The sequence below is a fragment of the Streptococcus nidrosiense genome (assembly GCF_042140045.1).
Lineage (GTDB): Bacteria > Bacillota > Bacilli > Lactobacillales > Streptococcaceae > Streptococcus > Streptococcus nidrosiense.
This window is the reverse complement of the sequence record NZ_CP152419.1, coordinates 295,344-353,014: the sequence shown is the minus strand read 5'-3', so window position 1 is coordinate 353,014 and position 57,671 is coordinate 295,344. Positions and strand designations below refer to the sequence as shown.

General features: G+C 40.2%; 53 protein-coding genes and 1 pseudogene (1 of these 54 only partly in view). 49 read left to right on the top strand and 5 right to left on the bottom strand.

All coding sequences use genetic code 11. From position 1 onward, the window contains the following. Positions 1–391 precede the first annotated feature (391 nt). From AAFQ93_RS01680 to purB, 21 genes are all read left to right on the top strand, one after another. Positions 392–568 (top strand): class IIb bacteriocin, lactobin A/cerein 7B family, encoded by a 177-nt coding sequence (locus AAFQ93_RS01680; RefSeq protein WP_049526785.1) that lies wholly within the window; start codon positions 392–394, stop codon positions 566–568. 231 nt (positions 569–799) lie between these two features. Beyond that, positions 800–970, top strand: a complete 171-nt coding sequence (locus AAFQ93_RS01675; protein WP_000067700.1) for a H354_08695 family bacteriocin-like peptide — start codon at positions 800–802, stop codon at positions 968–970. Positions 971–1,009: 39 nt separating this feature from the next. Further along, complete coding sequence (locus AAFQ93_RS01670) at positions 1,010–1,198, top strand: hypothetical protein (protein ID WP_049531126.1); 189 nt, start codon at positions 1,010–1,012, stop codon at positions 1,196–1,198. Between the two features lie 24 nt (positions 1,199–1,222). Next, a complete protein-coding gene (locus AAFQ93_RS01665; protein ID WP_223140351.1) occupies positions 1,223–1,432 on the top strand; it encodes a bacteriocin immunity protein in 210 nt (69 codons plus the stop codon). 106 nt (positions 1,433–1,538) lie between these two features. Next, positions 1,539–1,775 carry a hypothetical protein gene (locus tag AAFQ93_RS01660; protein ID WP_223140350.1) on the top strand — a complete coding sequence of 79 codons (237 nt, stop codon included), beginning with the start codon at positions 1,539–1,541 and terminating at the stop codon, positions 1,773–1,775. A gap of 353 nt (positions 1,776–2,128) precedes the next feature. Beyond that, positions 2,129–4,282 carry a peptide cleavage/export ABC transporter ComA gene (gene comA, locus AAFQ93_RS01655; protein WP_375555448.1) on the top strand — a complete coding sequence of 718 codons (2,154 nt, stop codon included), beginning with the start codon at positions 2,129–2,131 and terminating at the stop codon, positions 4,280–4,282. A 12-nt stretch (positions 4,283–4,294) separates the two neighbouring features. Continuing rightward, positions 4,295–5,635 carry a bacteriocin secretion accessory protein gene (locus AAFQ93_RS01650; RefSeq protein ID WP_001190313.1) on the top strand — a complete coding sequence of 447 codons (1,341 nt, stop codon included), beginning with the start codon at positions 4,295–4,297 and terminating at the stop codon, positions 5,633–5,635. A gap of 168 nt (positions 5,636–5,803) precedes the next feature. Continuing rightward, on the top strand, positions 5,804–6,511 hold the full coding sequence (gene purC / locus AAFQ93_RS01645; protein WP_375555447.1) for a phosphoribosylaminoimidazolesuccinocarboxamide synthase: 708 nt from the start codon (positions 5,804–5,806) through the stop codon (positions 6,509–6,511). A 63-nt stretch (positions 6,512–6,574) separates the two neighbouring features. After that, positions 6,575–10,300, top strand: coding sequence for a phosphoribosylformylglycinamidine synthase (locus AAFQ93_RS01640; protein ID WP_375555446.1), 3,726 nt, complete (start codon positions 6,575–6,577; stop codon positions 10,298–10,300). A gap of 53 nt (positions 10,301–10,353) precedes the next feature. Further along, positions 10,354–11,457 carry a hypothetical protein gene (locus AAFQ93_RS01635; protein ID WP_223140345.1) on the top strand — a complete coding sequence of 368 codons (1,104 nt, stop codon included), beginning with the start codon at positions 10,354–10,356 and terminating at the stop codon, positions 11,455–11,457. An 18-nt stretch (positions 11,458–11,475) separates the two neighbouring features. After that, positions 11,476–12,918: an amidophosphoribosyltransferase gene (purF, locus tag AAFQ93_RS01630; protein ID WP_375555445.1), complete on the top strand. Its 1,443-nt coding sequence runs from the start codon at positions 11,476–11,478 to the stop codon at positions 12,916–12,918. A gap of 218 nt (positions 12,919–13,136) precedes the next feature. Then, on the top strand, positions 13,137–14,159 hold the full coding sequence (purM, locus tag AAFQ93_RS01625) for a phosphoribosylformylglycinamidine cyclo-ligase (RefSeq protein ID WP_036756560.1): 1,023 nt from the start codon (positions 13,137–13,139) through the stop codon (positions 14,157–14,159). Next, on the top strand, positions 14,159–14,716 hold the full coding sequence (purN, locus tag AAFQ93_RS01620; protein ID WP_375555444.1) for a phosphoribosylglycinamide formyltransferase: 558 nt from the start codon (positions 14,159–14,161) through the stop codon (positions 14,714–14,716). The genes purM and purN overlap by 1 nt, the downstream gene beginning before the upstream one ends. Further along, positions 14,713–15,780, top strand: a complete 1,068-nt coding sequence (locus tag AAFQ93_RS01615) for a hypothetical protein (protein WP_375555443.1) — start codon at positions 14,713–14,715, stop codon at positions 15,778–15,780. The genes purN and AAFQ93_RS01615 overlap by 4 nt, the downstream gene beginning before the upstream one ends. After that, on the top strand, positions 15,773–17,320 hold the full coding sequence (gene purH / locus AAFQ93_RS01610) for a bifunctional phosphoribosylaminoimidazolecarboxamide formyltransferase/IMP cyclohydrolase (protein ID WP_375555442.1): 1,548 nt from the start codon (positions 15,773–15,775) through the stop codon (positions 17,318–17,320). The genes AAFQ93_RS01615 and purH overlap by 8 nt, the downstream gene beginning before the upstream one ends. 121 nt (positions 17,321–17,441) lie before the next feature. Next, entirely contained in the window at positions 17,442–18,707 is a 1,266-nt protein-coding gene (gene purD, locus AAFQ93_RS01605; protein ID WP_375555441.1) for a phosphoribosylamine--glycine ligase, read from the top strand. A 198-nt stretch (positions 18,708–18,905) separates the two neighbouring features. Beyond that, positions 18,906–19,394, top strand: a complete 489-nt coding sequence (gene purE / locus AAFQ93_RS01600; protein WP_375555440.1) for a 5-(carboxyamino)imidazole ribonucleotide mutase — start codon at positions 18,906–18,908, stop codon at positions 19,392–19,394. Further along, on the top strand, positions 19,381–20,454 hold the full coding sequence (gene purK, locus AAFQ93_RS01595; RefSeq protein ID WP_223140337.1) for a 5-(carboxyamino)imidazole ribonucleotide synthase: 1,074 nt from the start codon (positions 19,381–19,383) through the stop codon (positions 20,452–20,454). The genes purE and purK overlap by 14 nt, the downstream gene beginning before the upstream one ends. Positions 20,455–20,492: 38 nt before the next feature. Further along, complete coding sequence (locus AAFQ93_RS01590) at positions 20,493–22,295, top strand: hypothetical protein (protein WP_375555439.1); 1,803 nt, start codon at positions 20,493–20,495, stop codon at positions 22,293–22,295. Positions 22,296–22,319: 24 nt separating this feature from the next. After that, complete coding sequence (locus AAFQ93_RS01585) at positions 22,320–23,048, top strand: hypothetical protein (protein ID WP_223140334.1); 729 nt, start codon at positions 22,320–22,322, stop codon at positions 23,046–23,048. Between the two features lie 120 nt (positions 23,049–23,168). Further along, complete coding sequence (gene purB, locus AAFQ93_RS01580) at positions 23,169–24,467, top strand: adenylosuccinate lyase (protein WP_375555438.1); 1,299 nt, start codon at positions 23,169–23,171, stop codon at positions 24,465–24,467. 46 nt (positions 24,468–24,513) lie between these two features. Here the strand turns inward: purB and strH are convergent, their stop codons facing one another. Together strH and AAFQ93_RS01570 are read right to left on the bottom strand one after the other, a co-directional pair. After that, positions 24,514–28,383 carry an LPXTG-anchored beta-N-acetylhexosaminidase StrH gene (gene strH, locus AAFQ93_RS01575; RefSeq protein ID WP_375555437.1) on the bottom strand — a complete coding sequence of 1,290 codons (3,870 nt, stop codon included), beginning with the start codon at positions 28,381–28,383 and terminating at the stop codon, positions 24,514–24,516. 271 nt (positions 28,384–28,654) lie between these two features. Continuing rightward, entirely contained in the window at positions 28,655–29,371 is a 717-nt protein-coding gene (locus tag AAFQ93_RS01570; RefSeq protein WP_045762517.1) for a GntR family transcriptional regulator, read from the bottom strand. Between the two features lie 323 nt (positions 29,372–29,694). On the opposite strand from AAFQ93_RS01570, the gene AAFQ93_RS01565 reads away from it, so the two are divergent. From AAFQ93_RS01565 to AAFQ93_RS01530, 8 genes are all read left to right on the top strand, one after another. Further along, positions 29,695–31,482: a beta-galactosidase family protein gene (locus AAFQ93_RS01565; RefSeq protein WP_375555436.1), complete on the top strand. Its 1,788-nt coding sequence runs from the start codon at positions 29,695–29,697 to the stop codon at positions 31,480–31,482. After that, a complete protein-coding gene (locus AAFQ93_RS01560) occupies positions 31,479–31,955 on the top strand; it encodes a PTS system mannose/fructose/N-acetylgalactosamine-transporter subunit IIB (protein ID WP_070458000.1) in 477 nt (158 codons plus the stop codon). Before AAFQ93_RS01565 ends, AAFQ93_RS01560 begins: the two co-directional genes overlap by 4 nt. A gap of 26 nt (positions 31,956–31,981) precedes the next feature. Then, a complete protein-coding gene (locus AAFQ93_RS01555) occupies positions 31,982–32,887 on the top strand; it encodes a PTS mannose/fructose/sorbose/N-acetylgalactosamine transporter subunit IIC (RefSeq protein ID WP_049509361.1) in 906 nt (301 codons plus the stop codon). After that, positions 32,874–33,695, top strand: coding sequence for a PTS system mannose/fructose/sorbose family transporter subunit IID (locus AAFQ93_RS01550; RefSeq protein WP_049509363.1), 822 nt, complete (start codon positions 32,874–32,876; stop codon positions 33,693–33,695). The genes AAFQ93_RS01555 and AAFQ93_RS01550 overlap by 14 nt, the downstream gene beginning before the upstream one ends. A gap of 3 nt (positions 33,696–33,698) precedes the next feature. Next, on the top strand, positions 33,699–34,103 hold the full coding sequence (locus AAFQ93_RS01545) for a PTS sugar transporter subunit IIA (RefSeq protein WP_375555435.1): 405 nt from the start codon (positions 33,699–33,701) through the stop codon (positions 34,101–34,103). Positions 34,104–34,202: 99 nt separating this feature from the next. Next, positions 34,203–35,369 carry an SIS domain-containing protein gene (locus AAFQ93_RS01540; protein WP_375555434.1) on the top strand — a complete coding sequence of 389 codons (1,167 nt, stop codon included), beginning with the start codon at positions 34,203–34,205 and terminating at the stop codon, positions 35,367–35,369. 10 nt (positions 35,370–35,379) lie between these two features. After that, positions 35,380–36,375: a tagatose-bisphosphate aldolase gene (gene lacD, locus AAFQ93_RS01535; RefSeq protein WP_375555433.1), complete on the top strand. Its 996-nt coding sequence runs from the start codon at positions 35,380–35,382 to the stop codon at positions 36,373–36,375. A gap of 146 nt (positions 36,376–36,521) precedes the next feature. Next, positions 36,522–37,559, top strand: coding sequence for an aldose epimerase family protein (locus tag AAFQ93_RS01530; RefSeq protein ID WP_375555432.1), 1,038 nt, complete (start codon positions 36,522–36,524; stop codon positions 37,557–37,559). 41 nt (positions 37,560–37,600) lie between these two features. Here the strand turns inward: AAFQ93_RS01530 and rnjA are convergent, their stop codons facing one another. Beyond that, entirely contained in the window at positions 37,601–39,280 is a 1,680-nt protein-coding gene (gene rnjA, locus AAFQ93_RS01525) for a ribonuclease J1 (protein WP_045762525.1), read from the bottom strand. 1 nt (position 39,281) lies between these two features. After that, positions 39,282–39,515, bottom strand: coding sequence for a DNA-dependent RNA polymerase subunit epsilon (locus tag AAFQ93_RS01520; protein WP_000639568.1), 234 nt, complete (start codon positions 39,513–39,515; stop codon positions 39,282–39,284). A gap of 399 nt (positions 39,516–39,914) precedes the next feature. Between AAFQ93_RS01520 and AAFQ93_RS01515 the strand changes: the two genes are divergently transcribed. The 16 genes from AAFQ93_RS01515 (at position 39,915) to AAFQ93_RS01440 (ending at position 52,747) form a co-directional block, all read left to right on the top strand. Beyond that, positions 39,915–40,121: a hypothetical protein gene (locus tag AAFQ93_RS01515; protein WP_375555431.1), complete on the top strand. Its 207-nt coding sequence runs from the start codon at positions 39,915–39,917 to the stop codon at positions 40,119–40,121. Positions 40,122–40,231: 110 nt separating this feature from the next. Then, positions 40,232–40,915, top strand: coding sequence for a tRNA (adenosine(37)-N6)-threonylcarbamoyltransferase complex dimerization subunit type 1 TsaB (gene tsaB, locus AAFQ93_RS01510; protein ID WP_375555430.1), 684 nt, complete (start codon positions 40,232–40,234; stop codon positions 40,913–40,915). Then, positions 40,912–41,349 (top strand): ribosomal protein S18-alanine N-acetyltransferase, encoded by a 438-nt coding sequence (rimI, locus tag AAFQ93_RS01505; RefSeq protein ID WP_375555429.1) that lies wholly within the window; start codon positions 40,912–40,914, stop codon positions 41,347–41,349. The genes tsaB and rimI overlap by 4 nt, the downstream gene beginning before the upstream one ends. Then, entirely contained in the window at positions 41,339–42,349 is a 1,011-nt protein-coding gene (gene tsaD, locus AAFQ93_RS01500) for a tRNA (adenosine(37)-N6)-threonylcarbamoyltransferase complex transferase subunit TsaD (protein WP_375555428.1), read from the top strand. Before rimI ends, tsaD begins: the two co-directional genes overlap by 11 nt. A gap of 111 nt (positions 42,350–42,460) precedes the next feature. Continuing rightward, positions 42,461–43,324 (top strand): XRE/MutR family transcriptional regulator, encoded by an 864-nt coding sequence (locus AAFQ93_RS01495; protein ID WP_049526387.1) that lies wholly within the window; start codon positions 42,461–42,463, stop codon positions 43,322–43,324. A gap of 115 nt (positions 43,325–43,439) precedes the next feature. After that, the gene (locus AAFQ93_RS01490; RefSeq protein WP_375555427.1) at positions 43,440–44,108 is read left to right on the top strand and encodes a lysostaphin resistance A-like protein; all 669 of its coding nucleotides are present in this window, start codon (positions 43,440–43,442) and stop codon (positions 44,106–44,108) included. Positions 44,109–44,228: 120 nt separating this feature from the next. After that, on the top strand, positions 44,229–44,906 hold the full coding sequence (locus tag AAFQ93_RS01485) for a lysostaphin resistance A-like protein (protein WP_375555426.1): 678 nt from the start codon (positions 44,229–44,231) through the stop codon (positions 44,904–44,906). A gap of 11 nt (positions 44,907–44,917) precedes the next feature. After that, entirely contained in the window at positions 44,918–45,586 is a 669-nt protein-coding gene (locus tag AAFQ93_RS01480; RefSeq protein WP_375555425.1) for a lysostaphin resistance A-like protein, read from the top strand. 120 nt (positions 45,587–45,706) lie between these two features. Beyond that, on the top strand, positions 45,707–46,381 hold the full coding sequence (locus tag AAFQ93_RS01475; protein WP_375555424.1) for a lysostaphin resistance A-like protein: 675 nt from the start codon (positions 45,707–45,709) through the stop codon (positions 46,379–46,381). Between the two features lie 161 nt (positions 46,382–46,542). Further along, on the top strand, positions 46,543–47,238 hold the full coding sequence (locus AAFQ93_RS01470; protein WP_223140317.1) for an AzlC family ABC transporter permease: 696 nt from the start codon (positions 46,543–46,545) through the stop codon (positions 47,236–47,238). Further along, positions 47,228–47,551 (top strand): AzlD domain-containing protein, encoded by a 324-nt coding sequence (locus tag AAFQ93_RS01465; protein ID WP_223140316.1) that lies wholly within the window; start codon positions 47,228–47,230, stop codon positions 47,549–47,551. The genes AAFQ93_RS01470 and AAFQ93_RS01465 overlap by 11 nt, the downstream gene beginning before the upstream one ends. Before the next feature lie 102 nt (positions 47,552–47,653). Further along, positions 47,654–48,496, top strand: a complete 843-nt coding sequence (locus AAFQ93_RS01460) for an amino acid ABC transporter substrate-binding protein (protein ID WP_375555423.1) — start codon at positions 47,654–47,656, stop codon at positions 48,494–48,496. Positions 48,497–48,649: 153 nt separating this feature from the next. Beyond that, positions 48,650–49,504 carry a MetQ/NlpA family ABC transporter substrate-binding protein gene (locus AAFQ93_RS01455; RefSeq protein WP_000694515.1) on the top strand — a complete coding sequence of 285 codons (855 nt, stop codon included), beginning with the start codon at positions 48,650–48,652 and terminating at the stop codon, positions 49,502–49,504. Positions 49,505–49,625: 121 nt separating this feature from the next. Then, positions 49,626–50,999: a M20/M25/M40 family metallo-hydrolase gene (locus AAFQ93_RS01450; protein ID WP_000231835.1), complete on the top strand. Its 1,374-nt coding sequence runs from the start codon at positions 49,626–49,628 to the stop codon at positions 50,997–50,999. Next, a complete protein-coding gene (locus tag AAFQ93_RS01445; RefSeq protein ID WP_223140314.1) occupies positions 50,992–52,053 on the top strand; it encodes a methionine ABC transporter ATP-binding protein in 1,062 nt (353 codons plus the stop codon). Before AAFQ93_RS01450 ends, AAFQ93_RS01445 begins: the two co-directional genes overlap by 8 nt. Position 52,054: 1 nt before the next feature. Next, positions 52,055–52,747, top strand: a complete 693-nt coding sequence (locus AAFQ93_RS01440) for a methionine ABC transporter permease (protein ID WP_004250431.1) — start codon at positions 52,055–52,057, stop codon at positions 52,745–52,747. Between the two features lie 222 nt (positions 52,748–52,969). Here the strand turns inward: AAFQ93_RS01440 and AAFQ93_RS01435 are convergent, their stop codons facing one another. Then, positions 52,970–53,539 carry an MptD family putative ECF transporter S component gene (locus AAFQ93_RS01435; RefSeq protein ID WP_223140312.1) on the bottom strand — a complete coding sequence of 190 codons (570 nt, stop codon included), beginning with the start codon at positions 53,537–53,539 and terminating at the stop codon, positions 52,970–52,972. Positions 53,540–53,670: 131 nt separating this feature from the next. On the opposite strand from AAFQ93_RS01435, the gene AAFQ93_RS01430 reads away from it, so the two are divergent. The 4 genes and pseudogenes from AAFQ93_RS01430 to AAFQ93_RS01415 form a co-directional block, all read left to right on the top strand. After that, a complete protein-coding gene (locus tag AAFQ93_RS01430) occupies positions 53,671–54,522 on the top strand; it encodes an Rgg/GadR/MutR family transcriptional regulator (RefSeq protein ID WP_223140311.1) in 852 nt (283 codons plus the stop codon). Positions 54,523–54,710: 188 nt separating this feature from the next. Continuing rightward, complete coding sequence (locus AAFQ93_RS01425; protein ID WP_375555422.1) at positions 54,711–55,958, top strand: transporter; 1,248 nt, start codon at positions 54,711–54,713, stop codon at positions 55,956–55,958. Positions 55,959–56,038: 80 nt separating this feature from the next. After that, on the top strand, positions 56,039–57,328 hold the full coding sequence (gene hisS, locus AAFQ93_RS01420; protein WP_375555421.1) for a histidine--tRNA ligase: 1,290 nt from the start codon (positions 56,039–56,041) through the stop codon (positions 57,326–57,328). A gap of 96 nt (positions 57,329–57,424) precedes the next feature. Continuing rightward, positions 57,425–57,671 (top strand): annotated as a pseudogene (locus tag AAFQ93_RS01415) (hypothetical protein); it runs 221 nt beyond the window's last position.

The window sequence follows — 57,671 nt, the reverse complement described above, 5'->3', positions numbered from 1 at the left end:
TATTTTAAAATGATTTCTCGAATAGACAAGTGAGAAGAAGAGGAAGGGGATTGCTTCATGTTTATGCCAATCATGTATCCATGGTTAATTAAGTGGTTTTTAAAATAAATTTGATTTAGCTGTTTATTTTAAAATGATTTCTCGAATAGATAAGTGAGAAGAAAAGGAAGGAGATTGCTTCATGTTTATGCCAATCGTGTATCCATGGTTAATTAAGTGGTTCTTAAAATAAATTTGATTTAGCTGTTTATTTTAAAATGATTTCTCGAATAGACAAGTGAGAAGAAAAGGAAGGAGATTAGAAATGATTATTTCAGTTATTTATCCAATTTGGCTTTTAAAATGGTTTAAAGGTTAGAAATCACAAATATAAAAATAAAGGAGAAAACAAATGACAAACTTTGATAAAATGGAACAGAACTTTGTAGCTCTTACGGAAGAAGAGCTAATGGAAGTGGATGGGGGAGTTGCTTGGGAGGTAGTCTCTGTGGGTATTGCAATTGGTTGGGGGATTTACCAAGTTGGTGAAGCTGCTGGTAAAACGTTCTACTATATTACTCATCCATAGTTTTTGATAAATATGAGCAAGAAAACATTTTGGATTATACTACTCGTTATTACAATTGTGGTGACTGCCGTTGGTTTAGGATTATCTGCATATAATTATTATGTTTTTGATAGACCTTTTTTCAATAGTACTACTAAAGGACTGTTGTCTGCGTTTGTTATGAGTGTATTGATGATTATTATTGGTGTATTAAAAGAAAACTAATTTTTATTATTAAAATGGAGGATAAACATGTCGAATTTACAAACTATTGAACAAAATTATACTACGTTAAGTGATGTTGAACTGCAAGAAGTCAATGGTGGAGGAGTAGTACTTTTAATTGGTGGTGGTATTTTGTCTGTTGGACTATTAGCTTGGGGTGCGTATAATGGTTATCAGTCTGCATCACGAGGTGGATAAAAAGCTAGTAAATTCTTTATAAGAAAGCAGGAGTCTGCAATGAAAACATTTTTATTAGGATTTGCTGAAGGTTATTTTATAGTGTCAGTCATTATCTATATCGCAACGTATTTGATTTTGAAAAAACCGATCAATACCTTGTTTTATCCAGAAAACTATCCAATTCTGCTTGGTCTGTTTTATGTAGGATACAAGTATCAAACAAAAGGAAGTAAGATTGGGAATTGATGGACCATCAAAATGGAGTTTGAGATGAAAGTCGTTCAAGTGTTACAAAAAGCTTGGCTAGAGTTTACTGTATGCTGCAGTTCGATGGTTTATATCATTGTTAGAATAGTGGCTGATGTAAACAAAATAAATCTACCTACATGGTTTGAATATTTTGATATACCTACGATTTCACTATTTGGGATGGCATTTATTTTACTTTATAGAAGTGAAGAAAAATGTGATAAAGGTTGATAAAATGAATTTGAACTTTGTGACTCCAGTATTAGGGCAATCTTGGGGAATGTTGGGGTATTAAGCTGATGAACCGTAGTTTAATTTTAGTTAGAAAGATATTCGTATGTTTAAAAAAGAAGTGATATTATTAGGGCTGCTTCTACTAGTACGTATTGTACTTTCTATCATGCAAGTTTTAATAGACTATAAACTATTGCTAGGAAAGTATAGTGTAAATTTCATGGAAATTTCAGATTTATTCTCTTATCCCCTACTTTTTTTAATCATTTACATAGCGGTAAAATATCATGCTATCCAGAAAATAAGAGGTAAAGAAGATAATCAGGATGGAAATGAATAAGACTTTAAAAATCTTTCTAACATTCCTTTTCTTATTTCTGATGAATATGTTTATTCTCAAGATACTAACAACACTTGGATTTCAGATGATAATGAGTGAAAAAGTTATCTTGTACCATCCTTGTTTTCATTTATAGTTTTGTATATGATTGACAAAAAAATTGGAAAAGGTAAGAAATATTAATCATTATATTTTCTAGGTAGGACGTTTGTTCTACCTATTTTTATTTATGAAAAAGTGCTGTTCAGGTGCAGTTATTGTTTTTTTAGAAATAATTTTCTTTTTGCTTCTTTGTTTGGATAAAATAATCTTACAAAGTTTTCTTTGGATATTGTTAGGAAAAGGAGTAGGATATGAAATTTAGTAAACGGCATTATCGTCCTCAGGTAGACCAGATGGACTGTGGTGTGGCTTCATTAGCCATGGTCTTTGGTTATTATGGTAGTTATTATTCTCTGGCTCACTTGCGAGAGTTGGCCAAGACGACCATGGATGGGACTACGGCTTTAGGTTTAGTCAAGGTTGCTGAGGAGATAGGTTTTGAGACGCGAGCAATAAAGGCGGACATGACCTTGTTTGATTTGCCGGATGTAACTTTTCCTTTTGTGGCTCATGTGCTTAAGGAAGGGAAATTGCTCCATTATTATGTGGTGACTGGCCAGGACAAGAACAACATTTATATTGCTGATCCAGATCCTAGTGTTAAGCTGACCAAGATTTCTCGTGAACGCTTTGCCAAGGAGTGGACAGGAATCACTATTTTTATGGCACCATCTCCGAGTTATAAGCCTCATAAGGAACAAAAAAATGGTCTGCTATCCTTTATCCCTATATTAGTGAAACAGCGAGGTTTGATTGTTAATATCGTTTTGGCGACCCTCTTGGTGACCTTGATTAACATTGTGGGTTCTTATTATCTGCAGTCTATCATTGATACTTATGTACCAGATCAGATGCGCTCGACACTGGGAATTATTTCGATAGGGCTAGTCATCGTTTATGTCCTTCAGCAAATCTTATCTTATGCCCAGGAGTATCTTTTACTTGTTTTGGGGCAACGCTTGTCCATTGATGTGATTTTGTCCTATATCAAGCACGTTTTCCATCTACCCATGTCCTTTTTTGCAACACGAAGGACAGGGGAAATCGTGTCTCGTTTCACGGATGCAAATAGTATCATCGATGCGCTGGCTTCGACTATTCTGTCAATCTTTTTGGATGTATCTACTGTCTTGATTATTTCAGTAGTTCTATTTTCGCAGAATAGCAATCTCTTTTTCATGAGTTTACTAGCCCTTCCTATCTACACAGTGATTATCTTTGCTTTTATGAAGCCCTTTGAAAAGATGAATCGGGAAACTATGGAAGCCAATGCGGTTCTGTCTTCTTCTATCATTGAGGACATCAATGGCATTGAGACCATCAAGTCCTTAACTAGTGAAAGTTCACGCTACCAAAAGATTGACAAGGAATTTGTAGATTATCTGAAAAAATCTTTTACTTACAGTCGGGCAGAAAGTCAGCAAAAGGCTCTGAAAAAGCTTGCCCAACTCTTGCTCAATGTTGCCATTCTCTGGATGGGGGCTCTCCTAGTCATGGATAATAAGATGAGTTTGGGCCAGTTGATTACCTATAATACCTTGCTTATTTACTTTACAAATCCATTGGAAAATATCATCAACCTGCAAACCAAACTTCAGACAGCGCAGGTAGCCAATAACCGTCTCAATGAAGTTTATCTGGTTGCATCTGAGTTTGAGGAAAAGAAAACAGTCTCAGATTTGAGCTTGCTAGAAGGAGATATGGATTTCAAGCAGGTTCACTACAAATATGGCTATGGCCGAGATGTCTTGTCGGACATCGATCTAACCATTGCGCAAGGCTCTAAAGTGGCTTTTGTAGGGATTTCAGGATCGGGTAAGACGACCTTGGCTAAGATGATGGTTAATTTTTATGATCCAAGTCAGGGGGAGATTAGCCTGGGTGGTGTCAATCTCAATCAGATTGATAAAAAGGCTCTGCGCCAGTATATCAACTACCTGCCTCAGCAGCCCTACGTCTTTAACGGAACGATTTTGGAGAATCTTCTCCTCGGAGCTAAGGAGGGGACGACCCAGGAGGATATCTTGAGAGCAGTGGAGTTGGCAGAGATTCGGGAGGATATTGAGCGCATGCCACTGAATTACCAGACAGAATTGACTTCGGATGGAGCGGGCATTTCAGGTGGGCAACGTCAGAGGATCGCTTTGGCGCGTGCTCTATTGACCGATGCGCCTGTCTTGATCTTGGATGAGGCGACCAGCAGTCTAGATATTTTGACCGAGAAGCGAATTGTCGATAATCTGATGGCTTTAGATAAGACCTTGATTTTCATCGCCCACCGTTTAACCATTGCTGAGCGGACAGAGAAGGTTGTCGTTTTGGATCAGGGAAAGATTGTCGAAGAGGGTACACATATGGAATTACTGGCTCAGGGTGGTTTCTATGCCCACTTGGTGAATAGTTAGAGAGGAGAAAAGATGCAATCAGAATTTTTAGAAAGTGCTGAGTTTTACAATCGTCGTTACCATAATTTTTCTAGTTATGTGATTTTTCCAAGTTTTATCTTGTTTTTGTTCCTGATCGTTTTTTCAATCTTTGCCCAAAAGGAGATAAGCTTGACAGCTGGAGCTACGGTAGAACCTGCTCGTATCATTGCTACCATTCAGTCTAGTAGTAATAGTAAGATTGTGGCGAATCATTTGGCTGAAAATAAGTTTGTCAAGCAAGGGGATCTTCTCGTTCAATACCAAGAGGGAGCAGAAGCCGTTCAGGCTGAGAATTATGCCAGTCAGTTGGAAATGCTCAAGGATCAGAAGGTTCAACTGGAGTATTTAAAAGCAAGCCTTCAAGCAGGAAGTGATCAATTTCCAGAAGCAGATAAATTTGGCTATCAGCATAGTTTTTTAGATTATCTAAATCAAGTTGCTAGTTTACGGAGTCAGGTTGAGCAACAAAATGCTAGTATATCATCTCAAAATGCAGCAGCCAGTGGTAGTCAGGCAGAATTAGGCAATCTCATCGGAGAAACCCAGTCCAAAATTAAAGAATATCAGCAAGCCAAGTCTGCTATTCAGGGTGATGGACACTTAGAGAGTGATCATCCAGCTTATGCTATTTATCAGTCGACAAAGGAGCAAGGATCGGAAACCAAACAGCAGGCCTTATCTCAGCTAGATGCTCAAATCACTCAGTTGGAGTCAACTCTTGCAGGTTATCGAGTACAGTATGCAGGTTCAGGAGCCCAGCAAGCTTATGCATCTGGATTGGGAAGTCAGTTGGAGTCATTAAAATCTCAGCAACTAGCCAAGGTAGGCCAGGAATTAACGCTCTTGGATCAGAAAATTCTTGAAGCGGAGTCGGGTAAAAAGATTCAAGGGAATCTTTTAGAGAAGGAGAAAATTACAGCAACAGAAGATGGTGTTCTACATTTGAATCCTGAGCATAGTCGATCTACCATCATTCCAGAAGGAACTATCCTCGCTCACCTTTTTCCGCAGTTGGCTAGAGAGAGGAAGGCAAAACTGACAGCTTATATCAGTTCTAAGGAAGTGGCTGGTCTCAAGCCTGGAAATGAGGTACGATTTACAACGGTAACGGATGCCAATAAGCAGCTAGTGTTGACATCCAAGATTACGAATATCGATACCAGTGCGACTCAGACAGAAAAGGGCAATTTCTTTAAATTAGAGGCAGAGACGGATTTGAATGCTGAACAAGCAGAAAAACTTCGTTATGGACTTGAAGGTCGTTTGACTATGATTACAGGTAGGAAGAGTTTTTTACGCTACTATCTTGACCGCTTTTTGAAACAAGAATAAAGTTCTCATTTTAACTCAAATCAATCTTAGAAAATCGCAAATGAAAATTCGTTTGCGATTTTTCTGTACTTTTTCAGATATGATATCAAATATAGTTCGTGAAATATTTGATTTTTAGTGTCTGTTGTGTTAGAATGATGTAAAGTAATACGAAAGGCGAACAAGAAAATGTCCAGTAAACTTATTTATACGGGAAAAGCTAAAGATATCTATACTACAGAAGACGAAAATGTGATTAAGTCGGTCTACAAGGACCAGGCCACTATGTTGAATGGAGCTCGTAAAGAGACCATTGAGGGTAAAGGTGTGCTGAATAATCAGATTTCGTCTCTTATTTTTGAAAAATTGAATGCTGCTGGTGTGGCGACACACTTTATCGAACGTATTTCTGACACAGAACAATTGAATAAAAAAGTAAAAATCATTCCTTTGGAGGTTGTCCTTCGTAACGTGACTGCGGGTTCTTTTTCTAAACGTTTTGGCGTTGAAGAAGGTTTGGACTTAAAAACTCCAATCGTTGAATTTTACTACAAAAACGATGATTTGGATGATCCATTCATCAATGATGAGCATGTCAAGTTCTTGGATATTGCCAATGATGAGCAAATTGCTTATATCAAGGAAGAAACGCGTCGTATCAATGAATTGTTGAAAGATTGGTTTGCACAAATTGGTCTTCGTTTGATTGACTTCAAATTGGAATTTGGCTTTGATAAGGATGACAAGATTATCTTGGCAGATGAATTCTCACCAGATAACTGCCGTCTTTGGGATGCGGAAGGGCACCATATGGACAAGGATGTTTTCCGTAGAGATTTAGGCAGTTTGACAGATGTATATAAGGTTGTATTAGAGAAATTGCAGGGCTTGAAGTAACTTGTTTGAAAGGTAAAACCTTCGTCTTCGATAACCTATTTGAATAGAAATAAAGGAAATAAAATGGATAAACGTATTTTCGTTGAGAAAAAAGCTGATTTTCGTGTAAAATCTCAGTCTTTAGTAAAAGAATTACAGCATAATCTTCAGTTGAAAACTTTGAAGGATCTTCGTATTGTTCAGGTTTACGATGTCTTTGGTTTGGCAGAGGACTTGTTTGCGCGTGCGGAAAAACACATCTTCTCTGAGCAAGTGACCGATACTGTTTTAGATGAAGCTGCGGTTAAGGTTGATCTTGATAATTATGCTTTCTTTGCTATCGAAAGTTTGCCTGGTCAATTTGACCAACGTGCGGCATCTTCACAAGAAGCTTTGCTGTTGCTTGGTAGTTCAAATGATGTAACAGTGAACACAGCGCAACTTTACTTGGTTAACAAAGATATTGATGTGAATGAGTTGGAAGCTGTCAAAAACTACCTTTTGAACCCAGTGGATTCTCGTTTCAAAGATATCACTGTTGGCATTGCGAAACAGGATTTCTCTGAGTCTGACAAGACCATTCCAAGCTTGGATTTCTTTGAAACTTATACGGCAGAAGATTTTGCTAAGTATAAGGCTGAGCAAGGATTGGCCATGGAAGTGGATGACCTTCTCTTCATTCAAGATTACTTCAAATCCATTGGACGGGTGCCAACTGAGACTGAGTTGAAGGTTTTGGATACTTACTGGTCTGATCACTGTCGTCATACAACTTTCGAAACTGAGTTGAAAAACATCGACTTCTCAGCTTCAAAATTTGAAAAACAATTGCAAGCTACTTATGACAAGTATATTGCCATGCGTGATGAGTTGGGACGTACCGAAAAACCTCAAACCTTGATGGATATGGCGACTATTTTTGGTCGTTATGAGCGTGCTAATGGTCGTTTGGAAGACATGGAAGTGTCTGATGAAATCAATGCCTGCTCAGTTGAAATTGAAGTGGATGTTAATGGTGTCAAAGAACCATGGCTTCTCATGTTCAAAAACGAAACTCATAACCATCCAACTGAGATCGAACCATTTGGTGGAGCGGCTACTTGTATCGGTGGTGCCATTCGTGATCCATTGTCAGGTCGTTCCTACGTTTACCAAGCCATGCGTATCTCAGGTGCTGGTGATATTACAGCTCCGATTTCAGAAACTCGTGCTGGTAAATTGCCACAACAAGTGATTTCTAAAACAGCGGCTCACGGTTATTCTTCATACGGTAACCAAATTGGTCTTGCAACAACTTACGTTCGTGAATACTTCCACCCAGGTTTCGTTGCTAAGCGTATGGAGCTAGGTGCAGTTGTCGGTGCGGCTCCTAAGGAAAATGTTGTCCGTGAAAAGCCTGAAGCTGGCGATGTGATTATCTTGCTCGGTGGTAAGACTGGACGTGACGGTGTCGGTGGTGCGACAGGTTCTTCTAAGGTTCAAACCGTTGAATCTGTTGAAACAGCTGGTGCTGAGGTCCAAAAAGGGAATGCCATCGAAGAACGTAAGATTCAACGTCTTTTCCGTAATGGGGAAGTAACACGTCTGATTAAGAAATCAAATGACTTTGGTGCTGGTGGTGTCTGTGTGGCTATCGGTGAATTGGCAGATGGTCTTGAAATTGATCTAGACAAAGTGCCATTGAAATACCAAGGTTTGAACGGTACAGAAATTGCCATTTCTGAATCTCAAGAACGGATGGCTGTAGTGGTTCGTCCAGAAGATGTGGATGCCTTCATTGCAGCATGTAACAAAGAAAATATTGATGCTGTTGTCGTTGCGACAGTAACTGAAAAACCAAATCTTGTCATGCACTGGAATGGTGAGACCATTGTTGATTTGGAACGTCGTTTCCTTGATACAAACGGTGTACGTGTGGTTGTAGATGCTAAGGTGGTTGACAAGGATGTCAAGCTTCCAGAAGAACGTCAAACATCTGCTGAAACCCTTGAAGCTGATACTCTTGAAGTCTTGGCTGACCTGAACCATGCCAGTCAAAAAGGATTACAAACCATCTTTGATAGCTCAGTTGGTCGTTCAACAGTCAATCACCCACTTGGTGGTCGTTACCAAATCACACCAACGGAAGCTTCTGTACAGAAATTGCCAGTTCAACATGGTGTGACAACAACTGCTTCTGTCATGGCGCAAGGATTCAACCCTTATGTAGCAGAATGGTCTCCATACCATGGTGCGGCTTATGCGGTCATCGAAGCAACTGCTCGTTTGGTTGCTGCTGGTGCAAACTGGTCTAAGGCTCGTTTCTCTTATCAAGAATACTTCGAGCGTATGGATAAACAAGCAGAGCGTTTTGGTCAACCAGTAGCAGCTCTCCTAGGCTCTATCGAAGCTCAGATTCAGCTTGGCTTGCCATCTATCGGTGGTAAGGACTCTATGTCTGGTACCTTTGAAGAATTAACCGTACCACCAACCTTGGTTGCTTTTGGTGTCACAACTGCAGATAGCCGTAAGGTTCTTTCTCCAGAATTTAAAGCTGCTGGTGAAAATATTTACTACATCCCAGGTCAAGCTTTGGCACAGGAAATTGACTTTGATCTTATCAAGTCTAACTTTGCTCAATTTGAAGCCATCCAAGCTGACCATAAAGTGACATCTGCATCAGCGGTCAAATATGGTGGTATCCTTGAAGCTCTTGCCCTTGCAACATTTGGTAACCATATCGGTGTCACTGTAACCCTTGAAAATCTTGAGGCTGCCTTGACAGCTCAATTGGGTGGATTCGTCTTCACATCTCCTGAAGAGATTTCAGGTGTTGCCAAGATTGGACAAACAGCAGCTGACTTTACACTTGCTGTCAATGGTGTAACGCTTGATGGACACAAGCTTGACAGTGCCTTCCAAGGTAAATTGGAAGAGGTCTACCCAACGGAATTTGCACAAGCAACTGAGTTGGAAGAAGTGCCTGCTGTGGCATCAGATGCTGTTATCAAAGCTAAAGAAACAGTTGAGACACCAGTGGTTTACATCCCAGTATTCCTAGGTACCAACTCTGAGTACGATTCAGCTAAGGCCTTTGAAAAAGAAGGTGCAAAAGTCAACTTAGTACCATTTGTCACACTTAACGAAGAGGCTATTGTCAAGTCTGTTGACACCATGGTTGACAATATCGAAAAAGCTAACATTATCTTCTTTGCAGGTGGCTTCTCAGCCGCCGACGAACCCGATGGATCAGCTAAATTTATCGTTAATATCTTGCTTAACGAAAAAGTGCGTGCAGCCATTGATAGCTTCATCGAAGGTAGTGGTTTGATTATCGGTATCTGTAACGGATTCCAAGCTCTTGTTAAATCAGGTCTTCTTCCATACGGTAACTTTGAAGATGCAAGCAGTACTAGTCCAACCCTCTTCTACAATGATGCCAACCAACACGTGGCTAAGATGGTTGAAACACGTATTGCCAATACCAACTCACCATGGCTTGCTGGAGTGGAAGTTGGTGACATTCATGCCATCCCAGTATCACATGGTGAAGGTAAGTTTGTCGTGACAGCTGAGGAATTTGCGGAGCTCCGTGATAATGGTCAAATCTTTAGCCAATACGTTGACTTCGAAGGAAAACCAAGCATGGATTCTAAATACAATCCTAACGGTTCTGTGAATGCTATCGAAGGGATCACCAGCAAGAATGGTCAAATCATCGGTAAGATGGGACACTCAGAACGTTATGAAGACGGTCTCTTCCAAAATATTCCAGGAAATAAAGATCAACATCTCTTTGCATCAGCGGTTAAATACTTTACTGGGAAATAAGACTATAGATGACTAAGACGATTGGTGTGTTTTGAGAAGAAAAATGAAAGTTTGTGAAATATTTGAATAAATTAATCGATATACCTGATGTTGAAAAAAAGATTCAATTGAAAAAATCGTTATCTAGAGAGATGAGAGTAATGAAGGAGGACTTAAAGCCAAGAAAGTGTTTGCTTTGTGATAAAGATACTACAAGTTTTTGCAACTCTCACACCATTCCACAGTTATCGTTAAAAAATATTTCTGATTCTGGCAAGTTGACTCAAGCTGGTTATTTAATAGGGAGTGATCTGTCAGATAATGATAAGGGAGTGAGCAATTCGGGAACGATACAAATTATTTGTCGTAAATGTGATTCTTTCTATTTTCAGGAATATGAAAATGAAATGAATCTTACGTCTTATCCTAGCGATAAAATGTTGTCACAAATTGCATTGAAAAATTTCCTTTTAGAACTAGTTAGAAGGAGGGAGGAAAAATATCATTTTGAAAAATCAATGTCTGATAATACAATTAAGAAGGCTTTATACTTAAGAATGCCTGAGATTTCTAATAAAACATTAGAGAATACATCTCAAAAAATAAAAGATCTTCATAATTCTTTTGATTATGATATTGAAGATTTTCAAAATGAAATTTTACTCCATAAAACTGCTATTGAAAACAATCTTAAAGGAGCATATCAAATTATTTTTCATGAGGTGCTCCCCTATAAGACACCGATAGCGTTTCAAGGCTCATTAACGTTGATTAGAGATATGTATGAATATCCAGTGAATGATACGAGTAACCATTCAAAAAATAATCGTATTCAGAAGTTGCACCTGGCTATTTTACCATTAAAAGAAAAGACGATGGTGCTAGCTTTTTATCATAAAAGGGATTGGAAATATAGATCTCTAAAAAGTCAGTTCAATAGTAGCGATCGATTGAAGAAACTGGATTTTCTTAATTATTTAATATTTGCTTACACTGAAAACTATTACTTTAGTCCGACAATTAAAGAAAAAATTAGAACAAATGGGAAGCTTGTGCTACTTAGTCAAGAACTTTTCGGTGACCCTAATTTGGGTCAGTATGTAGGTGTTGATAGTTATAAGAGAGTCGAGCCAGATGAAATTCCTAATTTTCTTTTAGAAGAGTGGGCTATAATGTAAAAATAAAAGGTATATAAAATGACATACGAAGTAAAATCTCTTAATGAAGAATGTGGTGTTTTTGGTATCTGGGGCCACCCAGATGCTGCCAAAATGACCTATTTTGGACTCCATAGTCTTCAGCACCGTGGTCAGGAGGGGGCAGGGATCCTTTCCAATGACCATGGACAATTGAAGCGTCATCGTGATATGGGGCTTTTATCAGAAGTCTTCAAAAATCCTGCTAATTTGGATAAATTGACAGGAACCGGAGCGATTGGACATGTGCGTTATGCGACTGCGGGAGAAGCTTCTGTAGATAATATCCAACCTTTCCTCTTCCGCTTTCACGATATGCAGTTTGGTTTGGCTCATAACGGGAATTTGACCAATGCAGAATCGCTCAAGCAAGAATTGGAACAAAGAGGAGCAATCTTTAGCTCGACTTCTGATTCAGAAATCTTGGCTCACCTTATTCGTCGTAGCCACAATCCAAACTTGATGGGGAAAATCAAGGAAGCGCTCAGTCTTGTTAAAGGTGGTTTTGCTTATCTCTTGATGTTTGAAGATAAGTTAATTGCAGCGCTTGATCCAAATGGGTTCCGTCCTCTGTCAATCGGGAAAATGGCCAATGGAGCAGTAGTCGTTTCCTCTGAAACCTGTGCCTTTGAAGTCATCGGTGCTGAGTGGATTCGCGACGTGAAACCAGGCGAGATTGTCATTATTGATGATAGTGGTATCCAGTATGACAGTTATACAAACGATACTCAGCTGGCAATTTGTTCCATGGAGTACATCTACTTTGCCCGTCCCGACTCGAATATCCATGGTGTCAATGTTCATACAGCTCGAAAGCGAATGGGAGCTCAATTGGCACGTGAGTTCAAGCATGAAGCTGACATTGTAGTTGGGGTACCAAATTCCTCACTCAGCGCAGCTATGGGATTTGCCGAAGAATCAGGTCTGCCAAATGAAATGGGCCTTATCAAGAACCAATATACACAACGGACCTTTATCCAGCCGACTCAAGAATTGCGCGAGCAAGGAGTTCGAATGAAATTGTCTGCCGTTTCTGGTGTCGTTAAAGGCAAACGTGTGGTCATGATTGATGACTCCATTGTACGTGGAACAACATCACGTCGTATTGTCCAACTCTTGAAAGAAGCGGGGGCATCAGAAGTTCACGTTGCCATTGGGAGTCCTGCTCTTGCCTACCCATGCTTCTACGGGATTGATATTCAGACACGTCAGGAGTTGATTGCGGCTAATCATACCGTTGAGGAAACTTGCCAAATCATTGGTGCGGATAGTCTGACTTATCTTTCTATTGATGGATTGATTGACTCTATTGGGATTAAAACAGATGCGCCAAATGGCGGTCTTTGTGTGGCTTACTTTGATGGGAAATATCCAACTCCTCTCTATGATTATGAAGAAGAATATCGTAGAAGTTTGGAAGAAAAAACGAGTTTTTACAAATAAAATTCCCCATTGAAGGAAAGGAAAAGGAAAAAACAAATGACAAATAAAAATGCTTACGCGCCATGTCTCACTACTGACTAAAAGCTAAAGCATTTGTCAGTAGACGCTTTCTCCTATGGGACCAAAGCTAGAGACCTGACTAGTATTTTTAGATAAAATAATTGTTTATCTAAAAATACGTCGCAGTCTTTCTCAAAAAAAGAAAAGGAATGAATAAAATGACAAATAAGAATGCTTATGCGCAGTCTGGTGTGGACGTTGAAGCGGGTTATGAAGTTGTTGAACGTATCAAAAAACACGTTGCCCGTACAGAGCGTGCAGGTGTTATGGGAGCTCTTGGTGGTTTCGGTGGTATGTTCGACCTTTCAAAAACAGGTGTCAAAGAACCTGTTTTGATCTCAGGAACTGATGGTGTCGGAACTAAACTCATGCTTGCTATCAAGTACGACAAACACGATACCATCGGTCAAGACTGTGTGGCTATGTGTGTCAATGATATCATCGCTGCAGGTGCAGAGCCTCTTTACTTCCTAGATTATGTAGCGACTGGGAAAAATGAACCAGCTAAACTAGAACAAGTCGTTGCTGGTGTAGCTGAAGGTTGTGTGCAAGCTGGTGCTGCCCTTATCGGTGGTGAAACGGCTGAAATGCCTGGTATGTATGGTGAAGATGACTATGACTTGGCTGGTTTCGCAGTAGGTGTAGCTGAAAAAAGCCAAATCATCGACGGTTCAAAAGTAGCAGAGGGAGACGTCCTTCTCGGACTTGCTTCCAGTGGTATCCACTCAAATGGTTACTCGCTCGTCCGTCGTGTCTTTGCTGATTACACAGGTGAAGAAGTTCTCCCAGAATTGGAAGGGAAGAAACTTAAAGACGTTCTTTTGGAACCAACTCGTATCTACGTCAAAGCAGCATTGCCACTCATCAAAGAAGAATTGGTCAACGGAATTGCCCACATCACAGGTGGTGGTTTCATCGAAAATGTACCACGTATGTTCTCAGATGACTTGGCTGCTGAAATTGACGAAAGCAAAGTCCCAGTCCTTCCAATTTTCAAAGCTCTTGAAAAATATGGCCAAATCAAACACGAAGAGATGTTTGAAATCTTCAACATGGGTATCGGTCTCATGCTTGCGGTTAAACCAGAGAATGTGGAACGTGTCAAAGAACTTCTTGACGAACCTGTTTATGAAATCGGTCGGATTGTGAAGAAGACGGATGCAAGTGTGGTGATTAAATAATGGCTAAAAAAATTGCTGTTTTTGCCTCTGGTAACGGCTCAAACTTTCAGGTGATTGCGGAACAATTTCCAGTAGAATTTGTTTTTTCAGATCACAGGGATGCCTATGTCTTAGAGCGTGCCGAAAAGCTTGGTGTTTTATCTTATGCCTTTGAACTTAAAGAGTTTGAGAACAAGGCAGACTATGAAGGAGCCATTGTCGAACTCTTGGATGAACACCAGATTGACTTGGTTTGTCTTGCAGGTTACATGAAAATCGTCGGCCCAACCTTGCTAGCAGCTTATGAAGGCCGTATCATCAATATTCATCCAGCTTATCTCCCTGAATTTCCAGGCGCTCATGGTATTGAGGATGCTTGGAATGCAGGCGTTGACCAGTCTGGCGTGACTATTCACTGGGTGGACTCTGGTGTTGATACCGGTAAGGTCATCAAACAAGTCCGTGTGCCACGCCTTGAAGGGGATACCCTTGATACTTTCGAGACTCGCATCCACGAAACAGAGTACAAACTTTATCCAGAAGTCTTGGATTGTTTGGGAGTGGAGAGGAAATTATGAAAAAACCACAAGCCAAAGGATATTTATTAGAAATTGTACTGGCTAAGTTATTAAAAGTTAACGGATATGATTTAGTAACGAGTACCGATAATGAGATTGTAGATTTACCTAGGAATGGCCTAAATATCAAGGGGAGAGGTGGTTACCATCAATTTGATTCGTTAGGAACGTTTCGTATTACACCACCATTTGTATATCCTATACGTTTATTTTTAGAGGCTAAATTTTATACCAGTAATAAGGTAGGTATAGATAGAGTTAGAATGGGAATAGGTATTCTACAAGACGTAAATACTAATTATTCTACAGTTGAGATGACTAGTCAAGAGTTAAAGTTGCCTAAATATCATTATAATTATGCTCTTTTTTCGACATCGGGATTTACAGATGCTGCTCAAAGATTGGCTATAGCTCATAAGATTTATTTAATGGATTTATCATCTGGCTATTATAGCTGGATCAGGGATTTTATAAATCAAATTGTAGATAGATTGTTTTCCATTCACAATATTCGCAATGATATTAGTAGCGATATTTTTAATAACTTTAAAGAGGATTTTTCTAGGTGGATTAATAGTTTAAGTTATGATCAACTAAATAGCTGGTTTGATTTTGACAGTCGCCAACCAATTGTGCATGAATTTGTAGATAAATTGCAAAATGTTGGAAGTATTTATATAGCGAGCACAAAGAGTTCACAAATTATAGCGCTTATACCTAATGACGATGAAAAGTTTCGTGATTCATTACGTAGAAATCCGCATCAAGAAGTAACAATCACATGGAATGAAAATGAGAATGATGTATGGCTAATTAGACCAACTAGAGATTATAAACAGTATGAGCTTACATTTCAATTACCTTCGGTTATTCGAGATTATATTTTCAATAATTCAGCAAATCAATATGAAAATGCTTATAACGAAAAAAACAGAAGTTTTGGGGTGCTATCATTTATTGCTTATATTGATGAGGAAAATCCTACTTTGTGCACATTAAAATTTGACGAAGAAGAAACTAGAGAATTTGTAGAACAGTTAAGATTGGAGAATAATAATGACTAAACGTGCACTAATTAGTGTTTCAGACAAAGCGGGCATCGTTGAATTTGCCCAAGAACTTAAAAAACTTGGTTGGGATCTCATCTCGACAGGTGGGACCAAGGTTGCCCTTGATAATTCTGGTGTTGATACCATTGCTATCGACGATGTGACTGGTTTCCCAGAGATGATGGATGGTCGTGTGAAGACCCTTCACCCAAATATCCACGGTGGTCTTCTTGCTCGTCGTGATCTCGATAGTCACCTAGAGGCTGCTAAGGACAACAAGATTGAATTGATCGACCTTGTTGTGGTCAACCTTTACCCATTCAAGGAAACGATTCTTAAACCAGATGTGACTTACGCTGATGCGGTTGAAAACATCGATATCGGTGGACCATCTATGCTTCGTTCAGCAGCTAAAAACCACGCTAGCGTCACAGTTGTGGTAGACCCTGCTGACTACGCTGTTGTTCTTGACGAATTGACAGCAAACGGCGAAACAAGCTACGAAACTCGCCAACGTTTAGCAGCTAAAGTCTTCCGTCATACAGCAGCTTATGATGCTTTAATCGCAGAATACTTCACAGCTCAAGTAGGGGAAAGTAAACCTGAGAAACTCACTTTGACTTATGACCTTAAGCAACCAATGCGTTACGGTGAAAACCCGCAACAAGACGCTGACTTCTACCAAAAAGGTTTGCCAACGGCTTACTCGATTGCATCAGCTAAACAGCTTAACGGCAAGGAATTGTCCTTTAACAATATTCGCGATGCAGACGCTGCTATCCGTATCATCCGTGATTTCAAAGACCGTCCAACAGTTGTGGCTCTCAAACACATGAATCCATGTGGGATCGGTCAAGCTGACGATATCGAAACTGCTTGGGATTACGCTTATGAGTCTGATCCAGTGTCTATCTTTGGTGGTATTGTCGTTCTCAACCGTGAAGTAGATGCTGCGACAGCTCAAAAAATGCACGGTGTTTTCCTTGAAATCATCATCGCACCAAGCTATACGGATGAGGCGCTAGCTATTTTGACTAATAAAAAGAAAAACTTGCGAATCCTTGCCTTGCCATTTGATGCTCAAGAAGCGAGCGAAGTAGAAGCAGAATACACAGGTGTTGTTGGTGGTCTCCTCGTTCAAAACCAAGACGTTGTCAAAGAAAGTCCAGCTGACTGGCAAGTGGTGACTAAACGCCAACCAACTGAGACAGAAGCGACAGCTCTTGAGTTTGCTTGGAAGGCTATCAAGTACGTCAAATCTAACGGTATCATCGTGACCAATGACCACATGACACTTGGTGTTGGCCCAGGTCAAACCAATCGCGTGGCTTCAGTCCGCATCGCTATTGACCAGGCTAAAGACCGTCTTGATGGCGCTGTTCTTGCTTCAGACGCCTTCTTCCCGTTTGCTGATAATGTGGAAGAAATTGCTAAAGCAGGTATTAAGGCCATCATCCAACCGGGTGGATCAGTCCGTGACCAAGAATCCATCGAGGCTGCTGATAAATACGGCTTGACTATGGTCTTCACAGGAGTGAGACATTTTAGACATTAAGAAAATAAAAGGGAAGAAAACAGTTTCTTTCCTTTTTTTGATTAAAAAGCTGAACGAAATAAGATTAAAACGAACGTTTATGGTATAATGTTAGTAAATAATTCGCAAAAGAGGTTGAGAGATGAAACTGTTAGTTGTCGGCTCAGGTGGTCGTGAACACGCGATTGCCAAAAAGTTGTTGGAGTCTAAGGACGTTGAGCAAGTTTTCGTGGCTCCTGGGAATGACGGGATGACCTTAGATGGTTTGGATTTGGTAAATATCTCTATTTCCGAACATTCTAAGCTGATTGACTTCGCAAAAGCCAACGATATTGCTTGGACCTTTATCGGTCCAGATGATACCCTTGCGGCTGGGATCGTAGATGATTTCAATGCGGCAGGTCTCAGGGCATTTGGTCCTACCAAGGCTGCGGCTGAACTGGAGTGGTCTAAGGATTTTGCTAAGGAAATCATGGTCAAATACAACGTTCCGACAGCAGCCTATGGGACATTTTCAGATTTTGAGGAAGCCAAGGCTTATATCGAGGATAAAGGCGCTCCAATCGTCGTCAAGGCAGACGGCTTGGCTCTTGGTAAAGGTGTCGTCGTTGCGGAGACAGTTGAGCAAGCAGTCGAAGCTACTCATGAGATGCTTTTGGACAATAAATTCGGTGATTCAGGTGCGCGTGTAGTTATCGAAGAATTCCTTGACGGGGAAGAGTTCTCTCTCTTTGCCTTTGTCAATGGTGACAAGTTCTACATTATGCCAACGGCTCAGGACCACAAACGTGCTTATGATGGTGATAAAGGTCCTAACACTGGTGGGATGGGTGCCTATGCGCCAGTTCCTCACTTGCCACAGAGCGTGGTTGACACAGCGGTTGACACTATTGTCAAGCCAGTTCTTGAAGGTATGATTAAAGAAGGACGTCCTTACCTTGGTGTCCTTTACGCGGGGCTAATCTTGACAGCTGATGGACCGAAAGTCATCGAGTTCAACTCTCGTTTTGGCGATCCTGAAACGCAAATCATCTTACCTCGTTTGACATCTGACTTTGCAGAAAACATCACTGACATTTTGGATGGCAAAAAGCCAGCCATCACTTGGACGGACAAGGGTGTGACACTAGGCGTGGTTGTAGCTTCAAATGGCTATCCACTTGCTTATGAGAAGGGTGTCAAACTTCCAGCCAAGACAGAGGGCGACATCATCACTTACTATGCTGGTGCTAAATTCGCTGAAAATGGTCAAGACCTCCTCTCAAACGGCGGACGCGTCTATATGCTCGTCACAACAGCAGACACCGTCAAAGACGGCCAAAATATCATCTACCAAGAACTCTCCCAACAAAAAACAGAAGGCCTCTTCTATCGAAATGACATTGGAAGCAAAGCGTTAAAAGATTAACAGATACTATATTTGACAATGGCGAGCGAAAGCGAGCCAAAGTAAGATAATGGTCGCCGTGGTGAAAAGACCAGAACAGTGAATGTTCTGGTCTAGGGAAAATTTGAGACTTGGGATCAAATTTTAGGAATGAAACCGAAGGTTTGCTTGCGTCCCCACCATCTAAGACCATTATCAAAAAAGAAAAGGATATTAACTATGAAACCAGTAATTTCCATCATCATGGGCTCAAAATCCGACTGGGCAACCATGCAAAAAACAGCAGAAGTCCTAGACCGCTTCGGTGTAGTCTACGAAAAGAAAGTTGTTTCCGCACACCGTACACCAGACCTCATGTTCAAACATGCGGAAGAAGCACGTAGCCGTGGCATCAAGATCATCATCGCAGGTGCGGGTGGTGCAGCTCACTTGCCAGGGATGGTCGCTGCTAAGACTACACTTCCAGTCATTGGTGTGCCCGTCAAATCACGTGCGCTTAGCGGTGTGGATTCTCTCTACTCTATCGTTCAGATGCCGGGAGGCGTACCAGTCGCAACTATGGCTATAGGTGAAGCAGGTGCTACTAACGCTGCCCTCTTTGCCCTCCGTCTCCTCTCAGTAGAAGACGAAACCATCGCGACTGCACTTGCTAATTTTGCTGAAGAACAAGGAAAAATCGCAGAGGAGTCTACAAATGAGCTCATCTAAAACAATCGGAATTATTGGTGGCGGTCAGCTTGGTCAGATGATGGCCATTTCTGCTATCTACATGGGTCACAAGGTTATCGCGCTGGATCCTGCAGTGGATTGTCCGGCCTCTCGCGTGGCGGAGATTATCGTGGCTCCTTATAATGATGTGGACGCTCTTCGCCAGTTGGCGGAGCGTTGCGATGTCCTCACTTATGAGTTTGAAAATGTGGATGCTGACGGTTTGGATGCTGTTATCAAGGATGGGCAACTCCCTCAAGGAACGGACTTGCTCCGTATTTCTCAAAATCGTATCTTTGAAAAGGACTTTCTCTCAAACAAGGCCAAAGTAACCGTTGCACCTTACAAGGTTGTGACCTCAAGTCAAGACTTGGCAGATATCGACCTATCGAAAAACTATGTCCTCAAGACGGCGACTGGTGGCTACGATGGTCATGGACAAAAGGTTATTCGTTCAGAAGCAGACTTGGAAGAAGCCTATACACTAGCTGATTCAGCAGACTGTGTCTTGGAAGAGTTTGTCAACTTTGATCTTGAGATTTCAGTCATCGTGTCTGGTAACGGCAAGGACGTGACAGTCTTTCCCGTTCAGGAAAATATCCACCGCAACAACATTCTTTCAAAAACCATTGTGCCTGCTCGCATTTCAGAAAGTCTAGCTGAAAAAGCCAAAGCGATGGCAGTGCAAATCGCAGAACAACTGAACCTTTCCGGAACTCTCTGCGTGGAAATGTTTGCGACAGCTGACGACATCATTGTCAATGAAATTGCACCACGTCCACACAACTCAGGCCACTACTCGATTGAAGCCTGCGACTTTTCTCAGTTTGACACTCATATTCTGGGTGTTCTGGGAGAACCATTGCCAGACATCAAACTACATGCACCAGCAGTCATGCTCAATATTCTTGGCCAGCATGTCGAGGCTGCTGAAAAATATGTGACAGAAAATCCAAGCGCCCACCTCCACTTATATGGTAAAATAGAAGCGAAACACAATCGAAAGATGGGACATGTAACTTTGTTTAGTGATGTGCCGGATGAAGTAGAGGAGTTTTGATGCATAGTAAACAGGATAGATATAATATAAAGATACTTATGGAACAGATAGTATCGAGTAATTTACCGCCGATTGTAGATAAATATTTCAAAAACCCAGATAGGTTATTTGACAAAGTTAAACAGGATGATATTCCGGTTTATCAAAAAATTGGAAATGGTAATTATGTAGAGTTAAATCTTAATGGAATGTCTCAATCAAAGTATGTTAAGAAGTATGGTGCAGAGGTGATAAAATACTTTGCATTTAAAAACAATGGTTCCAAGAGAGTGCTAGGAGTAGTGAACCCGATATACTTTTTTTCATTTGTTTATAATGCAGTGCATGCACATAATGATTGGATTATGCAGTTGTATAATTCAGAAAAAATAGAGGATATTATACACAAATCCAACTCTCCAATATTAGGTTTAGACCAAGAAGAATTTTGGATAATGGATTATGAAAATCAAGATATCCAATTCTTGGGAGAAGATTATACTATTGAACAAGATATACAGTTTTTTGAAAAATTCAAAAATTATACTAATGAATTAAATAGGAAATCAAATATAAGTTTTGAAAGAAATGAAGAGAAATCTCTGTTAATTGAGGGGAGTGCTCCATATTATTTATCTACTGACATAGAGAATTATTATTCATCGATTGATACAAATATCTTTTTTGTTCTTAGTTCATACGAACCGTTTAATAGTTTTTGCGATAATATAGATGAATTTTTTAAATTCTTAGGTAACTATAATAGAGCAATCAATGGAAATCAAACAAATGGAATCATAACTGGGCCAATAAGCTCTTTCATTTCAGCAGAGTTCTTAAGCCTCACTCTTGATGCAAAATTTAAGAACAAAAACATTACTATGTATTATAGATATGTCGACGATTATTCTTTTTATTCGTACTCACAATCGGAGTTGGAAAAGAATATTGAGGTTTTCGATAGATTGATTAGATCATTTTCATTGACTCGAAAGTTTGAAAAAACTAAAACAGGGAGAGGTTTTTTAAAAGATAATAAGGCAAATAGAGATGAAATTTATCGCTTATTTCCTTATTTGGATACTGACTTTAGTGGGGAACCACTAACTCTGGATAAAGTTAACTATAAGCAACTTAGGAAATATATAGAGAGTCTAATTGCTCAAAATTATCTTAGTCAGATAAAAACTGTATTAACTACATTAAAAAATGCAATAAAAGATGGTAGAGTGAGATTAGATGATAAGATAGTTTCATATTTTATACCTTTCGTACTGAAAGTATCTTATATACAGCCTAGATTGGTTTCGCATGTTTATAAATTAGTTGATCAAATTTGTAGCAAGGTAGCTAAGAATGTGGTTCCCAAGTTAATAAAACAATTACTTGTAGATAGGAATTACATACTAGAGTATTATTCAGAATCGGAATTTGAAATTTGGTTCTATTATCTTATCACAGAATATTCTGAATTAAGAATTCAAAAGCAAGAATTGGACTACTATTTATCTAAAGCAAAGGAAGGAAATTTCTCTACAGAGCCTATTATTTTAAGTCTTTTTGTAAAAGATGACTTGGTTAACAATAATAAAATTTTTAGTCGGTTGAAATATGAATATATTTCTAAGAATAATGTTTTTAATGATAGTTCAGAATCATTACCTTTACGAGGAATTGCTATGTCTAGATGGTGGATTGTATTATTAGAGTTATTTATTTATATAAGACGAAAAGAAAAAAAGAATGGTCGAAAACTAGAAATGTTTAATGAATTAAAAAGTGAGATTATTCCTTATTTTTATCAAAATGAAAAGGGAGACCTAAATTATAGCGAGATGGGGATATTTTGTGAGTTACTATAAGTAAGTGACTAGGAGAAGGGAAATATGATGTGGTTAATTGATAAATTTATTTCAGAAGTTATTTCTTTTGTTGTAGGTGTATTTTTGATGTTTATTTGGACAAATAGAAAATATTTTGGATTATGGATAAGTACAAATGTTACGAAAGCTAGAGAAGATCAGGTAAGATTCAGCATAGCTTACCTATTTAGAATTAAGATTGATGGAAAGTATTTATTAGTTAAGAATGAAAAAATAGCGGATCAATATCAACCAGTTGGGGGAGTATATAGGAATTTTGACTCTTTTGTAGATATTGCTAATAAATTAGAAGTAACTGATGAGAAAAAAGAAAATTTTAGGGTTCCCAATGATTTACGAGTATATGTACAATCAAAAAATGTTATAAAATTTTTGGAATGGTTTAAAACAAGACGGAATAGGGAGGTCAATGTAGTAAGAGAATTCATTGAAGAGATTATTGATAAAAATATATTAGAAATTCAAAATCTAAGGGATATTGAATTTGAGTTTATCAGAACTTATGATAGTGGTTTACATTATGCAGAACAATTTAGTTCATATGAAATATTGTTACATGATATATTTGAGGTAAGACTAAAATCAAATGACGCAGAAAAATTGAAACAATATGTTGATTTGTCATCTGACAATTATTTAATTTTAGTAGAACAAACTGACATTCTACGAAAAGCGGTTACTATTGGTGGTGTTGATTATAAAATTGGAGAACAGACAATAAACATTTTATAAATAAAACTTGAAGCTATAGACGGTTACTAAACACTCAATATAATTTTAAAACAAGTTATTTACTAACGTTTCACTATTTGTGGTGTATGGAATAATCAGTAAGGAAAGGAAAAACTAAAAATGATTGAAAGATATAGTCGCCCTGAGATGGCGAACATTTGGACTGAAGAAAATAAATACCGTGCTTGGCTTGAGGTGGAAATCTTGGCTGACGAGGCATGGGCTGAGTTGGGAGAAATCCCTAAGGAAGATGTGGCTTTGATTCGCGAAAAAGCGGACTTTGACATCGACCGTATTTTGGAAATTGAGCAGGAGACTCGTCACGATGTGGTTGCCTTCACGCGTGCGGTTTCTGAAACTCTTGGTGAAGAGCGCAAGTGGGTTCACTATGGTTTGACATCTACTGACGTGGTCGATACTGCCTATGGTTACCTCTACAAACAAGCCAACGATATCATCCGCAAGGACCTTGAAAACTTCCTTAACATCATCGCTGACAAAGCGAAAGAACACAAGTTCACTATCATGATGGGGCGTACCCATGGTGTGCACGCTGAGCCGACAACTTTTGGTCTTAAATTGGCAACTTGGTACAGTGAAATGAAACGTAACATCGAGCGTTTCGAGCATGCGGCTGCTGGCGTGGAAGCTGGTAAGATTTCTGGTGCGGTTGGTAACTTTGCCAACATCCCACCATTCGTTGAAAAATACGTCTGCGATAAATTGGGAATCCGTGCTCAAGAAATCTCTACACAGGTTCTTCCTCGTGACCTTCACGCTGAGTACTTTGCAGTTCTTGCTAGCATCGCAACTTCTATCGAGCGTATGGCGACTGAGATTCGTGGTCTTCAAAAATCAGAACAACGTGAAGTAGAAGAGTTCTTTGCAAAGGGTCAAAAAGGGTCATCAGCAATGCCTCACAAACGCAACCCTATCGGTTCTGAAAATATGACAGGTCTTGCGCGTGTGATCCGTGGTCACATGATTACGGCTTATGAAAACGTAGCTCTCTGGCACGAACGTGATATCTCTCACTCATCAGCTGAGCGCATCATCGCACCAGATACAACCATCTTGATTGACTACATGCTCAACCGTTTCGGAAACATCGTTAAGAACTTGACTGTCTTCCCAGAAAACATGATCCGCAACATGAACTCTACATTTGGTTTGATCTTCAGCCAACGTGCCATGCTTGCTTTGATTGAAAAAGGTATGACGCGTGAGCAAGCTTACGACCTTGTTCAACCAAAGACTGCCCAATCATGGGATAACCAAGTAGACTTTAAACCACTTCTTGAAGCTGATCCAGAAGTGACTTCACGCCTCACTCAAGAAGAAATTGACGAAATCTTTAACCCAACTTACTATACCAAACGTGTGGATGAGATCTTCGAACGCATCGGTTTGGGTGACTAATAATCACAATAAAAAGCGAGACTTTTGTCCCGCTTTTTATTTGTGATTAATCTTTTTTCTTGCTAAGTCCATAAGCTGTGAGAGCAGTCATAAGACCAGTAGCAATCAACCATTCTGAACCTTGGTTTCCTGTTTCAGGAAGTTTATTTTCTTTTGCTACAGGGGCTGGGCCTTGAGGAAGAGCTTTGTTTTCCTCAGCAGAAGCAGATGCTGGAGCTGGTTCATTTGGAATTTCTAGTTTTGGTTTTTCTTCTGTAACAGGAGTTGACACATTTGGAATCTCTAGTGCTGGTTTTTCTTCAGCGATAGCTGCTTGACCATGTTCATTGCCGACGTGAGTTACAGGATTTCCAACTTCGATAACTTGAGCGACTGGTTCTTGAGCGACAACACTAGTAACCAATGTTTTAACTTCAGATCCATCAGCAGCAGTAGTCACAGAGTAGAAATGGCTACGACGACCGTTGACACCTGCAGTTACTAGACGAGTTTGTCCTTTAGGTAGTGAAGGAGTTTCGCGAGTGATGGTTGTAAATGGAATTTCTTCATCTTCGATGACTACTCGAGGTTTATTTACAACAGGAGCTTGACCTTTTTCGTCTCCTACATGTGTTGTTAATGTTCCAACTTCGACAACTTGATTGATAGCTTCTTTCGTTACTTGTCTTTCAAGAACTGTTTCTGTTTGCTTGCCATTTTCAGTCACAACTGAAAGATAGATAGTCCGTTCACCTTTGACACCTTCAGTGATGACTTTCTCTTGTCCTGCTGGAAGGTTAGGATTTTCTTTCTTAACAATCTCAAACGGAATTTCTTCTGTCTTAACTAGAAGCTCTGGTCGGTTTTCAACTGCAGCAGCAGTTTCACTCTCATCGAGGCTTCCTGAGTGAGTGGCAGCTGGTTTAAGACTAAGTCTAGCAGCTTTGAGATTAGCTACAAGTGTGTCCAATTCAGCTTGTTTATTACGATTGAGGTTGTAGTTCAGAGCGTCTTTAGCAGCCTTGAGAGCGTCGAGACTTTCTGTACTGTATCCTTCTAAGTTTTCAGGGATTTGAGCAAGTTCTTCGCGTAGCGCTTTGTAGTCAGCACGGAAGTAGTCCTTGTTGTGGTCTGCAAAGGCAGTCATGAGTTCAAAGATTTCTTCTTCCTTGTATTCTGCGCTTGGTCTATCAGCCCAGATAGCTAACATACTACCAACAGTAGGTAGATCAACTTCAGGATATTTAGTTGATGCTAACTGGTTAAATGGAGTTTTTTCAGTATTTTCAATAGCTTTCTTGAGGAAGCCACCGCCATCTTCTGGTTTTTGACCGAGAATGTAGTACCAATCTCCATTTGTGTTAAGGAATTTATAACCTTTGCTTGCTAGATATTGAGGAGACGCAAGGTTGTAACCCCACCAGCCTTTAGACCAGTAAGAGATGATAACGTCTTTATCAAACTCAACATCATCCTTGTCTTCGTAGTAGAAGCCATCGTTAAAGGCCATTGGTTGAAGACCTTTTTCTTTAGCCATGGCAGCTAGACTATTAGAGTATTCAGCAAATTTACCGTAGAGACCATACCACTTGAGGTAGTACCAACCTTGAGCATTGGTAGCATCGTTAGCATACTCATCTGTACCATAGTTAAAGATCTTAGTCTTGCCTGCAAAGAAGTCCATGTACTTACCGATAAGGGCTTTTGTAAAGTTCATTGCTTCTTCGTTTTCAAGGTCCATAGTTGTTTTTGAAACCTTGTCAAAGTTAGCTTGAGGGTTTGCGATGCCTAATTTTTCCATAGCGACAAGCATAGCATCCATGTGACCTGGGCTATTGATAGCTGGGATCAATCCAATCCCTTTGTCCTTAGCATACTGGATAAGCTCAGTGATTTCAGCTTGGTTCAAAGTAGTTCCATTAGGATCGTCGTAGTAAGATTTTGTTCCTTCGATGATGGCCTTTTTCACATCGTCGCTTGCATAAGTCTTGCCGTTTGCTGAGATACTCATATCATCAAGTAGGAAGCGAAGTCCATCATTTCCAAGGAGCAAGTGAAGGTCAGAGTAGCCGAGTTCGCTGGCTTTATCTACGATACGTTTAAGTTGGTCTAGCGTGAAGTATTTACGTCCAGCATCGATAGAGATTACCTTGTTTTTAGCTAGTTTTTCAACTTCGCGTTTAGCGTCTTCTTCTTTTTGAGCTTCTGGAGTGAAGGTCAAGTTGCTAACAGCTTCTTGGAGTTTTGCGATCGCTTGGTCAATGGTATCTTGTTCAGCACGGCTGAGGTTGCTATCAAGAGAGCGAATGGCTTTTTCAGCTTCTTTAACGGCTGCAATACTTTCTTCTGTGTAGCGAGTAAGATCTGTTGGAACTTCTTTCAGAGCTTGTTCAGCAGACTCGTAATCAGCAGCGAAATATTCAGCATTTGAGTTTGCGAATTGACGCATAAGCTTGAAGAGACGAGATGGAGAGTAGCGAGCAGATGGAGTATCAGCCCAAGCTGCTACCATACCACCAATAATAGGAACGTCAGCTCCTTCTGTTTTTGGTACAGAAGTGATCGGTGTGCTCTTAATGCCGTTCAATCCTTGATCAAGGTTGTACCAACCTTGTCCGTCAGCATTACGGCCGAGAACATAGTACCAAGCATCGTTAGTATTGAGGATTTCGTGTCCTTTTTCAGCTAGTAATTTAGAAGAAGCGACATCGTAACCACCCCAGCCACCAGTCCACATAGAGACGATGATGTCCTTGTCAAAAGTACCAAAAGTAGTGTCGCTATTATAGTAGATACCGTCGTTGAAGGCCATTGGTTTCAGACCGTGAGATTTGACGATACGAGCTAGGTCATTAGCATAGGCGATGAATTTGTCATAGCCTTTGTCTGGGAATCCATCTTCTGGATACCATTTATAGGCTTGAAGAACGCTCCATCCTTTGGCATTAGTAGCATCATTAGCGTACTCATCCAAACCGATGTTGAAGATTTCAGACTTACCAGCAAAGTAGCCTGCATACTTATCAATCAAAGCTTTTGTGAAGGCAACAGCTTTTTCATTGTCAAGGTCAACAGTACGCGCTGATTCTTTACCAAAATAGTTAAAGTTAGGCTTTTCAATACCTAGTTCTTTCATGGCATTAAGGATAGCGTCCATGTGGCCAGGACTGTTAACAGATGGGATAAGTCCAATACCTTTATCCTTAGCATAGTTAATCAAGTCGGTCATTTGGCTTTCAGTTAGATGATTGCCGTTTGGATCGTTGTAGTAGGCATTAGTTCCATTTTCAACAGCGCGTTTGACATCATCGCTTGCATAAGTTTTGTCCCCTACAGTTAGAGACATGTCATCAAGCATAAAACGCAAGCCATCATTTCCGACTAGAAGATGAAGATCAGTATAGCCATAGTGTTTGGCTTTGTCGATGATTTCTTTCAGTTGTTCAGGAGAGAAGTATTTACGCCCTGCATCGATTGAAACGATTTTCTTTTTAGCCAGTTTTTCATTGACTTGAGCTGCTTTCTCTGTAGCGACTGCAGGAGCTTCAACTTTAGCAATTTCTTTATTATCTTCTTTTTCAGCCTTCTCGACTTCTTTAACTACTTCTGATTCAGCTGGAGCGACTTGATTTGTAACAGGTTCTTCTACAACAGGTGCAGGAGTAGCTTCAATTTTTGGTGCTTCAGTATTTGTTACAGGTGTCGCTGGAGCTGCAGGAGCTACGGCTTCTGGTGTAGGACTAGTTTCAAGTTTTTCTTCGCTGGCCTGTGGAGACGATTCACCTGTAGCTTGGATAGTAGGTTGATTCTCTGTTGTAGTAGGTACGACTCCATCAGCGGCAACAGCTTGCGCATGAAAGGCAAAGCCGATCAAGACAGAAGCTGCTCCGATTGCGTATTTACGAATAGAGAAACGCTGTTTATTTTCTGGTTTCATTAAATAACCTCCTAATTTATTGTTTTGGTAGCGTTTTCACAAACTGATTCCATTGTATTATCTGAAACTAGTAAAGTCAAGTATTTTAATAAAATACCTATAAAAAATATAAGAAGTTATTTAATTTGAACTAATTTTCAATTTTTACTCTGTTTTTAGTAAAATTTCTCCAAATTATAGTTTAAAGTCATTTGATATTTCCTACTAAAAGCTAGCGTGCTATAATGAAAAACAGAAAAGCCTGAAACGATTGTCTCAGACTTTTTAATGTTTAGTGATCGCGATCACATGAGATAAATTTAATCTTATAGAAATCAGAACGTTTGTAAGTTTCAATGTATTCCAACACTTGGCCAGTTGACTCAAGTTTAGTTGTCTTGGTTTGGAGAACAGTTGGGAACTGAGAGTCGATTCCTAGAATAGAAGCAGCATGTTCTGGAGTTGGAAATACAATTTCATTGATTTCTTCAAAATGCTCGTCATTCATGTGAATGTGGTAGTCCAATTTGAAACGATTATAGATAGAACTATAGTATTCAAGATTTGGATAGTTTGCATTGATGTATTGTTCAGGGATATAAGATGTGTGGTAGATATAAGTAACACCGTTAGATTCACGGATACGTTCGATTTTGTAATAAAATTGATCGCCACGCAATCCCAATTTTTCTAAGTAGTTAAGATCGTTACCGCGTTCAATAGAAAGAACAGTGACTTTATCGTCCTTGGTTTCAAAAATTTCTACATCAGAAAATTCTACGAGTTTGTGCTTGCGAGCGCGAGCCACAAAGGTTCCCTTACCTTGTTGGCGGACAATATAACCGTCTTTAGCAAGGTCGTTTAAGGCGCGAACAACAGTGATTGAACTTACGTCATACATTGCAATCAATTCTGCTTCAGTGTAGAACTTGTCGCCACTTGCAAATTGACCTGAAATGATTTTGTTTTTCAATTCATCTTTGATATATTGATACTTTGGAATTGCCATATTTTCACCTCATTTTTTCCTTCTCCATCTTCGATTCTACCATAAATAGTTTGAAAATGATAGTAAATAATGTAAAAAAATAAAATAATAGGCTAAGTGATTGACTTACATATTATTTACGGTTATAAACTCATACATTTATGCAATCTAGATCGAAAATATTTAAGAAAAAAATTTTTTACAAGAATTTTAGAAAACAATTCAGTAAAAAAAAGAAAAATTTTAAATAATTTTCGAAAAATCTATTGACAAGATGGATTCATTAGTTTATCATTTAATATAACAACAAATGAAAGCGCAAACGAAAAGTATGGGGTGGTAAAATGACAAGGTTTAAAATTGAGGATGATTTTTACCTAGATGGGGAACCATTCAAAATTTTATCTGGTGCCATTCATTATTTTAGAATTCCTGAAGAAGACTGGTATCATTCATTGTATAATCTCAAGGCTTTAGGCTTCAACACTGTTGAAACTTACGTCGCTTGGAATTTGCATGAGCCAACTGAAGGAAACTTCAATTTTGAAGGCAATCTTAATATTGAAAAATTTCTTCAGACAGCTCAGGACTTAGGCTTGTATGCTATTGTTCGACCATCTCCCTTTATCTGTTCAGAGTGGGAATTTGGTGGTTTACCAGCATGGCTTTTAACTAAAGACATGCGAATCCGTTCTTCTGATCCAGCCTTTGTTGAAATGGTAGGACGTTACTACGATCATTTACTTCCGCGTCTTGTTTCAAGATTGTTGGACAATGGTGGTAACATCCTCATGATGCAGGTTGAAAATGAGTACGGTTCATACGGTGAGGACAAGACCTACTTGCGTGAGATTCGCCGATTGATGGAAGAACGTTCAGTGACTTGTCCGCTCTTTACATCTGATGGTCCATGGCGAGCAACTCTGAAAGCTGGTACCTTGATTGAAGATGATCTCTTTGTGACAGGGAACTTTGGTTCAAAAGCTAACTTTAACTTCTCGCAAATGCAAGAGTTCTTTGATGAGTATGGCAAGAAATGGCCACTCATGTGTATGGAATTCTGGGATGGATGGTTTAACCGATGGAAAGAACCAGTCATCACGCGTGAGCCAGAGGAGTTAGCAGAAGCTGTACATGAGGTGCTAGAGCAAGGCTCTATCAACCTTTATATGTTCCACGGTGGAACTAACTTTGGTTTTATGAATGGTTGTTCAGCTCGAGGAACCATCGATTTACCACAAGTAACATCTTATGATTATGACGCTCTCCTTAATGAAGCTGGCAATCCAACTGCTAAATACCTGGCAGTTAAGGAAATGATGGCGACTTACTATCCTGAGTATCCACAATTAGAGCCCCTTTACAAAGAGAGCATGGAAGTTGAAAACATTCCACTGGTTGAGAAAGTTTCTCTTTTCGAAACCTTGGATAGCCTAGCAAGTCCAATCGAGAGTCTCTATCCTAAGAAAATGGAAGAGTTGGGACAAAGCTATGGCTACCTACTCTATCGTACAGAAGCTAGCTGGGACGCAGAAGAAGAACGCATCCGTGTCATTGATGGACGCGATAGAACTCAGCTATTTGTAGATGGGAAATGGGTCGCAACTCAGTACCAGACTGAAATTGGAGAAGATATCTTCTATCAAGGAAAAAAGAAAGCGCTCTCTAGATTTGACATCCTTATTGAAAATATGGGGCGTGTCAATTACGGGCATAAGTTCCTAGCAGATACACAACGAAAAGGGATTCGTACAGGTGTCTGCAAAGACCTACACTTTATGCTGAGCTGGGAACACTATCCGCTTCCACTAGATAATCCTGAAAAGATTGATTTCTCAAAAGGATGGACAGAAGGACAACCTGCCTTTTACGCCTATGACTTTGAAGTTGAGGCTCCGAAGGACACCTACTTAGAACTATCTGAGTTTGGTAAAGGGATTGTCTATGTCAATGGCCATCATCTCGGACGTTTCTGGAATGTTGGTCCAACCTTATCGCTTTATATTCCGCACAGCTATCTCAAGGAAGGTGCTAACCGCATCATTATCTTTGAAACTGAAGGGGAGTATAAAGATCACATACATTTAACTCGTAAACCTACACTAAAACATATAAAGGGGGAAAATTTATGACAATTGTAGGATGCCGTATCGATGGACGTTTGATCCACGGACAAGTAGCAAACCTTTGGTCTGCTAAACTTAATGTTTCACGTATCATGGTCGTTGACAATGAAGTTGTTAACAACGATGTTGAAAAGAGCGGATTGAAACTTGCAACACCACCAGGTGTAAAACTTAGCATTTTGCCAGTTGAAAAAGCTGCAGCCAATATCCTTGCTGGTAAATACGATAGCCAACGTCTTTTGATTGTAGCACGCAAGCCTGACCGTTTCCTCGGTTTGGTAGAAGCAGGTGTGCCACTTGAAACTGTCAATGTCGGCAACATGTCTCAAACACCAGAAACACGTGCGATTACACGTTCTATCAACGTTGTAGATAAAGACGTGGAAGATTTCCACAAATTGGCGGAAAAAGGTGTTAAACTTACTGCTCAAATGGTTCCAAATGATCCAGTTTCAGACTTTTTGAGCTTATTAAAATAGGAAAAAATTTTTAGGAGGTCATTGTTATGATACAATGGTGGCAAATTTTACTTCTCACTTTGTACTCAGCTTATCAAATCTGTGATGAGTTGACGATCGTTTCTTCTGCAGGTTCCCCTGTATTCGCTGGTTTCATTACTGGTTTAATCATGGGAGATTTGACAACTGGTTTGTTTATCGGTGGTAGCTTGCAGTTGTTCGTACTTGGGGTAGGTACCTTTGGTGGTGCTTCTCGTATCGACGCAACTTCTGGTGCGGTTCTTGCGACTGCTTTCTCAGTTTCACAAGGTATCGAAACTGACCTTGCGATCACTACAATCGCTGTACCAGTAGCGGCACTTTTGACTTACTTCGACGTACTTGGTCGTATGACTACTACATTCTTCGCACACCGTATTGATGCTGCGATCGAACGCTTTGACTACAAAGGAATCGAACGTAACTACCTTCTTGGTGCGCTTCCATGGGCTGCTTCTCGTGCCCTTCCAGTATTCTTCGCTCTTGCTTTTGGTGGAGAATTCGTACAAGCAGTTGTAAACTTTGTTAAAGAATTCCAATGGGTTGCAGACGGTTTGACTCTTGCAGGTCGTATGCTTCCAGGTCTTGGATTCGCTATCTTGCTTCGTTACCTTCCAGTTAAACGTAACCTTCACTACCTTGCTATGGGATTCGGTTTGACAGCTATGTTGACTGTACTTTACTCATACGTAACAGGTCTTGGTGGAGCAGTTGCTGGTCTCATTGGCACTCTTCCTGCTGACGTTGCTGAAAAAATTGGCTTTGCCAACAACTTCAAAGGTTTGTCTATGATCGGTGTCTCTATCGTAGGTATCTTCCTTGCAGTTGTTCACTTCAAGAACAGCCAGAAAGTTGCTGTAGTAGCACCTTCTACACCATCAGAAAGTGGGGAAATTGAAGATGACGAATTCTAATTACAAATTAACAAAAGAAGATTTTAATCAAATTAACAAACGTAGCTTGTTCACTTTCCAATTGGGATGGAACTACGAACGTATGCAAGCATCAGGTTACCTTTACATGATCTTGCCACAATTGCGTAAAATGTATGGAGATGGAACTCCTGAGTTGAAAGAAATGATGAAAGTTCATACTCAATTCTTCAACACTTCACCATTCTTCCACACAATCATCGCTGGTTTTGACCTTGCCATGGAAGAAAAAGATGGCGTTGGCTCAAAAGATGCGGTTAACGGTATCAAGACTGGTTTGATGGGACCATTCGCTCCTCTTGGAGATACTATCTTTGGTTCACTTGTACCTGCTATCATGGGATCTATCGCTGCAACAATGGCTATCGCTGGTCAACCTTGGGGTATCTTCCTTTGGATCGCAGTTGCAGTAGCGTATGACATCTTCCGTTGGAAACAATTAGAATTTGCATACAAAGAAGGGGTTAACCTTATCAACAACATGCAAAGCACTTTGACAGCTTTGATTGAAGCTGCATCTGTACTTGGTGTATTCATGATGGGTGCTCTTGTAGCAACAATGATCAACTTTGAAATTTCATACAAATTGCCAATCGGTGAGAAAATGATTGACTTCCAAGATATCTTGAACTCAATCTTCCCACGCTTGCTTCCAGCAATCTTCACAGCCTTTATCTTCTGGTTGCTTGGTAAGAAAGGTATGAACTCAACTAAAGCAATCGGTATCATCATTGCTCTTGCAGTTGGACTTTCATTCATCGGTAAATTTGTACTTGGAATGGGCGCATAATTTATGACTAAATCATTGATTTTAGTGAGCCATGGACGTTTTTGTGAAGAACTTAAAGGTAGCACAGAAATGATTATGGGTCCACAAGACAACATTCATGCGGTTGCTCTTCTTCCAGAAGATGGACCAGAAGATTTCACTGCGAAATTTGAAGCTGCTGTCGAAGGTTTGGATGATTTCCTAGTCTTTGCGGACCTCCTTGGTGGAACACCATGTAACGTGGTGAGCCGTCTGATTATGGAAGGTCGCGACATCGAACTTTATGCAGGAATGAATCTTCCAATGGTGATTGAATTTATCAATGCGAGTCTAACTGGCACTGATGCAGATTATAAAAATCGTGCTTCAGAGAGCATTGTCAAAGTTAATGATTTATTGGCAAGCTTCGACGACGATGAAGATGAATAAGATGTAACAAACTATCTTATAGAAAATATACATGGGAATGGGAGCGACTCCCATTCCCATGTTTTCAATCATGAAACAATATTAGATTAGAGGTTTTCAATGCTAGATTATACAAAAGAAGATTTGCTTGAGTTGGGGGCAGAAATCACAACTCGCGAAATTTACCAACAACCAGACGTTTGGAAAGAAGCTTTTGAAGCTTATCAAGCACGACGTGATGAAATTGCAGCCTTCTTACAAGGAATTGCTGACAAACATGACTACATCAAAGTTATCCTGACTGGTGCTGGAACTTCTGCTTATGTAGGTGATACTCTGGTTCCTTACTTTAAAGAAGTTTATGATGAACGTAAATGGAATTTCAATGCTATCGCGACAACTGATATTGTAGCAAACCCACAAACTTATTTGAAAAAAGATGTGGCAACTGTTTTGGTATCATTCGCGCGTAGCGGGAACTCACCTGAGAGTGTGGCAACAGTTGACTTAGCCAAGGCTTTGGTTGGTGAGCTTTATCAAGTGACCATCACATGTGCAGCTGAAGGGAAATTGGCTCTCCAAGCGCATGGTGATGATCGCAACCTCTTGCTCTTGCAACCAGCTGCTTCTAACGATGCTGGCTTTGCTATGACTTCAAGCTTCACTTCAATGATGTTGACAGCGCTCTTGGTATTTGATCCAACAGACTTTGCTGTTAAAGCTGAACGTTTCGACGTGCTATCTAGTTTAGCTCGCAAAATTCTTGACAATGTGGCAGATGTCAAAGAGTTGGTTGATCTAGACTTTAACCGAGTGATTTATCTAGGTGCGGGCCCATTCTTCGGACTTGCTCACGAAGCCCAGCTTAAAATTTTGGAATTGACTGCTGGTCAAGTTGCGACTATGTATGAAAGTCCAGTTGGCTTCCGTCATGGTCCAAAATCTCTTATCAACGAAGATACAGTCGTTTTGGTATTTGGTACTACAACAGATTACACTCGTAAATATGACTTAGACTTGGTTCGCGAAGTTGCTGGCGACCAAATTGCTCGTCGAGTTGTTCTCTTGAGTGATCAAGCCTTTGGACTTGAAAATGTGAAGGAAGTAGCACTTGGATGCGGTGGAGTTCTGAATGATGTTTACCGTGTCTTCCCTTACATCGTTTATGGTCAGTTATTTGCTCTCTTGACTTCACTTAAAGTTGGTAACAGACCAGATACACCATCACCTACAGGTACAGTTAACCGTGTCGTTCAAGGTGTCATTATTCACGAATTTGAAAAATAAGGAAGAATCTATGAGTAAATTAACATTAAGCCCAAATAAACTTGCTTGCATGCAAAAACTCTCAGACGAAAATGGTATCATCTCAGCTCTTGCTTTTGACCAACGTGGTGCTTTGAAACGCCTTATGGCTCAATACCAAACAGAAGAGCCAACAGTAGCTCAAATGGAAGAACTTAAAGTCTTGGTAGCAGATGAATTGACAAAATACGCTTCATCTATGCTTCTTGACCCTGAGTATGGACTTCCAGCTACAAAAGCTCTTGATCCAAAAGCTGGTCTTCTCCTTGCTTATGAGAAAACAGGATACGATACAACAAGTACAAAACGTTTGCCAGACTGCTTAGATGTTTGGTCTGCAAAACGTATCAAGGAACAAGGTGCAGATGCTGTTAAGTTCTTGCTTTACTATGACGTAGACAGCTCTGACGAACTCAACCAACAAAAACAAGCCTACATTGAACGTATCGGTTCTGAGTGTGTGGCTGAAGATATTCCATTCTTCCTTGAAATTCTTGCTTACGATGAAAAGATTGCTGGCGCAGGTTCTGCAGAATATGCTAAAGTAAAACCACATAAGGTTATCGATGCTATGAAGGTCTTCTCCGATCCACGTTTCAACATCGATGTCTTGAAAGTAGAAGTTCCAGTTAACGTGAAATACGTTGAAGGTTTTGGTGATGGCGAAATCGTTCATACACGTGAAGAAGCAGCTGCTTTCTTCAAAGCACAAGACGAAGCAACTAACCTTCCATACATCTACTTGAGTGCTGGTGTATCAGCTAAACTCTTCCAAGAAACTCTTGTATTTGCCCACGAATCAGGTGCAAACTTCAATGGTGTTCTTTGTGGACGTGCAACATGGGCTGGATCTGTTGAAGCTTACATCAAAGATGGAGAAGCAGCTGCTCGCGAATGGCTTCGTACAACTGGTTTTGAAAACATCGATGAACTTAACAAGGTTCTTCAAACAACAGCTACTTCATGGACTGAACGTGTAGAAGCATAGATCAGAAATAGAAGGAATTACTTTTGTTAAGAAAATATTTATGGATTCTTGACAAAGGTGTCTGTAAATCATAAAATAAAACCATAGAGAGCGAATGCGCTTTCTATGGTTTGTTTACTTAATTGAAATAGAAAAAGGAGAGAAGGATGAAAGCATACACAGAACGTGTATTTGGGAAAGTTGATGGCAAGGATGTCCTTGCTTACCGTTTTGAAACGGAGGCAGGATACCAACTGGAAATCATGACTTATGGTGCAACAATTCTACGCTATGTAACTCCAGATAAGGCTGGGAACTTTGCCAATGTTATCCTAGGTTTTGATGATTTCGAAAGCTATGTGGGAAATAGCCCTAAACATGGAGCAAGTGTAGGTCCAGTTGCAGGTCGTATTGCAGGTGCAACATTTGAACTCAATGGGAAGACCTATGAACTAGAAGTCAACAACGCTAGCAACTGTAACCACAGTGGCTCAACTGGTTGGGATTCTAGCTTGTTTGAGCTAGTTGAGGTGAGTGACCATGGTTTGACTCTTTACACAGAAAGAGCAGACGGGACTGGAGGTTTCCCTGGAAATATTAAGATCTGGATTAGCTACAACTTGGAAGAAAGTGGTGCCTACGAAGTTAGTTACAAGGTAACGACAGATCAGGATACCTTGGTTAATCCAACTAACCATAGCTACTTTAACTTGTCTGGTGATTTCACGCAAACAATTGACCGTCATGTTTTCCAATTGAACACTGAAGGCATCTATCCAATTGCTCCTGATGGTGTCCCAGCTAAAACCCCAGATGCTAATCGAGATGTGGTCAAGCATATCTACAATGGAGCTTTGCTTAAGGATATTTTTGCAGACGAAGATGAACAAATCAAACTCGTATCTGGTTTGGATCATCCATTTGCTCTTCCTGCAGGACATGACAATGCTGGTTTCCTTTATGATCAAAACTCAGGTCGTTTCTTACTCTTTAAGACAGAGGCTCCTTGCTTTGTGGTCTACACAGCAAACTTTGTGGATGAGAGTGTCATCATCGCTGGTCAGCCAATGATTCAGCACAATGGAATTGCTCTAGAAGCGCAAGCTTTACCAGATGCTATTCATAGTGACCTTAAAGACCAAGTCATTCTCAAAGCAGGTGAAACTTTCACCAGCAAAACTCGTTACGAACTTGTTGTGAAATAACAAAAATTCTCTGAAGTCATAGGATTTCAGAGAATTTTTTCTTATTCTTCATCTGGTGTGAGAATCATCGGAATGATGATTGGTTCACGCTCAGTATTTTCGTAAAGGAATGGTCGAATGGCGTTTACGATAGCGCCATTGACAGACTGGACGCTAGCATCTTTGTTTTTCAAAGCGATGCGAATAGCATTGAAAAGGATGCGTTGACTCTGACGAATCAAGTCGCCGGACTCTCTCATGTAGACAAATCCACGGCTGAGAATATCTGGTCCAGATAGGATCATCTGAGACTTGAAGTCAACGGTTGCGACAGCCAATACAACACCATCTTCAGATAGGTCTCGGCGATCTTTAAGTACAGCTGCACCGATTTCACCGATACGATTTCCATCGACGTAGATATCTTGAGCATTAAAATGACCTGCGATACGGGCAGAGTTTGCAGTAAGGGCAAGCACATCACCGTTACTCATGATAAAGATATTGTCCTTCTCTACGCCAGTATCCACCGCTAGCCCAGCGTGAACTTTCTGCATGCGGTATTCACCGTGAACAGGCATGAAGTATTTTGGCTTGATGAGGCGGAGCATGAGTTTTTGTTCTTGCTGACCACCGTGTCCAGAAGTATGGATGTTGTTAATTTTACCATGGATAACTTCAACACCAGCTTCAGAAATGATGTTAATCAATTTGTTGACGCTAGTGGTATTTCCTGGAATTGGACTAGATGAGAAGATAACGGTATCGCCAGGTTGGAGTTGCACCTGACGGTGGGTTCCGTTAGCGATACGAGAGAGAGCAGCCATAGGCTCACCCTGACTACCTGTACAGAGGATAAGAATCTCACCCGCAGGATAGTCTTTGATTTCGTTTGGCTCGATGAAGGTTCCCTTAGGAGCCTTGATGTAACCAAGTTCGATTCCGTTAACAATAGCCTTTTCCATAGAGCGTCCGAAGACAGCAATCTTACGCCCAGTCTTAACAGCAGCTTCCGTTGCTTGCTGGAGACGGAAGATATTTGAGGCAAAGGATGCAAAGATGATACGTCCTTCGATACCTTGGATAATCTTCATGATCGACTGGCCGACAACCTTTTCAGAGTTTGTAAAGGTTGGTACTTCAGCATTGGTCGAGTCAGAGAGTAGGCAAAGCACTCCGTCTTCACCTAGGGCTGCCATACGGTGTAAGTCTGCAGGTTCACCAACTGGTGTAAAGTCAAACTTGAAGTCTCCCGTACAAACGATTTTCCCTTGAGGTGTATGGATGACGATTCCCAATGGCTCTGGAATCGAGTGGGTTGTTCTAAAGAAAGTTGCTTTAAGGTTTTTAAAGGTCAACTCCGTGTTGTGGTTGATTTCGTGAAGTGTAGCATTGCGCAAAAGTCCATGCTCTTCGAGTTTTCCACGGATTAAGGCAAGGGCCAGTGGACCAGCATAGATAGGGATGTTTGCTTGCTTGAGCAAGAAAGGAATCCCTCCGATATGGTCCTCGTGTCCGTGGGTAATCAAGAGAGCCTTGACGCGGTCGATATTTTCTACAATATAAGAGTAATCAGGGATAACGTAGTCGATACCAAGTAGGTCATCCTCAGGGAATTTAATCCCTGCATCAACGATGATGATTTCGTCTTGATATTCGATACCATATGTGTTTTTTCCGATTTCTCCTAGACCACCAATGGCAAAAACGCCGACTTCTTCTGGTTTAAGAGTGTAGGCCATATTAGAACTCCGTAATTTCGAATGCGCCAGTTTCTTTTTCGTAGTCTAGCAATTTGTCAGACAAGAGTTCGATATACTCGATATTATACTCTGGACGATTTTCTTCGACAAGTTGGCGGGCAGCGATACGTCCTTCAAGTTCTGAACTAGCATCGATGTCTAAGTATAGTGAGCGTGTTGTTTCACGACGTGGGCTACGGTCTTTTGTTTCTTGATAAAAAACTTTGTAAATCATATGTTTCCTTTCTGCTTTCAGGTCAGCTATATTCAAAAATGCTCAGTTTGAAGCTGGTTTGATTCCAGTTCATTTTTTGTCTTTATTGACCTTGATTCGTTACAATTATCTCAATTATAACATAAAAAGGGGAATTAGTAAAAGCAGGAAACATGAAAGTAAGGAGCTTGAAATGGGTTTCATTTTACCTTGTATAAGTATTTGAAGCCATCAGATGCAAGTGCTATAATAAAGTTAGAAAAGAGGTTTTTCTTGATTAAGGAGGACTAGCTATGCTTGATTTTGTGTTTCACCTATTTGGATGGAAATTCTACATACTGCTACAACTGCTTGGGCTCCTTTTCGTTAGATGATGATTTTGAAATATTTGCCTTTAGAATTGGAGAAAGGAGGCTCTCTATGTTTCAACTAGCTATCGCGATTCGTATCTTGATATTTGCTGTTTTTGTTGCCTGTGTTTACGGTGGCAATCTAGTATTTGTTCGGCTGGAACAACGAAAAACAGCTGTACACTGGAAAATTCTCTTTGTAACACTGTATTCTATTTTCCTCCTTCTTGTAACCTATGTGGTCTGGCTTGTATTTTACTTTGGTTTGAATGCTTAAGTTCTTGTCCTGCCTGTTTGGTAGGGCATTTTTGTTTCAAAACAAAGAAAATTCCCATGCGCCTTCTTTTGTAGTATAATAGTAAACAGACAAAAAGATAGGAATGTGTTATGAAAGTATTAGCATTTGATACGTCCAGCAAGGCTCTTTCTCTTGCTATTTTAGAGGACAAGCAGCTTCTTGCCGAGACGACAATCAATATCAAAAAGAATCACAGTATTACTCTTATGCCAGCCATCGATTTTTTGATAGCTAGTCTAGATTTGACGCCCAAAGATTTGGATCGAATCGTTGTAGCAGAGGGGCCAGGTAGCTACACAGGTTTGCGAATTGCGGTAGCAACTGCCAAAACCTTGGCTCATACTCTGAACATCGAGTTAGTGGGCATGTCAAGTCTTTTAGCTCTGGTGCCGAGCCAACAGGAAGGTTTGGTTGTTCCTTTGATGGATGCGCGACGTAACAATGTTTATGCAGGATTTTATGAAGATGCCCAACCTGTCTTTCCAGAGGCTCATCTATCCTTTGCAGAAGTTTTGGAGCAAGTCAAAGATGCTGAACGGGTAACCTTTGTCGGTGAAGTGGGAGCCTTTGTGGAGCAGATTCAAGAACAACTGCCACAAGCCAACTACCAAGAAACTTTGCCAAATGCAGCTAATCTGGCTCTATGGGCTTGGGACAAGGAAGCAGACTCCTTACACGACTTTGTGCCGAATTACCTCAAGCGTGTCGAGGCTGAGGAAAACTGGCTCAAGAATCACACTGAGTCTGGCGAGTCTTACATTAAACGCCTATGATAGAAATCAAACGAATCCAACAGCAACCTGACTTGGCTCAATCCATCTATGCTGTCATGGTAGATGTATACCCAGTCAGTCCTTGGACTCTGGAACAAATCCAAGCAGACCTGTCCCAAGACCAGACCTGGTATGCTCTAGCTTATGATGGGGAAGAAGTGATTGGCTTTCTAGCTGTGCAGGAGAATCTATTTGAAGCAGAAGTCCTGCAAATTGCTGTCAAAAAAGCCTATCAAGGTCAGGGAATCGCGTCAGCCTTGTTTGCAACATTGCCGACAGACAAGGAGATTTTCCTCGAAGTTAGGAAGTCAAATCATCGAGCGCAAGCATTTTACAAGAAAGAAAAGATGGCGGTCATCGCTGAGCGCAAGGCCTACTACCATGACCCAGTCGAGGACGCCATCATCATGAAGAGAGAAATAGATGAAGGATAGATATATTTTAGCATTTGAGACATCCTGTGATGAGACTAGTGTTGCCGTCTTGAAAAACGATGACGAGCTCTTATCCAATGTCATTGCTAGTCAAATTGAGAGTCACAAACGTTTTGGTGGCGTAGTGCCAGAAGTAGCCAGTCGTCACCACGTCGAGGTCATTACAGCCTGTATCGAGGAGGCGCTGGCAGAAGCAGGGATTACAGAAGAAGATGTAACAGCTGTTGCGGTTACTTATGGACCAGGCTTGGTCGGAGCCTTGCTTGTTGGTTTGTCAGCTGCCAAGGCCTTTGCTTGGGCACATGGACTTCCGCTTATCCCCGTGAACCACATGGCTGGCCACCTTATGGCGGCTCAAAGTGTGGAGCCTTTGGAATTCCCCTTACTAGCTCTATTAGTCAGTGGTGGACACACAGAGTTGGTCTATGTTTCTGAGGCTGGTGATTATAAGATTGTTGGTGAAACTCGTGATGATGCGGTTGGTGAAGCCTATGACAAGGTCGGTCGTGTCATGGGCTTGACCTATCCAGCAGGTCGGGAGATTGACGAGTTGGCTCATCAAGGTCAGGATGTGTATGACTTCCCTCGTGCCATGATTAAGGAAGACAATCTGGAGTTTTCATTCTCAGGTTTGAAGTCTGCCTTTATCAATCTTCACCACAATGCTGAGCAAAAGGGAGAAAGCTTGTCCAAGGAAGACCTGTCAGCTTCCTTCCAAGCAGCAGTCATGGATATTCTCATGGCTAAAACCAAGAAAGCCTTAGAAAAATACCCTGTTAAAACCCTGGTTGTGGCTGGTGGTGTAGCTGCAAATAAAGGTCTTAGAGAACGTCTAGCAGCCGAAATTACCGATGTCAAAGTTATCATTCCACCTCTGCGACTTTGCGGAGACAATGCGGGAATGATTGCTTATGCTAGCGTTAGCGAGTGGAACAAAGAAAACTTTGCAGGCTTGGAGTTAAATGCCAAACCTAGCCTCGCTTTTGATACTATAGAATGAAAAGTCAGCTTGAAGCTGGCTTTTTTGCTAAAATATTTTATAATATGTTAAAAAAGTAAAAATTTTTTACGAATAGAATAGTAAAGAGTATCTTAAAAAGGGAGTTTGCTCATGATTGAAAAACAGGAATTAGGAGAATTTTACAAGGAATTGCGACTGGCGAGAAAGCTTAAGCAGTCAGATGTGGCTTGTGCTGGACTAACAGCCTCTCAGCTATCCAAGTTCGAACTGGGGCAGTCCATGCTGTCTGCGGATAAGTTGATCCTAGCTATCCAAGGGATCAATGTGACCTTTGATGAGTTTGGGCACAAGCTCAACAACTACCAAGAATCTCCACATATGCGATTTGGTAGAAGGATTGTGGATCGCTTTGCCCATCAAGATATAGCTGGCTTAGAGCAATTGTTGAAAGAAATTGAGCAAGAACAGATGGCGCAGACCTATCGTCGTTTGAACTCTATTGTGATTAAAGATGCTATCCATTCACTGGATAAAAGCTACCCACTAGCAGAGGAGGATAGTGAGTTTTTAACCACCTATCTCTATGCTATCGAGTCTTGGACCTGGTTTGAACTCTATATCTTTTGCAATACCATGCCTTTCTTGAGCAATCAAGATTTGATCTTTTTATCCACCTCTTTACTCGAAAAATCCAAGGAATTTAAAGAATTGGCACACAATAGACTGTATATGAAAAGTTGCTTTCTAAATATCATCTCAGAGCTCATGGAGCGTAAGCTTTTCTCCTACATCCCAATATTTGAAGCCGAGTTGGAGAGCATACTTCGCCCGTACGATGTTTTTGAGAAATTACTGTGGCAGTTTTTAAAGAAAATGAGTGTTTTCCTTCAGACCAAGGGAAGCAATCAAAAAGAGATTGAACACTTTATCCAATCTCTGAAAATATTAGAAAATCCACAATTAACAGCTCTTTTTGAACTACGCTTACAGCAATACAAAGCACTTATCGATTAGTTAGAAATCGCAAATGTGAAATTCCTATCAGAAAAAATGTCAAATATGCGATTTTTTAAAATATGGAATTTTTCGTGTTATACTGTCTTCATTCCATAGTATAGGAGAAAATAGAATGAAAAAGATCATCTCACGCTACTACTTTTTTATAGCCATTCTACTTGTCATTGTTTACCAGTACTTCAGTGGTCTGGTTTTAAACAACGATTTTACTGCTGGTCTATCTAAATTTGGCTATTATTTTTCGGATATGATGTTGAAATTTCTTGTGGTTCTGCTTGCTCTTGTTGCCATGATTTGGTCAGGAAAATGGCAACAAATTAATAGTAGAAAATTTAAAGGGTCCTATCTTTTTTATTCCTTTTTAGCTTTTCTTGCTTTATTTATTTGGAATTTCATCAAATTTTTCCTATTCCCACCTACCCAAAATGGACTTGCTTACCAACTCGCTGCTCCAACATTTACAGGCGCTACAGCATTTTTGATGTATTTTTTCTATCCTGTGATTGCAGGTCCCATTTTTGAAGAGATGATTTATCGTGGATTGGTGATGACCGCTTTGGAAAAAGGGAAAAAATGGGGACTGGATGTGCTTGGTTCTGCTGCTTTATTTGGAATTCTGCATATTAGTGATTATGGTTGGGTCTTGACAGACTTTTTCGTATATATGGGTGGCGGTATCATATTTGCGGTCTTGTTTAGAGTGACAAAGTCTATTTATTGGCCTATTGGACTGCATATAGTCTATAACGGTATCGGGCATATACTTCCTTTGTTATTTTAGAGGATTTTGAGAATCATAAATCAAGTGAAGAGTCCTCATCGTGGTGCTTTTGCTTGGGCTGTAGAGCCAACAGGTGAGTGGTTAAGACGTCGTCGATAAAATAGTATAGGAAGTAATTAAATGAAGAAAATGAAAGAAATGAAATTTCATCTAGCAACTGGCTTGTTGCTTTTGACCTATTACCTCATTTTTAATGTCATACCAGACTTAGATTTTACTGTAGCTTTGTCTGATGAGATCTACTATGTGTTCCAGGTTTTATTAGTACTTATCCTGGGAACTGTATCTACAATTATTTTTGTCAAAAGTGAACATTGGAAAGAGTATGGTCGTTTCCAGTTTCGTTGGTCTTACCTAGGTGTTTTCTTTCTTTCTTTTTTCTTATTATTTGTGTGGGCAAATCTAGCAACTCGTATCTTTCCTCGTACGCAAAATGGAAGTACGGTAGTGGAAGTAGCCACTAGTTTGACAGGAATTAGCTATTTTATTACGCGTGTACTTTACGGTAGCCTTATCGCACCTGTAGCAGAAGAAATCGTGTGTCGTGGTTTTTTGATGACAAGCTTGTCTAAATTTAAAAACTACTATATTGATGTTCTTGTTTCTGCTGCCATATTTGGCGCTATGCATGTTTTACAGCATGGTTGGATAACGACAGATTTCATACTCTACTTTGTAATGGGCTTGATATTTTGCATGATGTTTCGCTGTACACGCTCTATTTATTGGACCATAGCTTTACATGCTTCATGGAATACCTTCTTGCTTATTGTTAGTTTATTGGTGTTTGGATTTTAGAAGGGTGATATATGAAAAAGATCATCTCACGTTACTACTTGTTTGTAGCTATTCTACTTATCATTGCGGACCAGTTCTTCATCCGTCTGGTTTTACACAGCGACTTGGCTGCTGGTCTATCTGATTTTAGCTATTACTTTTCGGATATGATGTTAAATTTTCTTGTAGTTTTGCTTGCTCTTATTGCCATGGTTTGGTCAGGGAAATGGCAACAAATCAACAGTAGAAAATTTAAAGGGTCCTATCTTTTCTATACTTTTTTAGCTTTTCTTGCTTTATTTATTTGGAATTTTATTAAATTTTTCCTATTCCCACCTACCCAAAATGCAATTTCTTATCAACTGGATCTTCCTACTTTTACAGGTCCTACTGCATTTTTGATGTATTTTTTCTATCCAGTGATTGCAGGTCCCATTTTTGAAGAGATGATCTATCGTGGATTGGTGATGACCACTTTGGAAAAAGGGAAGAAATGGGGACTGGATGTGCTCGGTTCGGCTACTTTATTTGGAATTCTGCATATCAGTAGTCATGGTTGGGTCTTGACAGACTTTTTCGTATATATGGGTAGTGGTCTAATAATGGCAGTCTTTTTTAGAGTGACAAAGTCTATTTATTGGCCTATTGGACTGCATATAGTTAATAATGCCATTGCTCAAATTCTACCTTTGTTATTTTAGTGGATTTTAAGAATCTTAAATCAAGGGATGAGTCCTCATCGTGGTGCTTCTGATTGGATAAAAGGGATTTAGGTAAGTTTAGCTGGAAGATGGTGTAACTAAAACTTAAAAGGATCAACGATGAAAAAGAAAGATAAGAAATTCTACTTGTCAACTGTTTTGATAATAGTCACCTATTACTTAATTTTTAATTGTGTAGCAAGGTTAGAATTTGTTGACCAATTATCAGATTTTGGATTTTATGGCTTACAAATTTTATTGATAGCTCTTGAGGGGATTGCTGCTACAGTGGTTCTTGTAAAGAGTCAAGGTTGGAAAGAATGCGGTCGCTTCCAGTTCCGTTGGGCTTATCTGGGTGTCTTCTTTCTTTTCTTTATACTGATGTTTGTGTGGGTAAATTTAACGACTCTGATTTTTCCTAGCACGCAAAATGGGAGCGAAATGATGAAAGAAGCTGCTAATTTGACAGGAATTAGTTACTTTATTATGCGCATTCTCTATGGCAGTCTCATTGCTCCTATCGTTGAAGAGTTGGTTTTTCGTGGGCTTCTGATGACGGCATTGTCCAAATTTAAAAAGTATTATGTTGATGTCGTCGTTTCCTCCACACTCTTTAGTCTTATCCATGTTTTACAGTATGGCTGGGTGTTAACAGATTTCATAGTTTATGCAGGAGCAGGTCTCTTGTTCGGTATGCTATTTCGTTATACTCGTTCAGTTTATTGGCCAATGGCTCTTCATATCGTGTGGAATACATTTTTAATCGTTGTTAGTTTATTGGTATTTGGGTATTAAATCTAAAATAGTTTATAAGTTGCATCATGAGACTGGCCTCCCAGTCTTTTTCTGTTCTTGTCAATCAGCAGACTTTTTTCTATTTTACGAATATGTTATAATAATGTTTGCTGTGACTGTTTGGAAAGTAGTTACTGAAGGAATGATTAGTGAGGAAGTCTATGAAAGAAAAAGGATTTTGGGAGGGTGTGCAGGCTGCGGTACCGACGGCCCTGGGCTATGTTAGCATCGGTCTTGCCTGTGGCATTATCGGTGCGCCCTACGTAACACCTGTCGAGATGGGTTTGATGAGTCTCTTTGTTTATGCTGGGAGTGCTCAGTTTGCCATGATAGCTTTGATTGCAGTTCAAGCTCCAGTAGCTGCTATTGCCATGACGGTCTTTTTGATTAATCTGCGCCTCTTATTGCTAAGTTTGCATGCGTCGACTTATTTCCGTCATACCAGTCTTTGGGAAAACATCGGCATGTCCAGTCTTTTGACCGATGAGACCTATGGCGTTTTGATGGGCGAGTTGGTGCATACGGATAAGGTTAACCCCATGTGGATGCACGGGAACAACCTTAACAGCTATGTAGCTTGGTTTGTCGGAACTGTTGTCGGAACTGCTCTAGGTGGACTTCTACCAAATCCAGAAATTTTTGGCTTAGATTTTGCCCTAGTGGGGATGTTTATTGGGATTTTTACTTCCCAGTTTCAGATTATGCAAAAACGGATTCCTTTGCGCAATCTCTTCATAATTTTAGCAGTTGTAGCTGTATCTTTCTTTTTGCTCTTGACGGTGGTGTCTCAGTCATTAGCTGTCTTGTTTGCGACCTTGCTAGGTTGTACCATGGGGGTGGTCTTGGATGGTCAGTAAGTATATTTTAATGGCAATCGTCTTTTCTGGTTTGGTGACCTGGATTCCAAGAATGATTCCTTTTATCCTAGCCAAGTACAAGGGTTTGCCACCTATTGTCGAGCGTTTTTTGAAATTTCTACCAGTTTCTATTATCTTTGCCTTGATTCTTTCAAGTGTTATGACAGGAAAAGTTGGAAGTTTCCCGCAGATAAAGTGGTTAGACTTTTTAGCAGTATTTCCAACGGCTTTTGTAGCCTTTCGCTATCGCAATCTGGTAGGGACTGTTCTCTTTGGGGTGGTCTTGATAGCAGTCCTACGTTTGGTCTTTTAATCAGCCATAAAGAAAACCTATCACAAATATAGAAATCATATAATAGCGTAATTCCTTTTTTTCTGTTAAGATAAGATTGTATTCTATTTTGGAGGAAATATCATGAAAAAAATCGTTAAGTATTCATCACTTGCTGCCCTAGGGCTTGTAGCCGCAGGTGTATTGGCAGCTTGCTCAGGTGGTGAAAAGAAAGAGGCAGCATCTGGTGAAGCAACATCTGGTAAGAAAGAAATCGTTGTAGCAACTAATGGATCACCAAAACCATTTATCTATGAAGAAAATGGTGAATTGACAGGTTACGAGATTGAACTTGTTCGTGCTATCTTTAAAGACTCAGACAAGTATACTGTCAAGTTTGAAAAGACAGAGTGGTCAGGGATTTTCCCAGGACTTGATAGCGATCGTTACCAAATGGCTGTTAACAACCTTAGTTATACCAAAGAACGTGCAGAGAAATACCTCTACGCAGCGCCAACTGCTAAAAATCCTAACGTTCTCGTAGTTAAGAAAGATGATAACAGTATCAAGTCGCTTGATGATATTGGTGGAAAATCTACTGAAGTCGTTCAAGGAACAACATCAGCTAAACAATTGGAAGCATACAACACAGAACATGCGGACAATCCAACTGTCCTTAACTACACAAAAGCTGACTTCCAACAAATCATGGGACGTTTGAGCGACGGACAATTCGACTACAAGATTTTTGATAAAATCGGTGTAGAAACAGTTATTAAAAACCAAGGTTTGGATAACTTGAAAGTCATCGAACTTCCAAGCGACCAACAACCTTACGTTTACCCACTTCTTGCAAAAGGTCAAGATGAATTGAAATCATTTGTTGACAAACGCATCCAAGAACTATACAAAGACGGAACTCTTGAAAAATTATCTCAACAATTCTTTGGTGGTTCTTACCTTCCAGCAGAAGCTGATATCAAATAAGTTTGTAAATCATCCATTCTCTCGTAGGTGGATGATTTTGTCCTCTTTGACTATATAGTTTTAAACTATAAGTCTACCTATATTAAAACAATTTGCTAAATCAAATAAAGTATGAGATACTATTACGATATTATTTTTAAAGGAGAACGAATCATGAAAATCAAAAAATGGTTAGGCGTAGCAGCTATCGCTACAGTAGCAGGCCTTGCACTTGCAGCTTGCGGAAATTCAGACAAGAAAGCAGACAATGCAACTACAGTTAAAATTGCGACTGTTAACCGTAGCGGTTCAGAAGAAGCACGCTGGGACAAAGTTCAAGAATTGGTTGAAAAAGACGGAATTAAATTGGAATTCACAGAGTTTACAGACTACTCACAACCAAACAAAGCAACTGCTGATGGTGAAGTAGACTTGAACGCTTTCCAACACTATAACTTCTTGAACAACTGGAACAAAGAAAACGGTAAAGATCTTGTAGCGATTGCAGATACTTATATCTCACCAATCCGCCTTTACTCAGGTAAAAACGGAGAAGAAAACAAGTACACTAAAGTGGAAGAAATCCCAGCAAACGGAGAAATCGCTGTACCTAACGATGCTACTAACGAAAGTCGTGCTCTTTACCTTCTTCAATCAGCTGGTTTGATCAAATTGGACGTTTCAGGAACTGCGCTTGCGACAATCGCAAACATCACAGAAAATCCAAAGAACTTGAAAATCACTGAATTAGACGCAAGCCAAACAGCTCGTTCATTGTCATCCGTTGATGCGGCTGTTGTCAACAACACTTTTGTTACAGAAGCAAAATTGGACTACAAGAAAGCACTCTTTAAAGAGCAAGCTGACGAAAACTCAAAACAATGGTACAACATCATCGTTGCGAAAAAAGATTGGGAATCATCACCTAAAGCTGATGCAATCAAGAAAATTATCGCAGCTTACCACACTGATGAAGTGAAAAAAGTTATCGAAGAAACTTCAGACGGCTTGGATCAACCAGTTTGGTAATAAACACAGGGAGGTGGGAGAGATTTTTCCACCTCTTGCTTTTATATAGAGACTAAAGAAAAGGAATATCCACTTGTATTGATTCCAAAGGTACAAGTCCTAGTAGAAAGGTAGAGAGAAAATGGTTTTCCCTAGCCAAGAAGAACAAATTGAAAAGTTTGAAAAGGATCATGTAGCGCAACATTACTTTGAAGTTTTGCGTACCCTGATTTCTAAAAAATCAGTCTTTGCCCAACAAGTCGGCCTTAAAGAGGTGGCTCGTTATCTAGGCGAGATTTTCAAGCGTGTAGGTGCAGAGGTCGAGATTGATGAGAGTTATACGGCACCCTTTGTCATGGCGCATTTTAAAAGTTCACGCCCAAATGCCAAGACTATCATTTTCTACAACCACTATGACACAGTACCTGCGGATGGCGACCAAGTCTGGACAGAGGATCCATTTACGCTTTCTGTGCGTGATGGCATCATGTATGGACGCGGGGTTGATGATGATAAGGGGCATATCACTGCCCGCTTGAGTGCTCTTAGAAAATACATGCAGCATCATGATGATCTACCAGTCAATATCAGTTTCATCATGGAAGGAGCTGAAGAGTCTGCCTCTATGGACTTGGACAAATATTTAGAAAAACATGCGGACAAGCTTCGTGGTGCAGATTTATTGGTCTGGGAACAAGGGACCAAAAATGCCTTGGAACAGCTAGAAATCTCTGGTGGGAACAAAGGAATTGTGACTTTTGATGCCAAGGTCAAGAGTGCCGATGTGGATATCCACTCTAGCTATGGCGGAATTGTAGAGTCAGCGCCTTGGTATCTGATTCAAGCCTTGACCAGTCTTCGCGCTGCTGATGGCCGTATTTTAGTTGAGGGCTTGTACGATGAGGTTCAAGAGCCTAACGAACGAGAGTTAGCCTTGGTTGAAACCTATGCCCAACGCAATCCAGAGGAAATCAGCCAGATTTATGGCTTGGAATTGCCACTTTTACAAGAGGAACGTACAGCCTTTCTCAAACGTTTCTTCTTTGAGCCAGCCCTCAATATCGAGGGTATCCAGTCAGGTTATCAAGGGCAAGGTGTTAAAACGATTCTACCAGCAGAGGCTAGTGCCAAGCTAGAAGTTCGTTTGGTTCCTGGCTTGGACCCGCATGATGTTTTGGATAAAATCCGGAAACAACTAGACAAAAACGGCTTTGATAAGGTAGAATTATACTATACCTTGGGTGAGATGAGTTATCGAAGCGATATGAGTGCACCATCTATTCTCAATGTTATTGAGTTGGCCAAGAAATTCTATCCCCAGGGCGTATCTGTCTTGCCAACAACTGCAGGGACAGGACCTATGCATACGGTCTTTGATGCCTTAGAAGTACCTATGGTTGCCTTTGGTCTAGGAAATGCTAATAGCCGAGACCATGGTGGAGACGAGAATGTACGAATCGCAGATTATTACACCCATATTGAATTAGTAGAGGAGCTGATTAGAAGCTATGAGTAGAGATATTATCAAGTTAGATCAGATCGATGTGACTTTTCACCAAAAGAAAAGAACCATCACAGCGGTCAAGGATGTGACTATTCACATCCAAGAAGGGGATATCTACGGAATCGTTGGATATTCTGGAGCAGGGAAATCAACCCTAGTTCGTGTTATTAACCTCTTACAAAAGCCATCTGCAGGCAAAATTACCATTGACGACGATGTGATTTTTGATGGCAAGGTTACCTTAACTGCGGAGCAATTACGTCATAAACGTCAAGATATTGGGATGATTTTCCAACACTTTAACCTGATGAGCCAGAAAACAGCAGAGGAGAACGTAGCCTTTGCCCTCAAACACTCTGGGCTCAGCAAGGAAGAAAAGAAGGCTAAAGTAGCTAAGTTGTTAGATTTGGTTGGTCTTGCAGATCGTGCCGAAAACTATCCTTCACAATTATCTGGAGGTCAAAAACAACGTGTGGCTATTGCGCGTGCCTTGGCCAATGATCCAAAAATCTTGATTTCAGACGAGTCAACTTCAGCTCTTGATCCAAAGACAACGAAACAAATCTTGTCACTCTTGCAAGAACTGAACCGTAAACTAGGTTTGACCATTGTCTTGATTACACATGAGATGCAGATTGTCAAAGACATTGCTAACCGTGTGGCAGTGATGCAGGATGGCCGCTTGATTGAAGAAGGTAGCGTTCTTGAAATCTTCTCTGATCCTAAGCAACCATTGACTCAGGACTTTATCTCAACTGCGACAGGTATCGATGAAGCTATGGTTAAGATTGAGAAACAAGAAATTGTAGAGCACTTATCTGAAAATAGCATTTTGGTACAACTTAAGTATGCAGGCGCTTCTACAGATGAGCCGCTTTTGAATGAATTGTACAAGCACTACCAAGTAACAGCCAATATTCTCTATGGAAACATTGAAATTTTGGACGGCACTCCTGTGGGTGAACTTGTGGTTGTCTTGTCAGGGGAAAAAGAAGCCTTGGCAAGAGCTCAAGATGCTATCCGTCAGGCTGGTGTGCAACTAAAAGTATTGAAGGGAGGACAGTAAGATGGCAGAATTGATTAAAGCATACTTACCAAACGTCTACAAGATGGGTTGGTCTGGTCAAGCTGGCTGGGGCACAGCAATCTACTTGACCCTTTATATGACGGTTCTTTCCTTCATCATCGGAGGTTTCCTAGGGCTGGTTGCAGGGCTTTTCCTTGTCTTGACTGCACCGGGTGGTGTCTTGGAAAATAAAGTTGTTTTCTGGATTTTAGACAAGATTACCTCTATCTTCCGTGCGGTGCCATTTATCATTCTCTTGGCTGTCTTGTCACCCTTCTCTCATCTAATCGTAGGGACAAGTATCGGACCAAATGCGGCTATTGTACCCCTATCTTTTGCAGTCTTTGCCTTCTTTGCCCGTCAAGTACAGGTGGTATTGGCAGAGCTAGATGGCGGTGTCATCGAGGCAGCTCAAGCTAGCGGAGCTACTTTTTGGGACATCGTAGGTGTTTACCTATCAGAAGGTCTACCAGACTTGATTCGTGTGACAACTGTAACCTTGATTTCCCTTGTCGGTGAAACAGCTATGGCGGGAGCGGTCGGAGCAGGTGGTATCGGTAACGTAGCTATCGCTTATGGATTTAACCGTTTCAATCATGATGTGACAGTCCTTGCGACGCTTATCATTATCTTGATTATCTTTACAATTCAGTTCTTGGGAGACTTTTTGACCAAGAAATTAAGTCATAAATAAAAAAAAAGAGCCAGCTAGCTCTCAGATTGAAGAAAAAGTCAATTTTGGACAATTTTCTTCAATCTTTTTCTTTTACTAGAGAAAATAAAAAAACTCTTAAAAATAGCATGTATCAGCATTTCTAAGAGTTTTCATTATACGGTAGTCCAACCTTTATAGGGGCAATTTTTTAATTACAGATAGAGTTTGTCTGCGTTCTGAGAGATGGCTGGCTTTTTTCTATCACATTTTATCTGCGAATTTCTTACTAAGCGCTTGTCCAATAAGGGCACCAAGTAGAGCACCAATGAGGACACTTGCTACAAAGAGAAGGATAGTACCAGGATTAGGAGCGACCATGATGCGATCAATATAGTCCTGAGATTTTCCACGAGCAACTAGGGTTGCTATGTAAGCTTGAGGTGTCAACCACATGAGTAGGATGGGACCAGTAGTACCAAAAGCAAAAACTAGGAAGGAAAGAAGGTTCTTGACCTTATCTTTGTAGTGGCCAAGATGAGCAATGCCATCTGCCACAAGTCCACAGATGATTCCTGGCAGGAAGGCTCCAGCTCCATGCTTGCTCCCGAGGAAAAATAGAGAAATTACAAGTCCAATCGTAGTAATCGCTCCAAAACGAGGCACTTTTTCTAAAAGGATCATATAGACGCTACCGCCCACAAGAGCAGAAAAGGCAGGGGCGTAAAACATATTTCCAGTGTGGTCGACAAGGTTTCCTAGTAGAACCCCTACTCCGATGCAGAGAAAGTAGACAAGGGCAGCTACAAGGGTCGTCAAGATATTCTTTTTCATAAATTCTCCTTCGTATATCTGATGTTTTTCATTGTACCATGCTTATGGCAGATTGTAAATGCTGGTTTGGAACTAGTATTTATTAGGAAATGTGGTAAAATAGGAAAAAATAAAAGACGAGTGGTAAGAGGATGAAGAATTTAGGAAAAGTTTTTAAAGAGTTACGAGAATCAAGAAAAATTTCCTTGAGAAAAGCAACAGGTGGACGCTTTTCAGCATCCTTATTGTCGCGTTTTGAAAATGGTCAGAGTGAAATATCTGCTCCAAAGTTAATCACAGCTTTGGAGAATATTCATGCGAGTATGGAAGAATTGTTATTTTTGGCGAGAGGTTTTCATCAGGATGCCTATTCTGAATTTAGAAACAGAATAGTTGAGGCTATTGACCCTCAAGATTTGACATCCTTGCGCACTCTCTACCAGAGAGAGTATCAACAACTTCCTTTTTCAAAAGATAGACAGCAACACATTCTCAATGCTATTTTAATAAAATCCTATATGAAAGCCATTGATGAGACGGTTACATTGACCGCTGAGGAAGTAAGAGTCCTACATGATTATCTATTTTCTGTCGAAATTTGGGGGCACTATGAACTGTTGTTCTTTTCTTCTTGCTCTCCTCTTTTGTCGATCCAGCTTTTTACAAAGTACACTCGAGAAATGTTGCGGAAGTCAGATTTCTTGCAAGGAGTTGGGAAAAATCGAAATATGATGCATACCTTGCTCCTCAATGCTTTTATGGCCTGTATTGAAATTGATGATTTTACCAATGCCCTCTATTTTAAAAAACAAATTGAAAAGAACTTCTTTGAAGAAAATGAAACCTATTTTCGAATAGTCTACCTATGGGCAGAAGGTTTGCTTGATAGTAAGCAAGGAAGAGCAGAGGAAGGGCAGAGAAAGATGGAGGACGCTATTCGTATTTTTGAGATGATTGGTTGTAGCAGATCTGCTGACTATTATAGAAGAGCCATGGAGTGTTGAATATCTGCAACTAGATAAAATAACTTGAAACGATAGGACTATGAAGATACTTATTAGCATTAGACAAATTCTAGCGTTTTCGTTATTCGTTTAATCTGTTGCATATATTCAAAAAATATTCTCAAGGGCTTCTTGATGCTATACTAGAGCTACCATAAAAGTAGAATGTGAGAAAGAAAGGAATCTATATGAAACTATTACTAAGAAATCAAGCATACAGAGTTTTGAGTTTATCACGATTTTTCAATGCTTTTGGAGCTTCCATTTTTAATTTAGTATTTGTGGTCTATGCCTCGACTTTGCCAGAGGCTTCTGTTGCAGTTGCTATGGCGAATGTTGTGATGATGCTTCCAACTCTTTTTACAGTTTTTGTGGGAATTCGAGCAGATTATACCAAGGACAAGGTCAAATGGATGACCTATGTCGGCTTATTTCAGGCGGTTTTATTTTTTCTAGCAGCCCTAGTTGTTCAGCAAGCTAGTTTCTTTGCCTTTTCGACCCTTTGCCTCATCAATGTCCTTAGTGATGTAGCCAGTGATTTTGCTGGTGGCTTGCGAATGCCTCTCGTTAAAGAAAAGGTAGCAGAGTCAGATCTGATGGAGGCCTATTCCTTTTCTCAGTTTATTACCTATATCTCTGCGATTGGCGGCCAAGCTTTTGGAGTTTGGCTATTAGGGGTGTCAACACAGAACTTTTCGCTCGTAGCGGGAATCAATGCCATATTTTTCCTAGTGTCAGCTCTCATTCTCTTTTTAGGAAGGGCTGAATTAAGCTTATCAACTCCACTTGTTGATAGTAAATCACTGAAAAATGAGAAACTTTCTATCAAAGATCAGTTTTTAACGATTTACCGAAACTTACGTCTCGTTTTTCTTAAAAGTGGACATAAAAACTTTGGTTTTATGCTCTTTGCTATCTTGCTTATCAATGCTTTGGGTGGTGCCTTAGGTGGTATCTATAACATCTTCCTTTTAAATCATTCCTTACTGAATTTTTCCTACAAGGATGCATTGTTTATCTTACAATTGATTACCTTATTAGCAGTTATCATCAGTAGCCTTACTGGAAATGATTATTTTGGGAAGCAATCTCTGCCTAGATTGATGATGTGGGTTACATTAGGAGCCAGTCTAGTTGGTCTATCTAATTTGTTAAACCAAGTCTTGCTCGGGATGCTTTTCGTCTTTTTTACCATGTATGTTTCTGGGAAAATTTCTCCAAAAATTAGTGCTCTGCTCATGAAAAATCTTGCTCCAGAGGTTCTCTCTCGTACCAGTAATTTTTTAGGTTTGTTGTTTACTCTATCTATACCAGTGGGGACGGCTTGTTTTTCACTGGTGGCAGTATGGGATATACAGTTAACATGGGCTCTGTTTGTTGGGCTTTCCTTGCTTGCGATTCTCCTAGCTAGTCTTAACCTCAAAAATGAAATTTAGGTGTTAGTCTTCTTTTCACACTGTCGCTATCCCTTCATTTATGGTAAAATAGGACTATTAAGTTATAAAGAGGATTCCCTATGAAATTACAAAAACCAAAAGGAACGCAGGATATTTTACCTGCTGAGTCTGCCAAATGGCAGTACGTTGAAGGCTTTGCGCGTGAAATCTTCAAACGCTACAACTACGCAGAAGTACGCACGCCTATTTTTGAGCACTACGAAGTCATCAGTCGTTCTGTTGGAGACACAACTGATATCGTAACCAAGGAAATGTACGATTTTTACGACAAGGGAGACCGTCATATTACCCTCCGTCCAGAAGGAACTGCTCCAGTCGTTCGTTCTTATGTGGAAAACAAACTCTTTGCACCAGAAGTTCAAAAACCAAGCAAGTTCTACTACATGGGGCCAATGTTCCGCTATGAGCGCCCACAAGCAGGTCGTTTACGCCAATTCCACCAGATTGGTGTGGAGTGCTTTGGCTCTAGCAATCCAGCTACTGATGTAGAAACGATCGCTATGGCAGCCCACTTCTTGAAAGCAATCGGAATTCAAGGTGTCAAACTACACCTCAACACTCTTGGAAATCCTGAGAGCCGTGCGGCTTACCGTCAGGCCTTGATTGACTACTTAACACCGCTCAAGGAGACCTTGTCTAAGGATAGCCAACGTCGCTTGGAGGAAAATCCTCTTCGTGTCTTGGACTCTAAGGAAAAAGAAGACAAGGTGGCAGTGGAGAATGCGCCGTCTATCTTGGATTACCTGGATGCAGAAAGCCAAGCTCACTTTGATGCTGTTTGTCAGATGTTGGAAAATCTTGGAGTAGACTATATCATCGATACCAACATGGTGCGTGGTTTGGACTACTATAACCACACGATTTTTGAGTTTATCACAGAAATCGAGGGTAATGAATTGACAGTCTGTGCAGGTGGTCGCTATGATGGCTTGGTTGCTTACTTTGGTGGTCCTGAGACTGCTGGATTTGGTTTTGGACTTGGTGTTGAGCGCCTTCTTTTGGTCCTTGAAAAACAAGGTGTAGCACTTCCTATCGAAAACGCCCTAGATGTCTATATCGCAGTCTTGGGAGAAGGAGCAAATGTCAAAGCCCTAGAACTAGTACAAGCCCTTCGCCAACAAGGTTTTAAAGCAGAGCGTGATTACCTCAACCGCAAGCTTAAAGCTCAGTTCAAATCAGCCGATGTCTTTGCGGCTAAGACTCTTATCACTCTTGGAGAGAGCGAGGTCGAAAGCGGACAAGTGACAGTCAAGAACAACCAAACTCGCGAAGAAGTTCAAGTTTCACTTGAAACTATTAGCCAAAACTTCTCAGAAATCTTTGAAAAACTAGGATTTTATACTCAATGAAAATCAAAGAGCAAACTAGGAAGCTAGCCGCAGACTGTACTTGAGTACGGCAAGGTGAAGCTGACGTGGTTTGAATTTGATTTTCGAAGAGTATTAATAACAGATAAACTGGTCAGGATCTTACTCCTGACCTTTTTCTTTTGCAAAATGACAAAAATATTAAACTTTTTGACAAAGATACTTGTCAAAAATAAAAAGATGTGTTACAATGAAATCAAGTTAAGAAAAGTATAGCAGAAAGGAACGATTATGTGGGCATTAGGATTTGTACCTCTTATGATAATCTTTTATCTCGACCATATCCAAAAGGTCAAGAAACTAGAGAATAAAATCAAAAAGTTTG

Bases quoted from the DNA above. Each gene is read 5' to 3' on its own strand.
- purK (WP_223140337.1), top strand. From the start codon at position 19,381: ATGAGCTCATCTAAAACAATCGGAATTATTGGTGGCGGTCAGCTTGGT.
- AAFQ93_RS01585 (WP_223140334.1), top strand. From the start codon at position 22,320: ATGATGTGGTTAATTGATAAATTTATTTCAGAAGTTATTTCTTTTGTT.
- hisS (WP_375555421.1), top strand. From the start codon at position 56,039: ATGAAATTACAAAAACCAAAAGGAACGCAGGATATTTTACCTGCTGAG.
- AAFQ93_RS01520 (WP_000639568.1), bottom strand. From the start codon at position 39,515: ATGATTTACAAAGTTTTTTATCAAGAAACAAAAGACCGTAGCCCACGT.
- purB (WP_375555438.1), top strand. From the start codon at position 23,169: ATGATTGAAAGATATAGTCGCCCTGAGATGGCGAACATTTGGACTGAA.
- strH (WP_375555437.1), bottom strand. From the start codon at position 28,383: ATGAAACCAGAAAATAAACAGCGTTTCTCTATTCGTAAATACGCAATC.
- AAFQ93_RS01460 (WP_375555423.1), top strand. From the start codon at position 47,654: ATGAAAAAAATCGTTAAGTATTCATCACTTGCTGCCCTAGGGCTTGTA.
- AAFQ93_RS01455 (WP_000694515.1), top strand. From the start codon at position 48,650: ATGAAAATCAAAAAATGGTTAGGCGTAGCAGCTATCGCTACAGTAGCA.
- tsaD (WP_375555428.1), top strand. From the start codon at position 41,339: ATGAAGGATAGATATATTTTAGCATTTGAGACATCCTGTGATGAGACT.
- AAFQ93_RS01495 (WP_049526387.1), top strand. From the start codon at position 42,461: ATGATTGAAAAACAGGAATTAGGAGAATTTTACAAGGAATTGCGACTG.
- purM (WP_036756560.1), top strand. From the start codon at position 13,137: ATGACAAATAAGAATGCTTATGCGCAGTCTGGTGTGGACGTTGAAGCG.
- AAFQ93_RS01425 (WP_375555422.1), top strand. From the start codon at position 54,711: ATGAAACTATTACTAAGAAATCAAGCATACAGAGTTTTGAGTTTATCA.
- AAFQ93_RS01650 (WP_001190313.1), top strand. From the start codon at position 4,295: ATGCAATCAGAATTTTTAGAAAGTGCTGAGTTTTACAATCGTCGTTAC.
- comA (WP_375555448.1), top strand. From the start codon at position 2,129: ATGAAATTTAGTAAACGGCATTATCGTCCTCAGGTAGACCAGATGGAC.
- AAFQ93_RS01465 (WP_223140316.1), top strand. From the start codon at position 47,228: ATGGTCAGTAAGTATATTTTAATGGCAATCGTCTTTTCTGGTTTGGTG.
- AAFQ93_RS01450 (WP_000231835.1), top strand. From the start codon at position 49,626: ATGGTTTTCCCTAGCCAAGAAGAACAAATTGAAAAGTTTGAAAAGGAT.
- AAFQ93_RS01665 (WP_223140351.1), top strand. From the start codon at position 1,223: ATGAAAGTCGTTCAAGTGTTACAAAAAGCTTGGCTAGAGTTTACTGTA.
- AAFQ93_RS01490 (WP_375555427.1), top strand. From the start codon at position 43,440: ATGAAAAAGATCATCTCACGCTACTACTTTTTTATAGCCATTCTACTT.
- AAFQ93_RS01660 (WP_223140350.1), top strand. From the start codon at position 1,539: ATGTTTAAAAAAGAAGTGATATTATTAGGGCTGCTTCTACTAGTACGT.
- tsaB (WP_375555430.1), top strand. From the start codon at position 40,232: ATGAAAGTATTAGCATTTGATACGTCCAGCAAGGCTCTTTCTCTTGCT.
- rimI (WP_375555429.1), top strand. From the start codon at position 40,912: ATGATAGAAATCAAACGAATCCAACAGCAACCTGACTTGGCTCAATCC.
- AAFQ93_RS01515 (WP_375555431.1), top strand. From the start codon at position 39,915: ATGTTTCAACTAGCTATCGCGATTCGTATCTTGATATTTGCTGTTTTT.
- AAFQ93_RS01560 (WP_070458000.1), top strand. From the start codon at position 31,479: ATGACAATTGTAGGATGCCGTATCGATGGACGTTTGATCCACGGACAA.
- AAFQ93_RS01550 (WP_049509363.1), top strand. From the start codon at position 32,874: ATGACGAATTCTAATTACAAATTAACAAAAGAAGATTTTAATCAAATT.
- AAFQ93_RS01615 (WP_375555443.1), top strand. From the start codon at position 14,713: ATGAAAAAACCACAAGCCAAAGGATATTTATTAGAAATTGTACTGGCT.
- AAFQ93_RS01680 (WP_049526785.1), top strand. From the start codon at position 392: ATGACAAACTTTGATAAAATGGAACAGAACTTTGTAGCTCTTACGGAA.
- AAFQ93_RS01590 (WP_375555439.1), top strand. From the start codon at position 20,493: ATGGAACAGATAGTATCGAGTAATTTACCGCCGATTGTAGATAAATAT.
- AAFQ93_RS01545 (WP_375555435.1), top strand. From the start codon at position 33,699: ATGACTAAATCATTGATTTTAGTGAGCCATGGACGTTTTTGTGAAGAA.
- purH (WP_375555442.1), top strand. From the start codon at position 15,773: ATGACTAAACGTGCACTAATTAGTGTTTCAGACAAAGCGGGCATCGTT.
- AAFQ93_RS01475 (WP_375555424.1), top strand. From the start codon at position 45,707: ATGAAAAAGAAAGATAAGAAATTCTACTTGTCAACTGTTTTGATAATA.
- AAFQ93_RS01485 (WP_375555426.1), top strand. From the start codon at position 44,229: ATGAAGAAAATGAAAGAAATGAAATTTCATCTAGCAACTGGCTTGTTG.
- lacD (WP_375555433.1), top strand. From the start codon at position 35,380: ATGAGTAAATTAACATTAAGCCCAAATAAACTTGCTTGCATGCAAAAA.
- purE (WP_375555440.1), top strand. From the start codon at position 18,906: ATGAAACCAGTAATTTCCATCATCATGGGCTCAAAATCCGACTGGGCA.
- purC (WP_375555447.1), top strand. From the start codon at position 5,804: ATGTCCAGTAAACTTATTTATACGGGAAAAGCTAAAGATATCTATACT.
- rnjA (WP_045762525.1), bottom strand. From the start codon at position 39,280: ATGGCCTACACTCTTAAACCAGAAGAAGTCGGCGTTTTTGCCATTGGT.
- AAFQ93_RS01530 (WP_375555432.1), top strand. From the start codon at position 36,522: ATGAAAGCATACACAGAACGTGTATTTGGGAAAGTTGATGGCAAGGAT.
- AAFQ93_RS01670 (WP_049531126.1), top strand. From the start codon at position 1,010: ATGAAAACATTTTTATTAGGATTTGCTGAAGGTTATTTTATAGTGTCA.
- AAFQ93_RS01540 (WP_375555434.1), top strand. From the start codon at position 34,203: ATGCTAGATTATACAAAAGAAGATTTGCTTGAGTTGGGGGCAGAAATC.
- AAFQ93_RS01470 (WP_223140317.1), top strand. From the start codon at position 46,543: ATGAAAGAAAAAGGATTTTGGGAGGGTGTGCAGGCTGCGGTACCGACG.
- purD (WP_375555441.1), top strand. From the start codon at position 17,442: ATGAAACTGTTAGTTGTCGGCTCAGGTGGTCGTGAACACGCGATTGCC.
- AAFQ93_RS01430 (WP_223140311.1), top strand. From the start codon at position 53,671: ATGAAGAATTTAGGAAAAGTTTTTAAAGAGTTACGAGAATCAAGAAAA.
- AAFQ93_RS01640 (WP_375555446.1), top strand. From the start codon at position 6,575: ATGGATAAACGTATTTTCGTTGAGAAAAAAGCTGATTTTCGTGTAAAA.
- AAFQ93_RS01570 (WP_045762517.1), bottom strand. From the start codon at position 29,371: ATGGCAATTCCAAAGTATCAATATATCAAAGATGAATTGAAAAACAAA.
- AAFQ93_RS01675 (WP_000067700.1), top strand. From the start codon at position 800: ATGTCGAATTTACAAACTATTGAACAAAATTATACTACGTTAAGTGAT.
- AAFQ93_RS01435 (WP_223140312.1), bottom strand. From the start codon at position 53,539: ATGAAAAAGAATATCTTGACGACCCTTGTAGCTGCCCTTGTCTACTTT.
- purF (WP_375555445.1), top strand. From the start codon at position 11,476: ATGACATACGAAGTAAAATCTCTTAATGAAGAATGTGGTGTTTTTGGT.
- AAFQ93_RS01565 (WP_375555436.1), top strand. From the start codon at position 29,695: ATGACAAGGTTTAAAATTGAGGATGATTTTTACCTAGATGGGGAACCA.
- purN (WP_375555444.1), top strand. From the start codon at position 14,159: ATGGCTAAAAAAATTGCTGTTTTTGCCTCTGGTAACGGCTCAAACTTT.
- AAFQ93_RS01480 (WP_375555425.1), top strand. From the start codon at position 44,918: ATGAAAAAGATCATCTCACGTTACTACTTGTTTGTAGCTATTCTACTT.
- AAFQ93_RS01440 (WP_004250431.1), top strand. From the start codon at position 52,055: ATGGCAGAATTGATTAAAGCATACTTACCAAACGTCTACAAGATGGGT.
- AAFQ93_RS01445 (WP_223140314.1), top strand. From the start codon at position 50,992: ATGAGTAGAGATATTATCAAGTTAGATCAGATCGATGTGACTTTTCAC.
- AAFQ93_RS01555 (WP_049509361.1), top strand. From the start codon at position 31,982: ATGATACAATGGTGGCAAATTTTACTTCTCACTTTGTACTCAGCTTAT.